Annotated in this window: 52 protein-coding genes, 1 pseudogene and 1 riboswitch (1 of these 54 running past the window's edge); of the genes and pseudogenes, 31 read left to right on the plus strand and 22 right to left on the minus strand. The window is 60.8% G+C overall.

Annotated elements, in window-relative coordinates; all coding sequences use genetic code 11:
• The 3 genes from FH08_RS0127685 to FH08_RS0127695 form a co-directional block, all read left to right on the plus strand.
• Positions 1-188, plus strand: a 188-nt coding sequence (locus FH08_RS0127685; RefSeq protein ID WP_031358769.1) for a hypothetical protein, incomplete at its 5' end; no start/stop codon positions are given.
• Between the two features lie 284 nt (positions 189-472).
• Positions 473-1,951 carry an NAD-dependent succinate-semialdehyde dehydrogenase gene (locus FH08_RS0127690; protein ID WP_031361466.1) on the plus strand — a complete coding sequence of 493 codons (1,479 nt, stop codon included), beginning with the start codon at positions 473-475 and terminating at the stop codon, positions 1,949-1,951.
• A 29-nt stretch (positions 1,952-1,980) separates the two neighbouring features.
• Entirely contained in the window at positions 1,981-3,366 is a 1,386-nt protein-coding gene (locus tag FH08_RS0127695; protein ID WP_031361467.1) for an aspartate aminotransferase family protein, read from the plus strand.
• Between the two features lie 158 nt (positions 3,367-3,524).
• Here the strand turns inward: FH08_RS0127695 and FH08_RS0127700 are convergent, their stop codons facing one another.
• Complete coding sequence (locus tag FH08_RS0127700; RefSeq protein ID WP_035567288.1) at positions 3,525-3,812, minus strand: DUF6723 family protein; 288 nt, start codon at positions 3,810-3,812, stop codon at positions 3,525-3,527.
• A gap of 375 nt (positions 3,813-4,187) precedes the next feature.
• On the opposite strand from FH08_RS0127700, the gene FH08_RS0127705 reads away from it, so the two are divergent.
• A complete protein-coding gene (locus tag FH08_RS0127705; protein WP_031361469.1) occupies positions 4,188-4,685 on the plus strand; it encodes a DUF421 domain-containing protein in 498 nt (165 codons plus the stop codon).
• Positions 4,686-4,927: 242 nt separating this feature from the next.
• A complete protein-coding gene (locus FH08_RS0127710) occupies positions 4,928-8,167 on the plus strand; it encodes a PAS domain S-box protein (protein ID WP_035567282.1) in 3,240 nt (1,079 codons plus the stop codon).
• Positions 8,168-8,353: 186 nt separating this feature from the next.
• Here FH08_RS0127710 and FH08_RS0127715 read toward each other — a convergent pair whose 3' ends face one another.
• The 4 genes from FH08_RS0127715 to FH08_RS0127730 form a co-directional block, all read right to left on the minus strand.
• Positions 8,354-8,839: a low affinity iron permease family protein gene (locus tag FH08_RS0127715; protein WP_031361471.1), complete on the minus strand. Its 486-nt coding sequence runs from the start codon at positions 8,837-8,839 to the stop codon at positions 8,354-8,356.
• 256 nt (positions 8,840-9,095) lie between these two features.
• The gene (locus FH08_RS0127720; protein ID WP_031361472.1) at positions 9,096-10,337 is read right to left on the minus strand and encodes an MFS transporter; all 1,242 of its coding nucleotides are present in this window, start codon (positions 10,335-10,337) and stop codon (positions 9,096-9,098) included.
• A 127-nt stretch (positions 10,338-10,464) separates the two neighbouring features.
• Positions 10,465-10,725 carry a YlcI/YnfO family protein gene (locus tag FH08_RS0127725; RefSeq protein WP_031361473.1) on the minus strand — a complete coding sequence of 87 codons (261 nt, stop codon included), beginning with the start codon at positions 10,723-10,725 and terminating at the stop codon, positions 10,465-10,467.
• Positions 10,726-10,810: 85 nt separating this feature from the next.
• Positions 10,811-11,578 carry a DeoR/GlpR family DNA-binding transcription regulator gene (locus tag FH08_RS0127730; RefSeq protein WP_031361474.1) on the minus strand — a complete coding sequence of 256 codons (768 nt, stop codon included), beginning with the start codon at positions 11,576-11,578 and terminating at the stop codon, positions 10,811-10,813.
• Between the two features lie 181 nt (positions 11,579-11,759).
• On the opposite strand from FH08_RS0127730, the gene FH08_RS0127735 reads away from it, so the two are divergent.
• The 9 genes from FH08_RS0127735 (at position 11,760) to FH08_RS0127775 (ending at position 21,157) form a co-directional block, all read left to right on the plus strand.
• Positions 11,760-12,614, plus strand: coding sequence for a transketolase (locus tag FH08_RS0127735; RefSeq protein WP_031361475.1), 855 nt, complete (start codon positions 11,760-11,762; stop codon positions 12,612-12,614).
• The gene (locus tag FH08_RS0127740; protein WP_031361476.1) at positions 12,607-13,551 is read left to right on the plus strand and encodes a transketolase family protein; all 945 of its coding nucleotides are present in this window, start codon (positions 12,607-12,609) and stop codon (positions 13,549-13,551) included. The genes FH08_RS0127735 and FH08_RS0127740 overlap by 8 nt, the downstream gene beginning before the upstream one ends.
• A 29-nt stretch (positions 13,552-13,580) precedes the next feature.
• A complete protein-coding gene (locus FH08_RS0127745; protein ID WP_031361477.1) occupies positions 13,581-14,378 on the plus strand; it encodes a GolD/DthD family dehydrogenase in 798 nt (265 codons plus the stop codon).
• 111 nt (positions 14,379-14,489) lie between these two features.
• On the plus strand, positions 14,490-15,434 hold the full coding sequence (locus tag FH08_RS0127750) for a D-ribose ABC transporter substrate-binding protein (protein WP_031361478.1): 945 nt from the start codon (positions 14,490-14,492) through the stop codon (positions 15,432-15,434).
• A gap of 101 nt (positions 15,435-15,535) precedes the next feature.
• On the plus strand, positions 15,536-16,186 hold the full coding sequence (locus tag FH08_RS0127755; protein ID WP_051888595.1) for a DUF2291 family protein: 651 nt from the start codon (positions 15,536-15,538) through the stop codon (positions 16,184-16,186).
• Positions 16,183-17,709: a sugar ABC transporter ATP-binding protein gene (locus FH08_RS0127760; protein WP_031361480.1), complete on the plus strand. Its 1,527-nt coding sequence runs from the start codon at positions 16,183-16,185 to the stop codon at positions 17,707-17,709. Before FH08_RS0127755 ends, FH08_RS0127760 begins: the two co-directional genes overlap by 4 nt.
• Positions 17,710-17,728: 19 nt before the next feature.
• Complete coding sequence (locus FH08_RS0127765; RefSeq protein WP_031361481.1) at positions 17,729-18,811, plus strand: ABC transporter permease; 1,083 nt, start codon at positions 17,729-17,731, stop codon at positions 18,809-18,811.
• A gap of 56 nt (positions 18,812-18,867) precedes the next feature.
• Positions 18,868-20,337: an FGGY family carbohydrate kinase gene (locus FH08_RS0127770; RefSeq protein ID WP_031361482.1), complete on the plus strand. Its 1,470-nt coding sequence runs from the start codon at positions 18,868-18,870 to the stop codon at positions 20,335-20,337.
• Between the two features lie 25 nt (positions 20,338-20,362).
• Positions 20,363-21,157: a glucose 1-dehydrogenase gene (locus tag FH08_RS0127775; protein ID WP_200878797.1), complete on the plus strand. Its 795-nt coding sequence runs from the start codon at positions 20,363-20,365 to the stop codon at positions 21,155-21,157.
• A 70-nt stretch (positions 21,158-21,227) separates the two neighbouring features.
• On the opposite strand, the gene FH08_RS0127780 is transcribed toward FH08_RS0127775, so the two are convergent.
• The 7 genes from FH08_RS0127780 to FH08_RS0127810 form a co-directional block, all read right to left on the minus strand.
• Entirely contained in the window at positions 21,228-21,734 is a 507-nt protein-coding gene (locus FH08_RS0127780) for a 6,7-dimethyl-8-ribityllumazine synthase (RefSeq protein WP_031361484.1), read from the minus strand.
• 84 nt (positions 21,735-21,818) lie between these two features.
• A riboswitch (FMN riboswitch) is annotated at positions 21,819-22,002 on the minus strand.
• Positions 22,003-22,107: 105 nt separating this feature from the next.
• Positions 22,108-22,959: an ABC transporter permease subunit gene (locus tag FH08_RS0127785; RefSeq protein ID WP_031361485.1), complete on the minus strand. Its 852-nt coding sequence runs from the start codon at positions 22,957-22,959 to the stop codon at positions 22,108-22,110.
• The gene (locus tag FH08_RS0127790; RefSeq protein ID WP_031361486.1) at positions 22,956-23,750 is read right to left on the minus strand and encodes a taurine ABC transporter ATP-binding protein; all 795 of its coding nucleotides are present in this window, start codon (positions 23,748-23,750) and stop codon (positions 22,956-22,958) included. The genes FH08_RS0127785 and FH08_RS0127790 overlap by 4 nt, the downstream gene beginning before the upstream one ends.
• On the minus strand, positions 23,747-24,766 hold the full coding sequence (tauA, locus tag FH08_RS0127795) for a taurine ABC transporter substrate-binding protein (RefSeq protein ID WP_031361487.1): 1,020 nt from the start codon (positions 24,764-24,766) through the stop codon (positions 23,747-23,749). The genes FH08_RS0127790 and tauA overlap by 4 nt, the downstream gene beginning before the upstream one ends.
• Positions 24,767-24,911: 145 nt before the next feature.
• Positions 24,912-25,718, minus strand: coding sequence for an amino acid ABC transporter permease (locus FH08_RS0127800; protein ID WP_031361488.1), 807 nt, complete (start codon positions 25,716-25,718; stop codon positions 24,912-24,914).
• Positions 25,708-26,451 (minus strand): ABC transporter permease subunit, encoded by a 744-nt coding sequence (locus tag FH08_RS0127805; protein ID WP_031361489.1) that lies wholly within the window; start codon positions 26,449-26,451, stop codon positions 25,708-25,710. Before FH08_RS0127805 ends, FH08_RS0127800 begins: the two co-directional genes overlap by 11 nt.
• Before the next feature lies 1 nt (position 26,452).
• Positions 26,453-27,289, minus strand: a complete 837-nt coding sequence (locus tag FH08_RS0127810) for a transporter substrate-binding domain-containing protein (protein ID WP_031361490.1) — start codon at positions 27,287-27,289, stop codon at positions 26,453-26,455.
• Positions 27,290-27,598: 309 nt separating this feature from the next.
• On the opposite strand from FH08_RS0127810, the gene FH08_RS0127815 reads away from it, so the two are divergent.
• The 9 genes from FH08_RS0127815 to FH08_RS0127855 all read left to right on the plus strand — a co-directional run bounded on the left by FH08_RS0127815 (position 27,599) and on the right by FH08_RS0127855 (position 37,665).
• Positions 27,599-28,492, plus strand: coding sequence for an amino acid ABC transporter ATP-binding protein (locus FH08_RS0127815; RefSeq protein ID WP_081889591.1), 894 nt, complete (start codon positions 27,599-27,601; stop codon positions 28,490-28,492).
• 21 nt (positions 28,493-28,513) lie between these two features.
• A complete protein-coding gene (locus FH08_RS0127820) occupies positions 28,514-29,140 on the plus strand; it encodes a cysteine dioxygenase family protein (RefSeq protein WP_031361492.1) in 627 nt (208 codons plus the stop codon).
• On the plus strand, positions 29,140-30,327 hold the full coding sequence (gene metC / locus FH08_RS0127825; RefSeq protein ID WP_031361493.1) for a cystathionine beta-lyase: 1,188 nt from the start codon (positions 29,140-29,142) through the stop codon (positions 30,325-30,327). Before FH08_RS0127820 ends, metC begins: the two co-directional genes overlap by 1 nt.
• 33 nt (positions 30,328-30,360) lie before the next feature.
• Positions 30,361-31,989 (plus strand): rhodanese-like domain-containing protein, encoded by a 1,629-nt coding sequence (locus FH08_RS0127830; RefSeq protein WP_200878798.1) that lies wholly within the window; start codon positions 30,361-30,363, stop codon positions 31,987-31,989.
• Positions 31,986-32,807, plus strand: a complete 822-nt coding sequence (locus FH08_RS0127835) for a transporter substrate-binding domain-containing protein (protein WP_031361495.1) — start codon at positions 31,986-31,988, stop codon at positions 32,805-32,807. The genes FH08_RS0127830 and FH08_RS0127835 overlap by 4 nt, the downstream gene beginning before the upstream one ends.
• 157 nt (positions 32,808-32,964) lie before the next feature.
• Positions 32,965-34,407: an NAD(P)-binding domain-containing protein gene (locus tag FH08_RS0127840; protein ID WP_031361496.1), complete on the plus strand. Its 1,443-nt coding sequence runs from the start codon at positions 32,965-32,967 to the stop codon at positions 34,405-34,407.
• A 178-nt stretch (positions 34,408-34,585) separates the two neighbouring features.
• Positions 34,586-35,677, plus strand: coding sequence for an ABC transporter permease (locus FH08_RS0127845; protein ID WP_081889595.1), 1,092 nt, complete (start codon positions 34,586-34,588; stop codon positions 35,675-35,677).
• Complete coding sequence (locus tag FH08_RS0127850) at positions 35,671-36,549, plus strand: ABC transporter ATP-binding protein (protein WP_031361498.1); 879 nt, start codon at positions 35,671-35,673, stop codon at positions 36,547-36,549. The genes FH08_RS0127845 and FH08_RS0127850 overlap by 7 nt, the downstream gene beginning before the upstream one ends.
• 60 nt (positions 36,550-36,609) lie before the next feature.
• Complete coding sequence (locus tag FH08_RS0127855; protein ID WP_031361499.1) at positions 36,610-37,665, plus strand: ABC transporter substrate-binding protein; 1,056 nt, start codon at positions 36,610-36,612, stop codon at positions 37,663-37,665.
• A gap of 239 nt (positions 37,666-37,904) precedes the next feature.
• On the opposite strand, the gene FH08_RS0127865 is transcribed toward FH08_RS0127855, so the two are convergent.
• The 3 genes from FH08_RS0127865 to FH08_RS0127875 form a co-directional block, all read right to left on the minus strand.
• A complete protein-coding gene (locus tag FH08_RS0127865; protein WP_051888596.1) occupies positions 37,905-38,165 on the minus strand; it encodes a hypothetical protein in 261 nt (86 codons plus the stop codon).
• Entirely contained in the window at positions 38,165-39,040 is an 876-nt protein-coding gene (locus FH08_RS49650; protein ID WP_031361502.1) for a hypothetical protein, read from the minus strand. The genes FH08_RS0127865 and FH08_RS49650 overlap by 1 nt, the downstream gene beginning before the upstream one ends.
• 527 nt (positions 39,041-39,567) lie before the next feature.
• Positions 39,568-41,043, minus strand: coding sequence for a PLP-dependent aminotransferase family protein (locus FH08_RS0127875; protein WP_031361503.1), 1,476 nt, complete (start codon positions 41,041-41,043; stop codon positions 39,568-39,570).
• A 171-nt stretch (positions 41,044-41,214) separates the two neighbouring features.
• Between FH08_RS0127875 and FH08_RS0127880 the strand changes: the two are divergent.
• Positions 41,215-41,913, plus strand: a pseudogene (locus FH08_RS0127880) (GNAT family N-acetyltransferase); the annotation flags it as partial.
• Positions 41,914-42,198: 285 nt separating this feature from the next.
• Positions 42,199-43,821: a gamma-glutamyltransferase gene (gene ggt / locus FH08_RS0127885; protein WP_235210523.1), complete on the plus strand. Its 1,623-nt coding sequence runs from the start codon at positions 42,199-42,201 to the stop codon at positions 43,819-43,821.
• A 101-nt stretch (positions 43,822-43,922) separates the two neighbouring features.
• Here ggt and FH08_RS0127890 read toward each other — a convergent pair whose 3' ends face one another.
• Both FH08_RS0127890 and FH08_RS0127895 read right to left on the minus strand, forming a co-directional pair.
• Positions 43,923-45,233: a UDP-N-acetylglucosamine 1-carboxyvinyltransferase gene (locus FH08_RS0127890; protein ID WP_031361506.1), complete on the minus strand. Its 1,311-nt coding sequence runs from the start codon at positions 45,231-45,233 to the stop codon at positions 43,923-43,925.
• Positions 45,234-45,385: 152 nt separating this feature from the next.
• The gene (locus FH08_RS0127895) at positions 45,386-46,135 is read right to left on the minus strand and encodes a hypothetical protein (protein ID WP_031361507.1); all 750 of its coding nucleotides are present in this window, start codon (positions 46,133-46,135) and stop codon (positions 45,386-45,388) included.
• A gap of 316 nt (positions 46,136-46,451) precedes the next feature.
• On the opposite strand from FH08_RS0127895, the gene FH08_RS0127900 reads away from it, so the two are divergent.
• Positions 46,452-46,700, plus strand: coding sequence for a hypothetical protein (locus FH08_RS0127900; protein ID WP_031361508.1), 249 nt, complete (start codon positions 46,452-46,454; stop codon positions 46,698-46,700).
• Between the two features lie 22 nt (positions 46,701-46,722).
• Here FH08_RS0127900 and FH08_RS0127905 read toward each other — a convergent pair whose 3' ends face one another.
• Positions 46,723-47,967, minus strand: a complete 1,245-nt coding sequence (locus tag FH08_RS0127905) for an MFS transporter (protein WP_031361509.1) — start codon at positions 47,965-47,967, stop codon at positions 46,723-46,725.
• A 4-nt stretch (positions 47,968-47,971) separates the two neighbouring features.
• Positions 47,972-48,913, minus strand: coding sequence for a helix-turn-helix domain-containing protein (locus FH08_RS0127910; RefSeq protein ID WP_051888598.1), 942 nt, complete (start codon positions 48,911-48,913; stop codon positions 47,972-47,974).
• 210 nt (positions 48,914-49,123) lie between these two features.
• On the opposite strand from FH08_RS0127910, the gene FH08_RS0127915 reads away from it, so the two are divergent.
• Together FH08_RS0127915 and FH08_RS0127920 are read left to right on the plus strand one after the other, a co-directional pair.
• Positions 49,124-50,005 carry an NAD(P)H-binding protein gene (locus tag FH08_RS0127915; protein ID WP_031361511.1) on the plus strand — a complete coding sequence of 294 codons (882 nt, stop codon included), beginning with the start codon at positions 49,124-49,126 and terminating at the stop codon, positions 50,003-50,005.
• Positions 50,006-50,185 (plus strand): hypothetical protein, encoded by a 180-nt coding sequence (locus tag FH08_RS0127920; protein ID WP_031361512.1) that lies wholly within the window; start codon positions 50,006-50,008, stop codon positions 50,183-50,185.
• A 24-nt stretch (positions 50,186-50,209) separates the two neighbouring features.
• Here the strand turns inward: FH08_RS0127920 and FH08_RS0127925 are convergent, their stop codons facing one another.
• Positions 50,210-52,294, minus strand: coding sequence for a pyridoxamine 5'-phosphate oxidase family protein (locus FH08_RS0127925; protein WP_031361513.1), 2,085 nt, complete (start codon positions 52,292-52,294; stop codon positions 50,210-50,212).
• Between the two features lie 42 nt (positions 52,295-52,336).
• On the minus strand, positions 52,337-52,987 hold the full coding sequence (locus tag FH08_RS0127930; protein ID WP_031361514.1) for a glutathione S-transferase family protein: 651 nt from the start codon (positions 52,985-52,987) through the stop codon (positions 52,337-52,339).
• Between the two features lie 117 nt (positions 52,988-53,104).
• Between FH08_RS0127930 and FH08_RS0127935 the strand changes: the two genes are divergently transcribed.
• Positions 53,105-54,016, plus strand: coding sequence for a LysR family transcriptional regulator (locus tag FH08_RS0127935; RefSeq protein WP_031361515.1), 912 nt, complete (start codon positions 53,105-53,107; stop codon positions 54,014-54,016).
• 87 nt (positions 54,017-54,103) lie between these two features.
• Here FH08_RS0127935 and FH08_RS0127940 read toward each other — a convergent pair whose 3' ends face one another.
• The gene (locus tag FH08_RS0127940; RefSeq protein WP_031361516.1) at positions 54,104-55,345 is read right to left on the minus strand and encodes an acyl-CoA dehydrogenase family protein; all 1,242 of its coding nucleotides are present in this window, start codon (positions 55,343-55,345) and stop codon (positions 54,104-54,106) included.
• Positions 55,346-55,696: 351 nt separating this feature from the next.
• On the opposite strand from FH08_RS0127940, the gene sfnG reads away from it, so the two are divergent.
• Together sfnG and FH08_RS0127950 are read left to right on the plus strand one after the other, a co-directional pair.
• Positions 55,697-56,809, plus strand: a complete 1,113-nt coding sequence (sfnG, locus tag FH08_RS0127945; RefSeq protein WP_031361517.1) for a dimethylsulfone monooxygenase SfnG — start codon at positions 55,697-55,699, stop codon at positions 56,807-56,809.
• 1 nt (position 56,810) lies between these two features.
• A protein-coding gene (locus FH08_RS0127950) for an AMP-binding protein (RefSeq protein WP_051888599.1) crosses the window boundary here: on the plus strand, positions 56,811-57,671 show its 5' portion. The gene runs 273 nt beyond the window's last position; only the first 861 of its 1,134 coding nucleotides appear in the window; it begins with the start codon at positions 56,811-56,813; its stop codon lies beyond the right edge, outside the window.

The raw sequence follows: 57,671 nt of genomic DNA on the forward strand, positions 1-57,671 counted from the left end.
GTAGCAACGAGAATACGAACGGCCTGCTACGTCAGTACTTCCCTAAAGGCACACGCCTGGATGGTTATTCACAAGCCGAGTTGAACAAGGTCGCCGCACTTCTGAATGGAAGACCACGTAAAACCCTCGACTTTATGACGCCCGCCGATAAACTTGCAGAAGTTATAGGTGTTGCGACCACCAGTTGAATCCGCCCGTGCCGCCACGCACAGTGGCTAATAGTGATAAAGAGAAAAGCCAACTCAAGCAGACCACTAACGCTGAAAGCACCAACCCGGCACTGACCCCGACCGCTAACCCCAGAACCTCGCAACCCGGCATCGACCCCGCCCCATCACCACCTGCCCAAGAAAAACATCACGAGAACGCCCCGCAAGACAGAAAAAACGCCACACATAGCGGGTCACATCGAAAAAATCGCACGGCGGCGAGGGCGAAAATGGACGACATACAGTGCAATCAGGAGCCTCTCATGTTGCTGGGTCATCCCGTCCTTTTCAAGTCGCTTTGTTATGTCGATGGCCGCTGGATTCATAGTGACAGCGCGGCAACCATCGCCGTGCAGAATCCCGCCGACCAGGAAGTGATTGGTCACGTGCCCATGCTGGATCGCGCGCAAATAGAAGCAGCGGTCGGCGCGGCGCAGCGGGCATACGAATCCTGGCGATGGGTCCCGCAAGAGCGCCGCAGCGCGATCCTGCTGCGCTGGCACGAACTGATCTTGCGCCATCAACACGATCTGGCCGGCATTTTGTCGCTAGAACAAGGCAAGCCTTTGGCTGAATCGAGGGGAGAAATTGCCTACGCGGCGAGCTTCGTCGAGTGGTACGCCAACGACGCAAAACGCCTCTGCGGCCGCACGATTCCCACCCACATCAATGGCGCCCACCTCGGCACGGTGATGGAGCCGGTCGGCGTCGCCGCGCTTATCACGCCGTGGAATTTTCCGGTTGCAATGATCACCCGCAAGGCGGCTGCCGCACTTGCCGCGGGTTGCACGGCGATCGTCAAGCCTGCGCACGAAACCCCATTCTCGGCGCTCGCGCTGGCGCAACTCGCGGAAGAAGCGGGTTTCCCATCGGGCGTATTCAACGTCGTGCTGGGCGAGCCGCAAATGGCAATGGAAACACTGGTACGCGATGTGCGCGTGCGGGCGGTTAGCTTCACCGGTTCGACTCGTGTAGGCGGCCTAGTCGCGCGTGCGGCAGCCGAGTCCGGCATCAAGAAACTGGCGCTGGAATTGGGCGGCAACGCGCCGTTCATCGTGACGGAAGACGCTGATCTCGATCAGGCCGTCAAGGTGGCGATTGGCGCGAAGTTCCAGACGTCGGGACAGGATTGTTGCGCGGCGAACCGCATCTTCGTTGCCGCGCCGTTGTATGAACAGTTCGTTCAGCAATACAGCGAAGCAGTGCGAGCATTGAAGGTGGGACCGGCCTTCGAGGCGGGCGTGAAGGTGGGGCCGCTGATGCATCAGGCTGCCTTCGATACCACTGCCGAGCGCATAGCCGACGCCCGAACGAAGGGCGCACGCATTACCGTGGGCGGGCAAGCGCATGCGCTTGGCGGGTGGTTCTTCGAGCCGACCGTGGTGGCGGACGCTGCGCCCGGCATGCGGATTTACGATGAAGAGAACTTCGCCCCCACCTCGGCCATATCGTCGTTCAACACGCTGGACGAAGTGGTGTCCAAAGCCAACGACACCGAGCACGGGCTGGCTGCTTACATCTGCGCCACGCGCATGGACACGATCTTTCAACTGGTGCGCCGGCTCGACTTCGCCATGATCTCGGTCAACGGTGTCACGTTCACCGGTGCACCCATCCCGTTCGGCGGCATGAAAGCGTCGGGTCTCGGACGTGAAGGAGGATCGGAGGGATTCGAGCCTTTCGTCGAAACCAAATATTTTTGCCTCGGCAATCTCGGCTTGCCGCTGAACGTCACGGCTTGATTGAATCACAGGAATCCAGGGAGCAACTCATGACACAACAACTCGAGCAACTGTTCAACGAAGACCGTGCACACTTCATGCATCCGTCGACTCATGCGCACGATCACGCGAGCGGCGCTCTTCCTGGCAAGATCATTCGGGGAGCGAAGGGTATTCGCATTGAAGACCACGAGGGCAAGAGTTATATAGATGCCTTCGCGGGTCTTTACTGCGTGAACATTGGCTATGGCCGCACTGAAGTGGCCGATGCGATCTACGAGCAAGCCAAGAAGCTCGCGTATTACCACACGTATGTGGGCCATTCCACCGACACCATCATTGAGCTATCGTCGCGGATTATCGACTGGTCGCCGGCAGGGATGAAGAAGGTTTATTACGGCATGTCCGGTTCGGACGCGAACGAAACGCAGATCAAGATCGTCTGGTACTACAACAACGTGCTGGGCCGTCCGAACAAGAAGAAGATCATTTCGCGTCAGCGTGGTTATCACGGTTCGGGCATCGTCACGGGCAGCCTGACCGGTTTGCCGAGCTTCCATCAGCATTTCGATTTGCCGATAGATCGCGTGAAGCATACCGTCTGTCCGCACTGGTACCGGCAGGCACCGGCCGGCATGAACGAAACCCAGTTTGTCGCGTATTGCGTGGAGGAACTGGAGAAGCTGATCGCGCAAGAGGGCGCCGACACGATTGCGGCGTTCATTGGCGAACCGGTGATGGGGACGGGCGGGATCATCGCGCCGCCGGAGGGTTATTGGGCCGCGATCCAGCAAGTACTGAAGAAGCACGACATCCTGCTGATCTCCGATGAAGTGGTGTGCGGCTTCGGCCGGCTCGGCTCGAAGATGGGCGCGCAACACTACGGCATGCTGCCTGACCTGATCACCGTCGCGAAGGGGCTCACAAGCGCTTATGCGCCGCTGTCGGGCGTGATCGTGGGTGAACGGGTGTGGGACGTGATCGAGAAGGGGTCAGAGGAACATGGCGCGATGGGACACGGCTGGACTTATTCGGGCCACCCCATTTGCGCGGCTGCCGCTATTGCTAACCTGAACATCCTTGAGCGCGAGAACCTGACGCAGAACGCGGCCGATGTCGGCGCTTATCTTGGCGCACAACTGCATGCCGCATTCGACCAGCATCCGCTGGTGGGTGAAGTGCGCCAAACCGGCATGCTGGCCGCGCTTGAATTCATGGCGGACAAGCCTGGCCGCAAGCCCTTTGACGCAGGGTTGAAGGTCGGGCCGAAGGTCTCGGCGGCTGCACTACGGCGTGGAGTAATCGCGCGGGCCATGCCGCACGGCGATATTCTCGGCTTCGCGCCGCCGCTCGTGACCACGCGGGCGGACGTGGACGAGATCGTCGGTATCGTGCGCGAAGCGGTGGATGAGGTCGCCACGCAGACGATCGCATAACGCTCCTCCGCTCTCTTTGGGCGTAAGGAGTCAGGCCGCCGGCATTGTTCCGGCGGCTTTTTTTACAGCAAAGACCGGTTGATACGACTACATCGACCATGCTCATTGCAACGCAGCAATCAAGCAGCACGGCGCGCGTCCCCCGGCTAGCGCTTCTCTCAATCTTCCGGATTGGCGATATCACTGGCGACAATCTGCTCGCCGCGCACGACTGCCGCCTCGCGCGCTTCCTCGCGTGAGGGATACGGTCCGAGCACCGGTGCTCCCTGGAACGGGAATAACAGGCGGCCGTCGGTTTTTCTAATAACCTTTAGCGTTCCTACAAACAATCCGCCGGCGTTGATCTGGTACGACGCGTACACCGCGAAGTCCTCAGGGCGCATGCATTCGCCCAATCCCCGGCTCTGTAGCTGGGTCATGGATAGGACAATTTTCGGTTTTTTCATGGCTTTGTACATGTTTCGATGCGTGCCCGCATAGGGGCGTGGCGTGCGTCCGGTCGAGCGTTGAAACGGGCGAATTTTCCAGGCGTGGGGGACATCACGACGTTCACTAAAATTTCATGTCACTCAGCGTTCAGCAATTACCAGTCCGCGCTCGAAGTACGCTTCTTGCGTGGGAGCTGGAAGCAGGCACAAGGCGCTGTCCGATGACGAAACGCACCGGGAGCGGAGTGCTTCATTCGTTCAAAATCCACGCTATCTGGACGAGCCCGGCATGCCGCTTGAGCCTCGAGCCGGCGAACACGTGCCAGCGTGCGGGCAACCCGGGCGTGCTTCGGCTCATGAGAAGCCATGCTCTTTGACACGAAAGGAAAGCACATGGACGCCCTCATCGCAGTGTTCGGCAGCGGCCAGGACCTCGATTCGCTACAGATGGCGGCTCGCGCAGCCGCGGCCTTCATCGGCGCGCTGGTCTGTATTCGAATCTCCGGCCGGCGTTCTTTCGGCCAGCGTTCGCCGTTCGACTATGTCGTTGCCATTCTCCTCGGCGCGACGCTGAGCCGCGCGATCGTGGGTGCTTCGCCCGCGATCCCGACGGTGATCGCCTCGCTCGTGATCGTCGTGCTACACCGCGTGCTTGCATGGGGCTGCGTACATTCGCCGGCGCTGGAGCGGCTCGTGGGCGGGACTGAACGGGAGCTGTACCGCGATGGCCGCTTCGACGAGAAGCAGATGGCCGCGGCTCTCATTACGCGAACCGATCTATTCGAAACGGCGCGGCAGCAACTAGGCGCCGACGACCTCTCCGGGGTGCGCGCGGCTACGCTGGAACGCAATGGGGAGATCAGCCTGCTCCGTGACAACGACGCCGACTAGAGGTGTTTGCGGGGCTCGGTCTTACGCTGTCCGCGAGTGAGGAAAACAGGGCCAAGGGACTGCTGCCAGCAAGAATTGTCCCCGGGCGGTGCGTTTGGGAAGTGTGTGCTGGAAGCCTCAGCAGCACGCTGCGAGATGGGGTTTGGAAGGTAAAATAAGCTCTTGTCTACTGACCTGACGTTTCAAACTCTGCAACGCTTGGGTGCGTCGTACGGTTGAGCGTTGCTTATCGATCCCCGCACATGAACGAAAGACAACCGATCGCTGGCCTGAGTTACGCGTTCCTGGAGGGCGGCGGCGAGGTCGCCAGGATAATCGCATCCAGAGACTGGTCCACTTCGTCACTGGGACCTGTCGACGGCTGGTCTAAAACGCTGACCGGCACCATCGCCCTGATTTTGCAGTCGCCTGTCCCGATCGTGACGCTCTGGGGTGTAGATGGCGTCATGCTCTACAACGACGCCTATTCCGTTTTCGCCGGTGGGCGGCATCCTCAGCTTCTCGGCTCCAAGGTTCGGGAAGGGTGGTCCGAGGTCGCGGATTTCAACGACAACGTGATGAAGGTCGGCCTGGCCGGCCGAACGCTGCGATACGAAGATCAGGAACTGACGCTGCATCGCCACGGCCGAGGCGAGCAAGTGTGGATGAACCTGGATTACTCGCCCATTCGCGATGAGCAGGGGATTCCGGTCGCGGTGATCGCGATCGTGGTGGAGACCACCGCCAAGGTGCGCGCGGAGCGCTGGCTGAGCGGCGAGCGCGAACGTTTGCGACGGATGTTCGAACAGGCTCCTGGTTTCATGGCTATGGTGACTGGCCCCGAACACGTCATCGAATTGACGAACGCCTCGTTCACGCAACTTGTTGGGGATCGAACGATCCTGGGCAAACCGGTGCAGGAAGGATTGCCCGAACTGCGCGGGCAGGGGTTTGTAGATAAACTGAACCAGGTCTACGCCTCTGGAATGCCCGTCTCGGGCAGTGCGCAGTCCATCGTGCTGAATCGGCTCCCTCGCGCGCCTGCAGAGCAGCGTTACGTCGACTTCGTCTATCAGCCGGTACGCAACGAAGCCGGCGCTGTGATCGGCATCTTCATTCAGGGAACCGACGTGACGGACCGCCTCGCGGCGGAGCGCGCAGTCCATCAGAGCGAGGAGAAATTCCGCACCTTCGCCCAGGCTATGCCCAACCAGGTCTGGTCGGCGCAGCGCGACGGCGAACTCGACTGGTTCAACGAGCGGGTCTACGAGTACAGCGGCGCGGCGCGGGGCAGCCTGGACGGCCAGGCGTGGGGCAAGATTGTTCATCGCGATGATCTGCAGGCCGCCGCCGCACAGTGGGCCAACGCGGTGGCATCGGGCACGACCTACGAATGCGAGTTCCGCATTCGACGAGCCGACGACGTGTTCCGCTGGCATATCGCCCGGGCGCTGCCTATTCGCGACAACGCCGGGCGCATCGTTCACTGGATTGGCACGAACACGGACATTGAAGACCAGAAGTCCGCGGCACGCGCCCTCGAACGCCTGAACAAGACCCTCGAACAGCAGGTGGCGGAAAGTGTTGCCGACCGGGATCGCATGTGGCGGCTTTCTACCGACATGATGCTGGTCGCGGATTTCCAGTCGAATATTGTGGCGGTGAACCCGGCCTGGCGGCAGATCCTGGGCCGGGACGAGAAGGACCTTATCGGCCATTCATTCCTCGAGTTCGTGCATCCCGATGACCGGGTCGCGACGCTCGCCGAATTGGGCGAACTGAGCGAGGGCATCCGCACATTCAAGTTCGTTAACCGCTATCAACGGCAGGACGGCGCGTATGTGACGCTGTCATGGACGGCGGTGCCCGATGAGCGTTTCATCCATGCCGTGGGTCGCGACATCACCGCGGATCGCGAAGCGGCAGACGCTCTGCAGCGTACCGAACTCGCGCTGCAGCAGGCGCAAAAGATGGAGACGATCGGCAAGCTCACCGGCGGCGTCGCGCACGATTTCAATAACCTGCTGCAGGTTATTTCGGGCAACTTGCAACTGCTCGCGTCGGACGTCGCGGGCAGTGAGCGGGCAGAGCGGCGCCTGGCGAATGCGCTGGCCGGCGTGAGCCGCGGCGCGAAGCTGGCGAGCCAGTTGCTGGCCTTCGGCCGCCGCCAGGCGCTCGAGCCGAAAACGATCAGGATCGGACGGCTCATCGCCGGCATGGAAGACATGTTGCGGCGCAGTCTGGGCGAAGCCATCGAGATCGAGACGGTTGTTTCCGCCGGCCTGTGGAATACATTCGTCGATCCCACTCAGGTCGAGAACGCGGTCCTCAATCTCGCCATCAATGCGCGCGATGCCATGGACAACACGGGCAAGCTGACCATTGAAGTAGGCAACGCTTTCCTCGACGACCGCTATGCGCTCGATCATGCCGAAGTGACCCCTGGGCAATATGTGATGCTCGCGGTGACGGATACCGGCTGCGGAATGACACCCGAAGTGCTGGCCCAGGCCTATGAGCCGTTCTTCTCGACGAAACCGGAGGGCAAGGGCTCGGGGCTGGGGCTCTCCATGGTCTATGGCTTTGTTAAGCAGTCCGGCGGACATGTCAAGATCTACAGCGAAGCGGGTCACGGCACGACGGTCAAGTTGTATTTGCCGAGGACCCACGACAAGGAGGATCTCGGGACAGTGATGGAAAGCACGCCGGTGCTCGGTGGCGCCGAGACGATCCTGGTGGCTGAAGACGACGAGCAAGTCCGGGTGACGGCGGTGGAGATGTTGTCTGAACTGGGATATCGGGTGCTCAAGGCGAATGACGCCGGCAGCGCGCTTGCGATCATCGAAAGCGGTGTGTCAATCGATCTGTTGTTCACCGACGTCGTCATGCCGGGTCCCCTGCGAAGTCCCGAATTAGCACGCCGTGCGCGGCAACTCATTCCCGGCATAGCGGTGCTGTTCACGTCAGGCTACACGGAAAACGCGATTGTTCACGGCGGCCGGCTGGATGCCGGCGTCGAACTGCTCGGCAAGCCCTACACGCGGGAGGCGCTCGCAAGAAAGATCCGGCACGTGCTCGCCAATCAAGCCCAGCAAGCCGCGCTCACAGTCGCGCCGGCGCCTTTGAGAGTGCCGTCGGCAGTCACGCCGGATGCGTCTGCTGGACCCGCGCTTAATATCTTGTTCGTTGAAGACGATGACTTGATTCGCTCCATCACGGCTGAGTTGCTCATGGGACTGGGACACGTAGTCCACGAGGCCGGGAATGCACAAGCCGCTTTGATGCTGATTCAGAACGAGGCCGTGGACTTGCTCATCACGGACGTAGGCTTGCCCGGTATGTCGGGCGAAGAGCTTGCCCTGCAAGCACGCGTTTTGCGTCGTGACCTGGCTGTCATATTTGCAACCGGCGATCATCACGTTTCAAAGGTATCCGGATACTTTGTCTTGCGAAAGCCCTACGACACTGCAAGCATAGCCGCGGTCTTGCAGAAGGTGCGATGACGCAGCCACGCGTTCCGTCACGCCGTTGAACGTGTTGCCGGAACGCAAGCCGGACCGGGCCGGCCTACACGGATCATGGCTTAGGTCATCTGGCTTGGGCGGCGTCGGCTGCCAGCGCATCACGAAACCCGGACGGGCGCTCCTGGTCATTCTCGCCGAGAAAGGCAGCACGATCTTGGCCTGAGACTAGGCATTTGCGGCGGACGCCTCCTCTTTCCCGGACGCCTTCCGGAGATAAGCGGCTGCCAGGCTTCGAAGCTCCTCTTCAGAGGCATCCTCAATCCCGATCAGGTGATTGTCCGCAGGCCGGTGAGACGCAAGTAACTCATTGAGCTTCAGGTGAAGCGCCACGCTGTCCTTGTTCGCGCTTTGCTGGATCAGGAACACCATGATGAACGTGACAATGGTCGTCCCGGTATTAATCACCAGTTGCCAGTTTTCCGAGTAGTGGAAAACCGGCCCGGTCACGGCCCAGACCAAAATGCTGATGACGGCAAGACCAAACGCGACAGGCGAGCCAGTCCAGCGGGTCACGGCGCTCGCGAAGATATCGAAGGCGCGGGTGACGGGGTGACAGGTCGCGAAAGCGGGACTCAATGTGTCAGGGACGGTGTCCATCGAGTCCGTTGACGAATGCGAGGGGTGCAACGGGGGCGAAGTTTCCTTTCGCATCGCTTTCTCCTGGTTGTCGTTGCTTCATGTCTTCATGAGCATGAGCAAAAATCATTCCGGATTGGCGACGTGCGCGGAGTTTGAAGATATCGCGCTGGTGTAAAAACACATCAGCGTCATCAGGTTTTAGCGTGGGCGCGGCGGTTCCGAAAGCCATAGGGGACGAAGTCGACAAGTGAAACCAGATGCCAATGGCTGACGAACCTGAATGGCCACTTCACCCTTCATTCAGCGAGCGGCCGGGCCGAACTATCGCTCAAGACGCCGCGCCTTCGGGCAGTGCCGGCAGTTGCGTGACCGGAGACAAAACGATCACCACTAACTGGACTGCAAAGGCCACGGTCGACATCAGCAGGCATGCGCTCACGCCAGTTTGCGTCGCGAGGGCTGCGCCAAGCAACGCGCCAACGGGACGCGCTCCATAGGTTGCGGTGCTCATGATGGCCGACACGCGGCCGAGCATGGCGTGGGGTGTGATTGCCTGGCGCAGTGTTGTTGAACCGATCGTCCACAGTACCGGCCCGGCGCCGAGCAAAAAGAAGCTCACGCAGGCCATCCATACGTGCGGAAAAAACAATGTTGCGCTCATCAGCACTGATGCCAGCAACCCGCACAGCGGGCCGATCACGAGTGTCCGGCCAAACGAAACTCGCCTGGACACTTCGGGCCCCGCCAGCGCACCGGCCACCATGCCCGCGCCATAGGCCGCCAGGCTCACGCCGATCACCCATGACGACATATGCAGGCGGTGCGCCGCGTAAGCCACGTAGACCGCCTGCAATACGAAATAGCCCAGGTTGAAGAAAACCGCGGTAAGGAGAATGGGGCGAAGCAGCGGGTCGCGGAATACGAAAGCGGCGCCCTCGCGGATCTCGGCGAGGAAATGCCTGCCGGTCCTGGGCAGATGCGCTGAGACGGGCAACGCGCGCAGCAGCGCAACGGCGAAGGCCGATAGCATGGTCGCTAACGCATAGGCCCAACCCGCGCCCACGAAGCCCACGATCACCCCACCTAGCGCCGGGCCTGCCGAATACGCAACGCTTCTAGCCAACTCTATACGGCTGTTGGCTGCGGGCAATGCAGCGCGAGGCACGAGGGAAGGTACGAGCGATGGTGCTGCAACGCTGTAAGCGACGGTACCCGCCGCGCCGATAAAACCGCAAATTGCAAGCATCGGCAGTGTCAGGAGGTGGGCTCCGATCAGCACGAGGATCGTGATCATTGCCAGTACGCGAACGGCTTCCGCGCTTGCCATCAGTCCGCGTCGGGAGTGACGGTCGGCATAGACGCCCATCGGCAGCGAGAGCAGCAGAAAGGGTAAGGTCTGGGCGGTTTGCAGCAGGCCGGTTTGCGCAGCGCTTGCGCCTAGCAGGAACACCGCAACGAGTGGCGCGGCGGCAAGACTGATCTGCTCGGCGGACTGCGCCAGCAAGTTCGACCAGGCTAAACGATGGAATGCGGGCGGTAAGACGATGCGCTGGTTAGGCGTGCGGTGCATGACGGGGGACTCCTTGGGAGGTGGCCCGATCATCATGGTGTGAGGAGGCGCGCGATACGCCCCGGATCTTGCGCTTACGTTCTACTTTGTCCGGGCCCGCCAGCAAGCCGTCGGGCGCGTTCTCCGTTCACGCTTTCGCAGCGTCAAGTCTCGCTGTCAAATTGGCGATCACGCGATCCGCGGACACGTAATTGGCGTTGCGTTTAGCCTCGTCACGCGAAGCGAGCCCTCGCGCGATGAACTCGCTGCGATGCTGCCGGCGCGCGACTTCGGCGCGAACAGACTGCTCGAAAAAATCTGCAAGGCTTTCGCCTTCCAGCAAGACTCCCTTTGCAGATGCGAGCATCTCCGGGTCAATTGTTACCGACACAAACAGGTCTGTCTTCATGGTGTATTTCCTTGAACTGCAACTTGCGAATAGCGGGCCGGCATCTTGGACCTCAGGGTCTCCAGTGAACCAACCAAAAGCCCTCTCAAGCATAAATAATCTCGATCCCATTCCCCTCGATCCAGTCGACGTATTTCTGTTCCAGCCCGGTGTCGGTGATCAGGTAATCGATCTTCTCGATACCACCGAACGTTGCAAACTCGCGCTTGCCGAATTTCTTCGAATCGGCGAGCAGGTAGATGGACCGCGCCGCGTCGATCATCGCGCGCTTCACGTGCAGGTCGATAAAATCCGGATACGAAATACCCGCCTCTATTGAGACACCGCCGGCTGCGAGAAACAGCTTGTCGACGAACATGCCTTCGAAGAATGCCGATGCTTTCTCGCCCGATACCGCAATGGTCTCCGCCTTGAAAATCCCGCCTGTCAGCATGACCCGGTTCGTCGGCTCGCCGCCCAGGATGATGGCGATGTTGAGCGCGTTCGTGACAATGCGCAGGTTCTGCCGCTCCAACAAGGTCCTCGCCAGTTCCGTGGTCGTCGCGCCGCAGTCGAGAATGACCGAGTCGCCGTTCGATATAAACCCCGCCGCCTTGCGGCCAATCCGTGCCTTCTCTTCACTGGTCGGAAGTATCCCGGCGTCATAGGCATCGAGCAGGGCCTTGGGCTGGCGTGACGTCAGGCGTACGTTGCCATGCACGCGCTCGACGCGGCCGGCTTTCTGCAATTCATCGACATCCTTGCGGATCGTCGGCATCGAGACGCCCAATTCGCTGGAAAGCTCCGACAGCTTTACCAGTTTCATGGCCTGCACCATCTCGAAGATTTTTTCTGTTCTAGCCCGCTGATCCATGTCTGCTTTCCCTGCGAAGCCGCCTGAGACGCGCGCTGCGTCGACCCGCCTATTGTGCCTGATCCCTCCGACCTGAAAGCCAGGGTCAGTGTTTTCCCGGTCATGGGGATTTTTCGTTGACTTTCGATAGAAAGTAAAAGAAACTTAAAACCAAGCGAAAAAGAAGTTCAAGGAGCAGGGAATGGAAAATCCGTACCGGCTGTCCGGCGAGGCATTACACCGGCGAGCCCAGGAAATCCGCAAGAAGATTTGCGTCATGAACTCGGCAGCCAAAAGCGGCCATACCGGAGGCGACATGTCCGAAGCGGACATCCTCGCGGCGCTTTATTTCCACGTGCTGCGCTACGAAGTGAAGGCGGACGAAGTGGTGAGCTGGCTCGACCAGTTCATCCTCAGCAAGGGGCACGGCGTGGGTGGTCTGTACGCGTGTTTTGCTGAACTTGGCTGGTTGCCGGAGCGTGAACTCCTCACGTACCTGAAAGACGATTCGCGTCTTCCAGGCCACCCTGTAAGACAGAAACTGCCGAATTGGGTCACGGTGAATACCGGCGGCCTCGGACATGGTTTTCCAATCGCCGCGGGTCTCGCCATGGCCAAGCAGCGTCATGCGGGAAGCAACGGCGGCTCGGCCGGTCGCGTTTTTGTACTGACCGGCGACGGTGAACTGGAAGAAGGATCGAACTGGGAGGCGGCGATGTCGGCGGCGCATTTCGAGTTGTCGAACCTCGTTGTGATCGTGGACCGCAACCGTCTGCAACTGGCGGATTTCACCCACAACATCATGGACCTCGAGCCGCTCGACGATAAATTCAAGGCGTTTGGTTTCGAAGTCCACGAAGTGAACGGTAACGAAGTCGATAAGATTTGGAAACTAATAGAAAGTCTGGATCACGAAAACAGAAAGCCGAAAGTGATCATCGCGAACACGATCAAGGGACGCGGCGTCTCGTTCATGGAGAACGTACCGGCATGGCATCACAAGTTCCCGGACGAAGATCAACTGAAGCAAGCGTTGCGGGAGCTTGAAGATGCGTGAGTACGGTGATTTGCGCGATGGCGCGGTGGGCGCAATCTGTCGTCTGACGGACGCGGGCGAGGACATCATCGTGATGGTCGCCGACTCCACGTCGACCTCCAAAATGGCCGCGTTCATGAAAGCGTATCCGGACCGCGTAGTGAACGTCGGGATCGCGGAGCAGAACATGGTCGGCATGGCGGCGGGCCTGGCGCTCGGCGGTCATACGGTCTTCACGGCTAACGCAGCGCCATTCCTGATCGGGCGCGCTAACGAGCAGGTCAAGAACGATATCTGCTATAGCGCGACCAACGTCAAGATGCTCGGGCTCAATGCGGGCGTAGCCTATGGACCGCTGGCCTCGACTCATCACGCTATTGACGACATCTCGGTCATGAGCGGCTTCGGTACGGTCCAGATCTTCGCGCCTTGCGATGAAGTAGAGACGGCGCAAGTGGTCGAGTATGCGGCGTCTTTTGACGGGCCGGTTTATATCCGCCTGGACAACGCAAAGTTTCCCATTGTTCACGACGCGCAATACCGGTTCAAGCCGGGACGCCCGGACGTGCTGATTGAAGGCAAGGGTGTTGTGGTGATCGCGCTCGGCTCAGCGGTGGGTGAAGCGCTCGAAGCGTGTGAAGCGCTGAAGAGCGAAGACGGGATAGACCCGACGCTGATTAATCTTTCTTCGCTGCGACCGCTCGACCACGATGCGCTCGCGGCCATTATCGAACGGCATGACGCGGTGGTGACCGTGGAAGAGCACTCGCTGCACGGTGGCATTGGTGCGACTGTCGCGGTGCTGCTCGCGCGCAGACGCTTGTCGAAATCGCTGAACATGCTCGGCATCAGTGAAGGCGAGTTCGCACACTACGGCACTCGCAAAGGTATTCGAAAACACTATCGCATCGACGCAGCAGGCATTGCGCAGACGGTGCGGTCTCTCTATACAAAGTAGCACTTGCGGGTACCAGACGGAGACATGGCATGAGCATTCAATACGATACTTCGCTGCGTCACGGCGTCGACTTCGACTTTCGTCTCGACGGGAAAGTCGCGGTCGTGACCGGTGGCCTCGGCGGCATTGCAATGGCGACGAACGCTGCGCTGATCGGCAAGGGTGCACGCGTCGCTATTCTCTATCCGGCGTTTGAAGAAGCGCGCGTGGCCGGCGCTATCGAGGAACTTGGTTCGTTCAATGCGGTGGCGTTCGCTTGCGACGTTACGCAGGAAGTCGAAGTGGAAGCGGCCATTGCGGCTGCACACCGGCATTTCGGCGATCTTCATCTGCTGGTCAATGCCGCAGGCTGCATCACCCTGACGCGTGCGGAAGATATCGGCTTTGAAGAATGGCAACGGCAGATCGCGGTCAATCTGACGGGGCCGTTCCTTTGCGCCAAGCACTTCGCGAGGCACGTCCTGGCAAGCGGCCACGGCGGCAAGATCGTCAACATTGCCTCGCAGGCGGCGACCGTCGCCATCGACCAGCATTGTGCCTATACGTCGGCAAAGGCGGGCTTGATCGGCATGACCAAAGTGCTCGCGAAGGAATGGGCCGGCCGCGGCATCACAGTCAATACCGTCTCGCCGACCGTCGTTCTTACGCCAATGGGCGCGGCCGCCTGGGAGGGCGAAAAGGGCGAAGCGATGAAGAAAACGATACCCATTGGCCGCTTTGCGTACACCGACGAGATCGCCGCAGCCATCTTGTTCCTGCTGTCCAACGGCTCGGACATGATCACCGGCGCCGACATCATGATCGACGGCGGGTACACGATCTGTTGACGCGCTGAACACTGGAATCAAGCGGCTAAAGACCGCGTCCGCAGTAAAACTTGCTTAGTAAAACCTGCTTAATAAGCCTGCCTAATAAAACTTGAATCAGGAGACAACAACATGTGGAAAAAACTTGCCTTGTCCGCGGCCGTGGCTGCTTCGATGACCCTGGTCGTGCCTCTTGGCGCGCAAGCCGCGAGCAAGGGCACTATCGCCATTCTCGTGAACGCGCTCGACAACCCGTACTACGCGGCTGAGGCGAAGGGCGCGGACACAGAAGCGAAGAAGCTTGGCTATGACACCATCGTTCTGTCGCACGGCGAAGACGTGAACAAGCAGAATGAACTCGTCAACCTGGTGATAGGCAAGGGCGTGAAGGGCATCGTGCTCGACAACGCCGATTCGAATAGCAGCGTGGCGACAGTGCGGACCGCGAAGGAAAAGAAAGTGCCGGTCGTGCTGATCAACCGCGAGATCCCGAAGGACGGCCTTGCTATCGCGCAGTTGAGCCACAACAATCTCCAGGCCGGCACGGAAGTCGCGCAACGTTTTGTCGAAACGATCGGCGAGAAAGGCGAATATGTTGAACTGACCTGCAATCTGGCGGACAAGAATTGCGTGACACGCTCGCAAGCTTTCCACCAGGTACTCGATCAATACCCCGACCTGAAGATGGTCGCGCGCCAGGATGCGAAGGGCGCGCTGCTGCCGGGCAAGCAGGCGATGGACTCGATCCTCCAGGAGCATCCGAACGTCAAGGGCGTGATTGCGGGCAACGGCCCGGTTGCGCTTGGGGCGATTGCATCGCTGGAGTCGGCCGGGCACAAGGACGTGGTGGTGATGGGGATTGACGGCAGCAATGACGAGCGTGATTCCATTCTCGCCGGCAAGCTCAAGGCGACCGTCATGTTGCAGGCTCAAGGCATCTCGATCCACGGTGTGGACCTGCTCGACAAGTACATCACTACCGGTAAAACCGGTGAGCAGGAACGTCAGTTGTTTCGCGGCATCCTGATCACTAAGTCCAACGCTTCGAAGGTGAACGACTTCTACTACACCAAGTAGGCAGTGAGTAGTCAGCGTACGAAATGCGGTTGCGGTTGGGGTTAGAAAACATCCGCATCTGCATCCGCATTCGCACGAAGTCTGTTTGAAGTGAGGAAGTCATGTTTTATCGAATTCCCGTGCTGCGCACGCTGCTTTTGCCGATCGGTCTCGGCCTGGGCTTCATGCTGGCGCTTGCAGGCTGCCACGTTGTCAGCGACACCGAACTGGCCGCGATCCGCAGCCAGGGCCAGCATCATGGACCGGATGCCGCGCAGGTCTTCAACGGCCAACTGGTTCCGTACGCCGACAAGAACGCCAAGCCGGCTGCGCTAGTGGTCGGTGCGTTGACGCAGAACTTCGATAGCGCCTGCAAGCAATACGGCTTTCGCCAGAGCGACGCGTTTCCCTGCAACTTCTGGATCCGCGTTCAGGGCAAGGTGACGCGTGTAGACGATTCGTCGCGAGTGGGAAAGGCTTATGTGGAACTCACGCAAGCGTCCGGCGGCGATCCGGTGGATATCGTCTTGCAGATGGGACCGGTGATCGTTGGTACGGGAGTGCGCGACGGTTTCCCCGGCATCAAGTACAGCGACTTCGACGACCAGACCAAGTTCGCCGCGTTCGGCCAGGAAATTAACAAACTGGTGGTGACGCATATGCAGCATTCCCTCAAGCTCAAAGTAGGCGACCCGGTCGACGTGGCCGCCGTCTACAGTACCTGGAGCGAACCGGCAGGCGAAATTCGCGCGATACCGGTGGCCTGGAAATGAACCTTAATCCCGAGCATGTGATCGAGACGAAGGGCCTTTCAAAGACCTATCCCGGCACGGCCGCGCTGGTCGATGTGAACTACAAGGTCCAGCGCGGCAAGGTCAACGTGCTGATCGGCGAGAACGGTGCGGGCAAGTCCACGCTGATGAAATTGCTGGCCGGTGCGGAAGTGGCGAGCGCCGGCGAGATCTGGATTGACGAGAAGCGAGTGCATATCACCGACGTGCGCAGCGCCGAGCGCCATGGCGTTGGCATCATCTTCCAGGAACTGAACCTGTTCCCCGAGATGACGGTGGCGGAGAACATCTACGCGGGCAATGAGCTGACAAGTGCCGGCGTGATCCGCAACAAGGCCGAGAATCATCAGGCGAAGATCCTGCTGGAGCGCTTGCAGATTCCTATCGATCCACGCACGCGGCTCGGCAATCTGTATGTCGGTCAGCAGCAACTGGTCGAGATCGCCAAGGCGTTGTCCAAGCACATCAAGGTGCTGATCATGGACGAGCCTACCTCTGCGCTCTCCAAGACCGAAGTCGAAATCCTCTTCAAGATCATTCGCCAGTTGAAAGAGCAGGGTGTCACGGTGATCTATATCTCGCACCGGCTGGAAGAGATCATGGCGATCGGCGACTGCATCACGGTGCTGCGCAATGGCCGTCTCGTGGCCGAAGACGAGATCGCCAACGTGGACATTCCGTGGATCATCGAGGCGATGGTGGGGTCGTCGAAGAAGCGCTTTGCGTTCGCACAGCACGCGCTTGGCGAAGAAGTACTGAAGGTGACGAACCTGGCGCTCAAGCGCTCGAACGGCATCTATGCACTCGATCATGTGTCGTTCAGCGTTTGCGCGGGCGAGGTTGTCGGCATCTATGGCTTGATGGGTGCGGGCCGTACTGAGTTGCTCGAAGCGCTGCTTGGCGCGCAGCCGCTTGCCATCGGACAGATTGAACTGGCGGGCAAGCGGATCGAGCGGCACAACATTCCGCAGCGCATCGACGCGGGTATTGCGCTCGTTCCCGAGGATCGGCAGAAGCAGGGCATGGTGCAACTCATGACCATTTTGGAAAACATGACACTGTCCAGTTTGTCCAAATTTGTCCGGCGTTTCTCGTTCGGCGCGCTGGGCCGCGCGAAGCAGGTCGATGCCGCCAACGACGTGATCAAGCGTCTTGCCATCAAGGCAAGTTCCGTCGATGCCCCCATCACATCGCTGTCGGGCGGCAACATGCAGAAGGTTGTCATCGGCAAAGCATTGCTGACATCACCCAAGGTCTTGCTGATGGACGAGCCCACACGCGGTATCGACGTCGGCGCGAAAGAGGACGTATACAAGACGATCAGCTTGCTCGCCCAATCGGGCATCGCCGTGGTCTATGCAACGTCCGAACTCGATGAAGCGATGGCCGTCTCCAACCGCGTATTCGTGATGGCGAGCGGCAAGCTCACCGCCATCATGGGACGCGCCGAATTCGATAGCGAACGGATCGTGCGCGCGTCGACGCCCGCCACGGCCGTCGTCTGAAGCGACTGAGGTTCAATCCATGACAACGCCTAACAGCGCAAATACATCTGTGCAATCACCGCCCGCCAAGCCTGACCGCGCGGCTGCCTACTGGGCTTCGCGCGTGACCGTCAGTATCCTGAAGCTGCGGATTTTCATCGCGCTGTTTGCAATCGTGATCGTGTTTTCGCTTGCCACCGACAACTTCCTGTCGACTGGCAACATGCTGATCATGGCAAAGCACGTGACGGTCGTCGCCATTCTCTCGATCGGCATGACCCTGGTGATCCTGACCGGGGGGATCGACTTGTCCGTCGGTTCGATCGTCGGGATCAGCGGTATGGCTGCGGGTTATCTGTTGCTCGAAGGCGTGAAGATCGGCCATCACATCGTGTTCTTCAATCCGTTCGGCGTGGTGGTGATTGCTTGCGTGCTCGGCGCATTGATCGGCGCGATCAACGGTTACCTGATCACCATGCTTAACGTTGCGCCGTTTATCGCTACCCTCGGTATGTTGTATGTGATTCGCGGCGCTGCGCTGCTGGTCAACAACGGCAGTACGTACGCCGATCTCGAAGGCAATGCGGCCCTGGGCAATACGGGGTTCGAGTTCATCGGCAACGGGACTATTCTCGGGCTGTCGATGCCGGTGTGGATCCTGATCGTGCTGGCGGCTATCACCATCTTCGTGGCCCGCAAGACGCCGCTCGGACGACGCATCTATGCTATTGGCGGCAATGAGCAGGCGGCGCGTTTCTCGGGCATCCGCACGAATCGCGTGAAACTCTTCGTCTATATGTTCTCGGGGTTTTGCGCCGCGATTGTGGGCCTTGTGATTACTGCACAGTTGCAAACGGCGCATCCGTTGACCGGACAGACCTTCGAGCTGAACGCAATCGCCGCGGTGGTGCTTGGCGGCACGGCGTTGGCGGGCGGCCGGGGCACTGTCTTCGGTTCAGTGGTCGGCGCGTGCGTGATCAGCATTCTCGGCGACGGCATGGTGATGTGCGGCATCAGCGACTTCTGGCAGATGGTCATCAAGGGTCTCGTGATCATCTTCGCCGTGGTTATCGACCAGTTGCAGCAGCGGTTGCAGTCGCGCATGGTTTCACTGACGGCATAAGCGCGGCTGAGTAGTTAACGTGGTCAACGCGTTCAGCGCGTTCATCGGGAAAGGGTATGCAATACGTATTGGCGATCGACCAGGGCACGAGCGGCACGAAGGCACTTCTCTTCGACGCGCAAGGCAAGGTGCATTCGCGCGGTTTCACGGCCGTGCCCTGCACGCATCCGCGCGCGGGTTTTGTCGAGCAGGATGCAGAGGCTTTGTACCGCTCGGTGTTGAGTGCGGTCGCGCAATGCGTCGACCGGTTCGAAGGCGACAAGGCGGACATCGGGGGCGTTGCCATTTCGAGCCAGCGCGAAACCGTCGTGCTGTGGAGCGAAGACGGGCACGCCATTGTTCCCGCCGTCTCGTGGCAGTGCCAACGCTCGCTTGCGATCTGTGAGCGGTTGCGCGAGCAGGGCATGGCCGAGGGAATCGCCGGGAAAACGGGCCTGCTGATCGACCCGTATTTTTCAGGCACCAAGCTTATCTGGCTGAACGAGAACGACGAGCGGGTCAGCTCGCGCATTGCGTCTGGGTCGGCGTTGTTCGGTACCGTCGATAGCTGGTTGCTGTATCGACTGACCAACGGCGCGTCGTATTTGACCGACTATACAAATGCATCGCGTACGATGCTGATGAACCTGCATACGCTCGAATGGGATCGTGAGTTGATCGCCGGGTTCGGTCTTGACGGATTGAGGTTGCCGGAACTACGGCCGTCGGCGGCGGACTTTGGAGCGACCGACTTTGAGGGCTTGTTGACGAGGCCCGTGCCGGTCGTGGCCATGATCGGTGACTCGCATGCGGCCGCCGTGGGCGAAGGCTGCCTGCGGCCCGGGCTCGCGAAAGCGACCATGGGAACCGGCTCGTCGTTGATGATGAACGTTGGCTCCAAACCGCAAGCGCCTGCGCACGGACTGGTCTCCACCTTATGTTTCGCGACCTCCGGGCGGGTGGACTACGCGATGGAAGGCATCATCATCAGTGCCGGTTCAACGCCTGCATGGCTTAAGGAAAAGCTCGGTCTCTTCAGCGACTTCGCCGCAGCGGAGCAGGCCTTCACCGACTATGACAACGGTGGCGTGTTCCTGATTCCCGCGTTCTCAGGCATCGGCTGCCCGCATTGGAAATACCCGGGCGGCGCGCAGATCGTCGGGCTCAATTTCTCGACGTCGTGGCAGCATGTTGCGCGTGCGGCCTACGAATCGATTATCTACCAGATCAAGGATGTCATCACCGTCATGGAGCAGGCGGCGCAGGTGCAACTGGTCGAACTGTTCCTGGACGGCGGGCTCGTGCAGCGGCCTTTCCTCCTGCAGTACCTCGCCGATACCCTCAACCGCCCCGTCAGCACCCTCGCGATGAGCGAGATTTCAGCGGCCGGCGCAGCGGCGCTGGGGTCGCTGCAACTGGGACTGATCGATACCCTCGACGCCGGCCAGACCGAGCGTCCGGTGCTTCGGCGCGTTGAGCCCGGCGCCGGGGTGGAGCAGGCGGCACTTAATCATTCGCAATGGCTGCGCTGGATCGAGCGGCTTTGATAAACCCTATTCGGAAGGAGCAGACGTGAGCCAGAACTTGAAGCGCTTCGAAAACAAAGTGGTGGTGGTGACGGGCGGCAGCCGCGGTATTGGCTTGGGAATTGCGGAGCGTTTCGCGCAGGAAGGCGCGAAGGTGTGTGTATCGGCGAATGAAAAAAGCGTCTTTGATGCCGCTGCTCAATTGCGTGAATCGGGCCATGACGCGATCGCTGTGGAGACCGACGTCACGGATAAAACCCAGGTCAAGGCGCTCTACGAAGAAGTGGCGGCGAAGCTGGGCGAAGTCGATGTCTCGATCCAGAACGCTGGCGTGATCACCATCGCAAAGTTGGAGGACCTGAGCGAAGCGGATTGGGACAAGGTTCTCGCCGTGAATACCAAAGGCGTATTCCTGTGCTGCCAGGAAGCGGCCGGGCGCATGCTGCGTGCGGGTAAAGCGGGCCGTCTGATCAATACGGCTTCTGGTCAGGCACGCCAGGGTTTTGTCTACACGCCGCATTACGCTGCGAGCAAGTTTGGCGTGCTTGGCATTACGCAAAGCCTCGCCAAGGAACTGGCGCCTACCGGCATCACCGTCAATGCGTTTTGTCCGGGCATCATTACGACCGACATGTGGTCTTACAACGACGAAGTGTGGGGCAAGTTGCTGGGTGACTACAAGCCAGGTGAACTGATGGCGGAGTGGGTGAAGAACATTCCAATGGGACGCGCGGGAACAGGAGCGGACGTGGCAGGACTGGTCACGTTCCTGGCGTCAGACGATGCGTCTTACATCACGGGACAAACCGTGAACGTGGACGGCGGGATGTTCATGTCCTGAGTATGCTTTGCCTTAAAGAGCGCCGCGTGGGCTGAATCGCCCACGCGGCGCTCTTTGCATTTGCGAGGCGCTACCGAATGTTTGCTAGCGCTGCAACCTTGCGGATCGTATCGGCGCAAGCGGTCGCTGCTTCAACACCCTTCACGACAAAATGCTCGCGGAAGAACTTCGTGTGTTCTTCGCCCGAGTGGAAGTGATGTGGTGTCAACACAGCGGACAAGACCGGCGTGCCGGTTTCCAGTTGCACTTGCATCAAGCCGGTGATGACAGCCTGCGCGACGAACTCGTGCCGGTAGATGCCACCGTCCACCACGAGACCTGCCGCAACAATAGCCGCGTAGCCGCCACGTTGAGCGAGCAACTTCGCGTGCAGCGGGATTTCAAAGGCGCCGGCGACTTCGTAGAGATCGATGTCGTCGCGGCTGAATCCCTGTGCCTGGATGGCATCGAGGAAGGACGCTTTGCATTGGTCGACAATGTCGCGATGCCAGCACGCTTGAATGAATGCGATACGGGCACGCGGCTTCGCTGCCGAGCTAACGGCGGGTTTACTTTCGAGAGTAGTGGAGAGCGTCATAAATTTAAGCCTGTTTGTGTGAACAGGGCGAAGGACGGCACGGCCCCCACACGCAAATACTTTCGCGCACGAGGACACACGCTGTCCCGTTCTCTTTCATCCGGACTATGACCGTCGGCCCCGGGATCAAACCGGGTCTGCTGACCTTTGTGTTTCGCCATGCTTTCAATGAAAATTCAAGGCAAAACACAAAGCGCTCGCGGGCTACGCGCAGAAGCTGTACGCGATTACCGCCGGTGGGGAGTTTCACCCCGCCCCGAGAACTCGTTCTTAGTGAACGGAACGTAAATTATCACGATTTTTAAAAATACGCCGGGATTCAGCTACGGCGATGGGGTTTCTTCTGAATCATCTCGCCCACGACAGACACGCCTCAAGCCTTCCCGCGCCAGGGCACCAACCGTCGCTCCAGCGCGCGCATGCCGAGATCGAAGGTCCACGCAATCAAGCCGATCAATACGATCCCCATCACCACCACATCGGTTCTGAGAAAGCTCGATGCGTTCAGCACCATCTGCCCGAGTCCCGCCGTTGCCGCCACCATCTCGGCCGCGACAAGCGTTGTCCAGCCAAACCCGATCGCGATCCGCAAGCCCGTCAGGATCTCCGGCAACGCGGCCGGTAGCACGACAAAACGCACGACCTGTAAAAAGCTCCCGCCAAGTGAATACGCCGCGTTCACCTGCTCGGCGGTAGCGCTCCGGGCGCCGGCTCGTGCAGCCATCGCAATCGGTGCGAAGCAGGCGAGATAGATCACGATCAGCTTCGCGGTTTCATCGATACCAAACCAGATCACGACCAGCGGTAAATACGCAAGCGGCGGCAGCGGCCGGTAAAACTCAAGCGGCGGATCGAGCAGGCCCCGCGCAACACGGCTGACCCCCATCAGGATGCCGACAGGCACGGCTGTCACGCTCGCCAGCGCAAACGCGCCGAACACGCGAATGGCGCTCCACAGCAAATGCTCTGACAATGGCAGACCGCCTTGAATACGGCCATTCCACGCGTCAATGAATGCACTCCACACCGCTTGCGGCGAAGGCAGGAAAAGCGGCGCCACCCAATGAAAAGACGTTGCCGCCCACCAGAGCGCGGCAATCGCCGCGACTGATACAACGCTCAGGGCAGCGGTCGGACCTTCGCCGGGAAGGCCACGCCGTGGTTTGCGCCGGCGCTTTACCTGCGCGACATTTGCAGCGCTCGGCAGCGAGTCGATCGAACTCATGAGCTCACCTCCTGCAGCGTAGCGTGGGACCCGCCATGCAGTCGCCGAACCAGCCGCTCGCGCCATTCGATGAACGCGGGCGATGACTTCACCGCACGTGCATCGCGTGATTCGAGAAACTGCCGCGCGAACGGCAACGTGTGGCTTTCGGCAATCCGGCCGGGACCCGGTGTCATCAGGACCAGCCGCGTCGCGAGGAACAACGCTTCTTCCACACTATGCGTGATGAAGAAAATGGTCTTGCGGGTGCGGCCCCATACATCGAGCACGAGTTCCTGCATGGTCTCGCGAGTAAGCGCGTCGAGCGCGCCCATCGGTTCATCCATCAGCAGCACCTGCGGATCGCTGGCCAGCGCGCGAGCGATTCCCACGCGTTGCTGCATGCCGCCCGAGAGTGCATAGACCCGCGCATCAGCATGCTTTTCCAGGCCGACCAGGGCCAGCGTTTCACGCGCTATCTCACGACGTCGCGCGCGTCCCACGCCCTGAAAACGAAGTCCGAGCGCGACGTTGTCGATCACATCGAGCCACGGCATCAGCGCATATTTCTGAAACACGACACCGCGTTCGGCACCGGGCCCAACGATCGGTTCACCGTTCAGTCGCGCCTCGCCGGCAGTCGGATCGATGAAGCCTGCGAGGCAGTTCAGCAGCGTTGTCTTGCCGCATCCGGAGGCGCCAAGCGCAACCACGAACTCGCCACTGTCGATCTGCAGGTCGACGCCCTCCAGAGCGGCCGTTGCCGCGCCCTCATAGGTCACGCCGAGGCCGCGAATGTCCAGCGTGCTCATCGCGATGCTTGCTGTACGAAGCGTGAGTCGACGCCAACCGAATAGTCCGGCAGCACGTTCTGGATCGTGCCCTGAGTCTTCAGGAAGGCCGCAGTGGCTGCCAACGATTTCGCGGCGCCCGACTGAGCGCCACCGCCAAGCCAGGCCGGCGAAGCCTGTTCAGTGAGTGTCGGGAAGGCGTAAAGCGCGAGACTTGCAGGCACGTCGCCAGCGGTCGCCCCCGATTCTTTCGCCACGCCTTCGACTTCCTTCGACCCGGCTGTCCAGGCGGATTTGTTGTCGCGGTACTGCGCGTCGGTGGCGGCGAGCACCTTCACCAGGCCCGTCACGAATGCGTCGTTATCCTGGGCAAATTTTCGGCTGACGGCGAAACCGTCGAAGGTCGCCTTGCCGGTTTCCTTCGCCACTTCACCCGATGTAATCAGCACCTTGCCGTTCTTCTTGACCTTCGCGAGCACCGGGTCCCAGATATAGGTCGCGTCGATATCACCGCGTTCCCACGCCGCGGCAACTTCGGGCGGCCGCAGGTTGAGTATCTTCACAGTCGACGGATCGACGCCGGCATTTTGCAACGCAACAAGTGCATGGAAGTGCGAGGTGGAGACGAACGGCAGACCGATCTTCTTGCCTTTGAGATCGGTTATCTTGGTTACGCCGGAGCCGTCTCGCGCAACGAGTGCTTCGGCGTCGTTGATGTTGTCGAGGATCCAGAACAGCGAGATGTCCACGCCCTGCGAGAGACCGGCCGCGATCGGGCTGGAACCGGCTTCACCCAATTGGATCGACCCGGATGCGAGGGCACGGATCACGTCGGCGCCGCTGCCGAGCTTGCGGTACGTCACCTTGTAGCCTGTCGCTTTTTCCACCGCGCCGCTCACTTGAGCGTAACGCCACGGTACGACCATGTCCTGGTAACCGATCACGACTTCGCGCGACTGCGCGTGAGCGGCGCTAGCGGCCACAGCGAAGAGTGCAACGCCGGCGCACGCGCGCAGGGAGGAGAGAAAGCGTTTCATCGGAAGCCCCGGTTCAAGTGTGCATCGTGAGAGGCTTTCGACTATAAGCAATCCGCGTTCAAGCGGTTAGAAGCATTCGTGCGTTGCAAATGACGTTGTTCAAGCGTTGCATTTCACGTTGCGTTGGAAGCATCCAACTAGAATTTTATGCCGTCCTCAAGCGCTTTTCGAACGCGCGCGTGAGCCACGAAATGGGATAGCAATAGGCGAAGAAGATCACGAGCGTTGCGACGTAGGTCAGCACCGTAAAGCTGCTGCGTGCGACCGTGCTGCTGGCGATCTGGGCGGTGTCGAGCAGGTCATGGATGCCGACCAGCGACGACAGAGCGGTGCCCATGGTGATGATCGCGTAGACGTTCATCCAGGGTGGAAGCATGCGGCGCACGCATTGCGGCACGACTATCTTCAGAAGGATCTGCCAGCGCGAGAACGCGAGCGAAGCGGCCGCTTCCCACTGCGCGGACGGGATGGACGCCACCGCCCCGCGAAATACTTCCGCTATGTTTGCGCTGGCCGGCAGAGCGAGCCCAAGCATGACTTTGAGCCAGTCGGGAAATGGCACGATGGTGCCGAACGCATGGATCTCGAAGGGAAATACATACGTGGTGAAGTAGATCAGCACGAGCCACGGCGCGTTGCGAAACGCGACAATCCACACTTTGGCCAGCCGCCCCGCGAACGATTTCGACATCGCAAGCGCACCCGCGAGCAGCCCGATCACCGTGCCGATGAAAATTGCGCCGATGCTGATAAGCACGTTCATCGCAAAGCCGTGCGCCAGCGCCGGAGCCCATTCCACGAGCCGTGCGAGCGTCTCGCCGCGCGAGCCGGCGTCGGGCGCGAGCGACCACAACGCGGCGCCCACCGCGAGCACCCCAAGCACGCCATAGATGCCGGGCGGCAAGCGCGTGACAGTGAGCTTGCCCGCACCGGAAGCCGAATCAGTAGCCATAACCGGGAATCCTGTAACGACGTTCAAGCCAGCGGGCGCCGAGCGTGACCAGCCAGGTCAGCACGCCGAAGAACGCGAGAATCAGCAGCATCAACGCGAGCACGTTGTCGCGCTGGGTCCAGATCATGATGGACTGGTAGGTCACGTCGCCCACTGCAATGGCGGATGCCACCGCCGACGCTTTCACCAGTTCCACCATGTTGTTGACGAGCGCAGGCAAGGCCGCGCGCAGCGCGAGCGGCAGCTCGATGCGCCAGAAACGCGTGGCGCGGCTAAAGCCGAGCGAGGCCGCTCCTTCGAGCGTTTGAGAAGGCAGTGCGTCAAAGCCAGCACGCAGCGCTTCGGCGTGAAATGCGGCCTTATGCAGCGACAGTACAAGCACGACCCAGAAGAACGGCTTGAACGGGTTATCGATACCGCGTGCATGCAGCCACTGCGTAATTAGCATGTTCAGCACGAGGAACGCGCAGTAGAGCTGCACGAGCGTCGGCGTATTACGGGTGACTTCGATGAACCCGCGCGCCAGCCCGGCGACAAGCCGGTTGCGCCCGCGTAGCGCGAGCAGCAACAAGAGTCCTGCGACGGCGCTGGCCGTCATCGTCGAAACAATGATCTCGATGCTCACGCCGAGACCCTGCACGAAGGGCACGCGCTCATAGTCGTCGAGCAGGAAGCGATAGTCGAGCCCGAGACGCGCTGTCGCCGTGACAAAGCCGTGCAGCAGCGTGTCCATGCTAGTTCTCCGCGGGCAATTGCCGATGCCACTCGGCCAGCGCGGGCGAAGGCGGGTTGAGACCGTTCTTCGCTTCGGTTGCAATAAACCAGCCGTCGCGATGCAGGTCGCGCACGAATGTATCCAGTTTTGCGGCGGTATCGTGTTCGCCCTGACGCACCCAGATTACCGACGGCGCGGGTTCTATCTCGGGTTGCAGCACGCGGTAGTCGTGCCATTCAGGATCACTCTGCAGCAACGGATAAAGCAGCGGTGCAGCGTCGTGGACGGCTGCAACGCAACTGCCGCCGCGCAACGCCAGCAGCGACTGCGACGCGCCCGGGAAGGCGCGCGGGATCGCGCCGTAGCGCTCCACTATCGGACGGATGTAACTGCTGCCCTGCGATATGCAGACCGGCTTGCCGCGCAGGTCTTCCCAGCGCGTAATACCGCTTGTTTTAAGCGTGATTGCCGTTCCGCCGACCCGATAGTAGGGCGTGGCCACATGGTCCAGGATCTCACCGCGCTGGGCGTTGTACTCCATGTTTGCGATCAGGATATCGACCTTGCCCTGCTGAAGGAATTGAACCCGTGTGGAGGGCAACACGGACACCAGTTGCACCTTCGCGCCTAACCGTTTTCCGAGTTCGTTAGCGAGGTCTACGTTAAAACCACGCGGCTGTTGCGTCGCGGGATCGAGCGAACCGAAAGGACTGCCCCCGATCAACACGCCCACCGCGAGTTCATGGCGGGAGTTGATTTTGTCGAGCGTTGCATCTGCGTGTGCGGCGAGAGATGCGGTCATGGCCGATGCCAGCACGACAGGCGTAAGCAGGCGTCGGAGGTTCGTCAGGGTCATGGCGGTGAATAGCGGCAGGAGAGCCTGACAGAATAGGTAAGCGCCAGCGCGTCGCCAAGGAAGCGAATCTGCTAAGCAAATTACAAGCGCGGTGGATTGAGGGTTTGAAAAGAATGCCGAACGAGTTAAATCTTTAGCAAGGAGGCTGCTATCGATTCGACGAATGCTTGGTTATCGAAAAGGGGCGCGGTTCTTAAAATCTTCGTTCCAGCATGTTTTCCTGCGCTTGAGAAGGAACCCCGCGATGACTCAGTTGATCCTTTCGAAACGTGAGGTTAGCGCTCCCCCAATAACACCCGTGGAGGTCGCATGAGTCTGCTAGCGCTCGCGCTCGATCCGCTTCAGGACGAATTGCCACTCTCCCATGCTGCGGTACGGCCAGACGTTGCCGGAAGCGCCGATCCCGTGCTGGTTTCATTGCACGATGTCCACCTCTCATACGGCTCGGTGCCAGTGCTCAAGGGTATCGACCTGCGTGTGCGGCGAGGCGAGGCCGTTTCCATCATCGGGCCGTCCGGGTCCGGTAAGTCGACGCTCCTGCGTGTCATCAACGGCCTCATTGCGCCGCAGCAGGGTGAAGTGCACGTCGACGGAATCGATGTCCGCGCTCAGCGCACCGACGCGCAGAAAATAGCATTGCGCAAGCGCATTGGCTTTGTGTTCCAGCAATACAACCTATTCCCCCACCTTAACGTGCTGGCCAACCTGACCATCGCACCCATGAGCGTGCTTGGACGCAGCCGTGCCGAAGCCGAGCACGACGCACACGCTTTGCTGGCGAAGGTGCGACTGGCTGACAAGGCCAATGCATACCCGGGTGAGCTGTCCGGCGGGCAACAGCAGCGTGTCGCTATTGCACGGACACTTGCGATGCGCCCCGACCTGATCCTCTTCGACGAAGTGACATCCGCGCTCGATCCGGAAACGGTAGGCGAGGTGCTCACGGTGATTGGCGAACTCGTCGACGACGGCCAGACATGCGTGCTGGTCACGCATGAAATGCGTTTCGCCGAAGATGTCAGCGACGAAGTGTTTTTCACAGAAGGCGGCGTGATTCTCGAGCACGGTGCACCGTCGCAGATTTTCGGCTCGCCGGAGAACGAACGCACGCGCCTGTTCCTGCAACGGGCACGCGGCGATGACCGGCGCGCGCTGCGCAAACGCTCGCGAAGCGGTGCCGCTCTCGCTTTGGCAACTCCCTGACTACTACGAACCCATTCCTAAATGACCGCAACCTCGACACCCGATCAGATTGGCGAACGCCAGGCCGCTGTTTCCGCATTGCTCGACCACGTACGTCATATTGTGGCGAACCAGGGCGTGACCCGGGCCGCGCTCGATGCCATCAGCGAACGCTTGCAGGCGCTTGCAGCAGACCACGCGGGCTTGTTCACTGCACAGGATTTTCCACCGCCGCAAACAGGCAGCGGTGATACGTCGACGCGATATCGGCTGAATCCAGGCGAAGACGGTTTCGCGCTTTATCTGAACTCGTTGCTGCCCGGCAAGACCACGATTCCGCATAACCACGATACATGGGCGGTCATCGCTGCGCTCGAAGGCGAAGAGCTGAATCGTGTCTATAGGCGCACCGACGACGGTACCGATCCCGAACGCGCGACGCTCGATATCGAGCGGGAAGTCGTGGTGCGTCCAGGTACGCCGATCGCGTTCCTGCCAGAAGACATTCATAGCATCCACGTAACGGGCGCCGCACCCACGCTGCATTTTCATCTGTATGGCCGGCCGCTCGAAACGCTGTCTGGCCGTCTCGGCTATGAACTGGATACCGGGCGTGTGGTGCGCTACAACACGACCCACATGCACCGTGGCACGCAGGCGGTTGGCTGATGAGTCCACCCCTGCTGCGTAAAGCTACGCGGCTGCTGCGCGCCGGTGCACCTGCGTTCATCGACGGCGCCGCGCCAGTCAATGTGCCGGTCGAACGCACAAGCACAGTGCGTTTCGAGAACACGTCGAGCCACGCGGCGCGGCATAAACGGCGCGCGACGGGCGAGGCGGTCAGCACGTACGGACGGCATGGCACGCAAACGCACCGGGCGCTGGAAGCGGCCATCGGCGAACTGGAAGGGGCGCGTGACGTGCTGCTTGCCCCTTCAGGGTTATCGGCAATCTCACTGGTGTTCATCGGCTTGCTGTCGCCGGGCGATCACGTGCTGGTTCACGACGGCGTCTACGGGCCCGTGCGCGAACGGATCGAACCACTACTTACGCGGCTGGGCGTCACATTCAGCTATTTCAGCGCAGCGGACGGTTTGCCGCATAAGCTGCTTCAAGCCAACACGCGATTGATTTACGCAGAGTCGCCGAGTTCGTTTCTATACGAGATCATCGATCTGCCGGCGCTTGCGGACTTCGCTCACGAGCAAGGGGTCTTGCTCGCCGCTGACAACACGTGGGGCGCGGGCTTGCTCTATCAGCCGCTGGCGCTAGGCGCGGATGTCTCCATCCAGGCCGTCACCAAATATCTGGGCGGACACTCGGACCTGATGCAGGGCGCCGTATCGACCGCTGATGCAGCTATCGGGCTACGCTTACGAGACGCTCACGACGCACTAGGCCTGAGCGTCAGCGCCGACGATGCTTACCTCGCGTTGCGCGGCATCCGTACGCTGCCCGTACGCCTCGCGCAACACGCGCGCGGCGCGTTTGCCGTCGCGTCGTATCTGCAGCGCGTAAAGCAGGTCATACGTGTCTTCCATCCCGCATTGGCCACCGATCCCGGACACGCATTGTGGTCACGCGATTTCCACGGCTCGAACGGACTGGTCTCGTTCGCCTTGCACGATGCCGATACCAGCCAGGCCGCTGCTTTCATCGACGCGTTGCAGCTATTCGGCATCGGCGCATCGTGGGGTGGTTATGAAAGCCTTGCGCTGATCGCACCGCCGCGGCGCTTGCGCTCCCATAGTTACTGGCAGGGACAGGAAGCCGTGGTTCGACTGCACATCGGGCTGGAAGACGCGGACGATCTCATTCTCGACCTCGCACAAGCCTTTCGCAGCGTGCTGTCTTAAACGCTGTCCATCCCTCATTCCTGCTTTTCACCCATGACCTCAATCCGAAACGATGTAGCTTTCGTCGATGCCTCCACCGCCCGCGCATGGCTCAACGACGAAGCTGAAATTGCCTTGCTCGATGTCCGTGAAGCCGGGCAATTCGGTGAAGGGCATCCGTTCTTCGCGATCCCGTTGCCCTATAGCCGCCTGGAAATAGATGCACCGCGACTGGTGCCGAGACCCGACACGCGGATTGTCCTGCTCGACGATGGTGAGCACGAAAGTGTTGCGGTCACCGCTGCACGCCGCCTGAAAGCGCTCGGCTACACGAATGTCTCCGTCCTGCGCGACGGCGCCCGCGGCTGGCAAGCGGCGGGTTATACGCTGTTTAAAGGGGTTAACCTGCCATCGAAGACCTTTGGGGAACTCGTTGAACATGCGCATGGAACGCCGCATGTGTCGCCTGAAGCGTTGGCGGCTCTGATCGAAGGAGGAGGCGCTTATGCGTTGTTCGACGGACGTACGCTCGATGAACATCGAAAGATGACGATTCCCGGCGCGATTCCGGTGCCGAACGGCGAGTTGGCGTATCGGATCGGAACGCTTGTAGCCGACCCTGTCACGCCGATCGTGATTCACTGTGCCGGGCGTACGCGCAGCATTATCGGTGCGCAGACGTTGCGCAACCTTGGCGTGCCGAATCCGGTGATCGCGCTGGAGAATGGCACGCAGGGCTGGGCGCTCGCGGGGCTCAAGCTCGAACATGGCAGCGAGCGCCGCTACCCCGAGGCTTTGAACGAAGCGGCGGTTGCTGACGCGCAGACGCGTGCGGCCAAGCTTGCTGCGCGCTTCCACGTTGCAACGCTCGACGCTTTGGCCGCGCAAGAATGGCTTGCTGATCCGCATCGGACGACCTTCCTGATCGATGTCCGTACGGCGGAAGAGTTCGCGCACGACGGTCTGCCGGATGCCGTCCACGCTCCGGGAGGGCAACTGGTGCAAGCGACCGACCAGACTATTGGCGTTCGGCGCGCCCGCGTGTTGCTGGTCGATTACGACCGCGTGCGCGCGCCTGTGATTGCTACATGGCTCGTGCAGTTAGGCTTTGAGGCTGCGTTGATCGATGCAGCCGAAGCAACTGCGCTTCGCCCAGTCAGGCAGATTGCATCGGCGCGATCGTCCTTGCCGTTACTCGACACAGCCGCATTGCGCGAAGCCGCGACGGGTCAAGTGTTGCTGCTCGATCTGCGATCGAGTGCAGTCTACCGCCGGGAACATGCTGCCGGTGCGCACTGGTCGATTCGCCCGCAACTCGCAAGGACGCTGGCGGCGCTCAAGGCGACGCCGGGTGACACGCTGCTGTTATTCGCAGATGAACCGGCGGTAGCCGGCATCGCGGCAACCGACCTGCGCGAGTTGGGTTTTACTTCGCTTTATCTCGCAGCGAATGGAATCGATACCTGGAAAAAGGAGGGCTTGCCACTGGCATCGACGCCCGATGTTCCCGCCGATACGGCGCGTATCGACTATCTGTTCTTTGTCCACGATCGCCACGATGGCAATCTCGACGCAGCGCGCCAATATCTCGACTGGGAGACCGGTCTGATCGCGCAGTGCGCGCCTGATGAACTGGCTGTTTTTCGTATCGATGTACCCGCCACGGAAAGTCCCAGCCAATGAGATTTCGCTTCGCGAGCTTCTTAAGCTTTACCTTGACCGCGCTTGCGCTCTCGCAAACCGTTCACGCCGATGCCACGCTCGACCGGATCAAATCCCGCGGCACGCTCACGGTCGGGGTCGTGCTCGACGGCACCTACGGATCACTCGATCCGCAGACTCGCAAGCCCGTCGGCTATAACGTCGAGCTCGCGCAAGACCTCGCTAAACGCCTCGGCGTGAAATTCGAAGCGGTCGAAGTCACCCCGCCGAACCGCGTGCAATTCCTTCAGCAGGGCAAGGTCGATGCGCTGATCGCGAGCATGCAGTACACGAAGGAGCGCGATGAAATACTGAGTTATGTGCCCACGCCGTTCGAGGAGATTGGTGGCTCGGCGATGGTTCACAAGGGGGCGGGCATTCATGACTGGAACGATCTGCGTGGGAAGCCTGTCTGTGTCTCGCAAGGGAGCAACTACACGCGTCCGCTGATTGAACAATATGGTGCACAGGTCAAGGGTTTCAAAGGAATGCCCGAAGCGCTGCTGGCGCTGCGCGGCGGGACGTGCGTGGCGTCGGTCCACGTGACGCCCGGCATTCAGGCGAGGCTCGCCAATACCTCGGGCGAGTGGCAGGACTATGAGTCACCGATGCCTGATCAACTGATTCCGTCGCCGTCGGTGATTTGGGTGCGCAAGGGCGAGACCGACACGGTCGCGGCGCTCGACAAGATCGTGAAGGAGTGGCACCGGAGCGGTTTTCTCATCGATGAAGGCAACAAGTGGCACATGCCTCCCTCAAAACAGTTGCTCGCCTGGCATCAGGAGTATTCGTCGAAATAAGGCGGCGGCGGTCGTACTTCCAGAGCTCGCGGTCAACGCTGCTCATCCGGCTGTTCTGTAAAAAGCGTCTAAGTAAAGTTGAATTGCTTGGTTGCCAGCGCGCGCGTCTCTTTTCAATATCTCGATCATCCCTCCATTTCCTGATTGAACCCGCGCAATGACAACCATCTCCAACCCCGATGCCAACGCACTCGACGCGCTGCGCCTGCTAGGTCCCGACCCGGATAACTGGGTGCCGGAACGCGAGGGTATCGACCATAACGTCGTGATCGTTGGCGGCGGACAGACCGGCGCCGCGTTCGCATTCGCGCTGCGACGCGCGGGTATTGGCAAGGTGTCGGTGATTGATGCGGCAGCCGACGAAGCAGGCGCGGGTGTCTGGCTCAACCGGGCGCGCATGAACAAACTGCGTACACCGAAGACGCTGACAGGGCCTGAACTCGGCATCGCGGGTTTGAGCTTCCAGGCGTGGTTCGAAGGGCGTTGGGGCGCGGCGGCCTATGCGGACATCGACCGGATTCCTCGCGCCCGATGGGCGGAATATCTCGGGTGGTATCGACACTTCCTGAAGGTTCCGATTCGCTATGCCACGCGTCTCGCGCGAATCGAACCGGTGGACTCGCACTTCAGGTTGCGTCTGCTGAATGCAGCGGGTGACGAGCATGTCGAGACGGCGCGCAAGGTCATCTTGTGCAACGGCGTTGCGGGTAACGGCGCGGCGCAGATACCGGCCGTGCTGTCCGAGAGCCTGCCGCGCTCGCTCTACGCGCATACCGCCGAGACTATCGATTTCAATGCGCTCAAGGGGAAAGCGGTCGCGGTGATCGGCGGTGCAGCATCCGCCTTCGACGCCGCCGCTACCGCACTGGAAGCGGGCGCCGCGCAGGTGCATCTCTTTGTGCGCCGCGCCGCGATTCCTGCCGTGCCTATTACCCGTACTCGCGCCTATCCGGGTGCCTACGACAACTATCCCGCGTTGCCTGACTCCGTGCGCTGGCGTCAGGCGTTGCGCTTCCGGCAGGCGGGCTCGACACCACCGCTTGATGCCGTGGAACGCGTGACGAAGCATCCGAACTTCCATCTGCATCTTGGCGCGGCCTGGAGTCAGGCTAGCGCGGAGGGTGGGCATATTGCAGTCCGCGTAGGCAACGAGCACTTCCGGTTCGACTTTGCAATCGCGGGCACGGGCTATCTTGTCGACCCGGCTGTGCGCCCCGAGCTTTCAGCGGTATCGAAGGAGATCCTGTTGTGGCGCGACCGATATGTTCCTGAGGATCGCGAGCGCGATGACTATCTCGGCGCCCATCCGTATCTAGGAGCTGCGCTCGAGTATCTGGAGAAAATTCCTGGAACGGCGCCTCATCTGGCGAACCTTCACGTGTACAACCCCGCGGGCCTCGTCAGCTTCGGCGTACCGGTAGGCGACGTGCCAAGCATGAAGCGCGATATCCCGTCGGTCGTGAGCCGGATCAGCCGCGATCTGTTTCTCGCCGATCTCGATCGTCATGAGGCGCGCCTGAATGGCGAGGTGCCTGCCGATTTCAACGAGACGCTCTATGCGCATAGTGTGTGGCAAGGCGAGAAGGCTGACGTCGTCTGAACAATCATGCGATCGATAAAGCGCGCTGGCTCATAAACATATCGCAAACGAATAATTGTTAAGAGGCCGAAGCGTCGTTAGTCTTGGAGTCTGCAGCGAAGCAAAGCGCTTCGGAAAACCCCAGTGCATGCGCTTGGTGCACGGGGCTTCTTTCAACGTCACGAAGGCCTTCCCCATCATGTCCGGCACTCCTCATTTCGATCCAGCGTCCGGTCACCCCGGCGTCGGGTTCCAATCGACTGCGACGGTCATTCGGAAACAACCGGCCCGCGTAAGCGCAACGTATTCGAGCGAAGCGGCGGCGAGCCTGCTGCCGGCATGGCTGGCTGCGCTGGCATGGCTTGCCAGCACAGGCCTGACACGCTGGTGGCCAGACGCCGATGACTGGCCCTACACCGATCATCTGCTGGTCCTCAAGCTGCTGCTTGCAGCGACGGCGCTGCTGATAGGCGTGGCGGCGCGCAGAAGCATCCGGGCGCGCCAACCCGACGCATCTCCATCACGTGCCGAACGCTGGCTTGCGGCCATGCCGTGGTTTGTCGCGCTCGCGGTGGGCGTGACCGCATGGGAAATACTCACTGCGAAACTCGAATGGCTGCCTCGGCCGTTTTTTGCTCCTCCGCAAGCGCTGATCGCGGTTTATTTCGATGACTTTCCTCGCCTCGGTTCAAGCGTCGCGCATTCATTCGGATTGCTTGCTTACGGCTATGTGATCGGAGCAGTGGCGGGTTTTGTGACGGGCGTTGGCATCGGCTGGTCGCGGGCGGTCGGGTACTGGCTGCATCCGGTATTGCGCCTGATCGGCCCATTGCCTGCTACCGCCTGGTTACCGCTGGCGTTCTTTTTCTTTCCATCGAGCTTCAGCGCCAGCGTGTTCCTGATTGCACTCGCTACCGGCTTTCCCGTGGCGGTGCTCACGTGGTCGGGCGTGGCGGGTGTCAACAGCACCTTCTACGACATCGCACGCACGCTGGGCGCACGGCCCGGCTTCCTGATCCTGAAGGTTGCGATACCGGCCGCGTTGCCGTCCGTGTTCGTCGGACTTTTCATGGGACTGGGCGCGTCGTTTTCGGTGCTGATCGTGGCCGAGATGATGGGCGTCAAAGCGGGACTCGGCTGGTATTTGCAATGGGCACAGGGATGGGCGGCTTATTCGAACATGTACGCGGCGTTGCTGGTCATGGCGTTGATGTGTTCCGGGTTGATCACGCTGCTGTTCCGCTTTAGAGACCGGTTACTCGCGTGGCAGAAGGGGTTGTTGAAATGGTAAGCACGCAAGGCATTGCGCAAACGGGGCAACCGGCGCAAGCAGCGCAACCGGCATTCAAGGCCGCGTCGACCGGCGCACGTATCGACGTCAGTGACGTCAGTCACCGGTTCTCGCTGCACGGCGCAGCGCTGCCGGTTCTCGACGACGTCAGCTTCTCGGTCGCCCCGGGTGAGTTCGTCGCGTTGCTCGGCCCGAGCGGCTGTGGCAAATCGACGTTGCTCAGACTGGTTGCCGGACTCGATGCCCCCGCGGTTGGTACGGTGTCGTCGAACGGGGTCGCCATACGCGGACCGGACCCTTCGCGGGTCGTCGTCTTCCAGGATCCGACCTTGTATCCGTGGCGGACGGTTCGGGCCAATGTTGGTCTTGGACCTGAGGCGCAGCGAAGGCGCCGACGGTTTCCGTGGAGCCGGGTCCGCTCGGACGAGCCTCTTGCCGACGGCGAGCGTTCGGCGGAACAGCGTATAGACGCCGCGTTGCAACTGGTCGGCCTCACCGACTTCGAGGCGGCGTACCCGCACCAGTTATCCGGAGGCATGGCGCAGCGTGTTGCGCTCGCGCGGGCGCTTGTCAACGATCCCGAGTTGCTCGTACTCGATGAGCCGTTCGGCAAGCTGGATTCGCTCACACGACTGCGCATGCAAGGCGAACTGGTGAAGTTATGGCTGGACGCGCGCTTCTCCGTGCTGCTTGTGACACACGATGTGGAAGAGGCGTTGTTCCTCGCGAACCGGGTGATCGTGTTCAGCGAACGTCCGGCCCGCGTGACTGCGGAAGTGCGTAATGACGCGCCCTATCCGCGTCATCGCGACGATCCGAAGCTCGTTGAACTCAGGCGCGAAGTGCTTGCATTGCTCGGCCTGGTCGCTTGAGTCGCCAAACCGAACAGATAGATAAAACACCAATAACGAATGACTCGTGGAGAATGTTTGATGAATCGTCCTGATGCCGATGGTGGCGAAAGAGTCGCCTTGCCGGAGAACCTGTCGCGCCGCGAGTGGTTGCGAAAGACTGCGTGGACTGCCGGAGCGGCGGCGCTTGGCGGGGCGTCATTTGGCCTTGCCGGTCTACCTGCGCGCGCCGATGACAGCAAGTTAAAACAGTTGAAGTTATCGTGGAATGCCGGTGCGATTTGTACGGCGCCGGTACCGGTGGCGGTCAAGCAAGGCTTCTTTGCCAAGCGTGGCCTGGACGTTGAGCTGATCAACTTCGCCGGGTCGACGGATCAGTTGCTCGAAGCCATTGCAACCGGCAAGTCGGATGCCGGTGTCGGCATGGCGCTGCGCTGGATCAAGCCGCTGGAACAGGGCTTCGATGTCAAACTCACCGCCGGCATTCACGGCGGCTGCATGCGCTTGCTCGCGACCCGCAGTTCGGGAATTGTCGATCTGCCCGGCTTGCGCGGCAAGATAGTCGGCGTGAGCGACATGGCCAGCCCCACGAAAAACTTCTTCGCTATCACGCTGAAGAAACTCGGCATTGATCCGGACAGCGAGGTTCAGTGGCGTCAGTATCCCGCCAATCTCTTGGGCGAGGCATTGAAGAAGGGCGAGGTCCACGCGGTTGCGGACGGCGATCCGACCATCTGGATGCTGCGGGAATCGGATCATCTGGTTGAGGTCTCTAACAACCTGTGCGGCGAGTATCAGACGCGCGTGTGCTGTGTGCTCGGCGTGCGTGGGACGCTGGTGAGGAAGGACCGCGCTACGGCGCAGGCATTGACACAGGCCTTGCTCGACGCAACGGAATGGACGGCGAACCATCCCGCGGAAGCGGCGACTATCTTTGCGCAATACGCACCGCAGGCGGATGTTGCGCAACTGACGGCCATGCTCAAGAGTCACACGGATCATCATCATCCGATCGGCGACGCGTTCAAGAAGGAGATCGCGCTGTACGCGGACGATTTGAAGACAGTGGGGGTGTTGAATAGCGGCACGGATTCGAACCACTTCGCTAATCGGGTGTTCTCGGATGTGCTGGTTTAGGCGGTGGTTTTTCGCTCGCGCTGGTGGGCCGCGCAAGGTGTTGATTACGCGCCGCAGCGCTGAAGCGTGGGAACGGCGTTTCGAGAAGCAAGCCGCGGACGATGACAGCGCCAGCAACGCTGGCATAAGCGCCGCCACGCCGCTACCGACGAACAAAGGCCTGCGTGTGCGGGCCGATGTTTTAATCGCTTGGCGGGCCGCCCTTTGATTCGGGATCTTCCCCAAAGGTGATAGGAGCGTCAGCTTTTGGCTTGCGTGACTTTGATAAACGGTTGCAAGTCAGGATTAGATAAAGCAAGTAGATTGAGTGTTGCTCCACCAAACTGCCGGGCGAATTCGTCATCTAACGCATTGTTATAGTCGGCAACAGGCAGTTCCAGCGGAAACTGACGTTGCGTAACGGCGAGCACCTTTGCAACGTCAAGTGTGTAAGAAACAAGTGCCTGTTTTTCGTCTGACCACATGATTACCACGCACCGCTTTTCTGTATGGTTCGCCATCAATATCCCCTGCATTGTTGGTAATTCATAAACGCTTGCTGTGAGCACGTATCCATGAAGCGTTGGCCGCCCATCGCGCTCCTATAGGCAGTGCATTCGTCCATATCGCGCTCGTATTGTGCGAAACACTCAGTCTCTTGCGCCTCGCTCACGCCGCGCGCCGCCAAAGACATTACGTCATCGCCCGTCACGCTCTTGACGTACTCTAACGGCGCAGCGTCGCCTAGTGGGGTGGTCGCGCTGCCAACGTCCGTCACCTCGCCTAAATCGATTGCGCCTTCCGGCTCGTCCAACCGAAGGAAGCCCATGTTGACCAGCGTTACCAGCGCCCTAATGCCGCCCACGAGCGCGCCCGCTGGCCCGTCACTGAATAGCGGTGCGCTAACGGCGCTTTGTGCGTAAGGTGCCGCGCTTGCCGCCACACGCTCAAGCCCGCTATCGTATCCCAACGATTGCACCGCGCCGCCCGAACGCGCAAGCGCAGCCGCGCTGAATGCCTGCTTCGGGGTCATCGCTGGCGGTCGATATGCTGGCGCGGCCGGTGGTGCGGACCCGCCTGAATACGAGCCCGCGCGGCCCCCGATCGGACTTTCCACCACGAGGATATCGCCCCATCGTATGCCGACGCTCACATCAAACACGATTGACGAAGCGCTCTCCCTGCCATCACCCGTCTTCGCGCTCGAGGTCCTTAGAAACCGCTTTGCATGTTCGATAAACTCTTTGTTCTCTTCCAGGCGAAAACAATTCACCCCTTTGAACATCTCCTGTGCCGCCACTTTCGATTCGGCAAGAACTTGCGGGTCATGCCTGTAAAAACTCGCTGGTCGCAGTTTGTACCGCTTGCCGCGATAGCGAAAAATATCGTCCGTCATCTCAGTTATTTTATAGTTGCAACGCCCGTCACGCTAACGCACTTTTCCGCGCGTCCATCTCAATAAACAGACGGACGCGCGGGCGGTGACTCTTACGCAGTGCGCATCAAGGGGTTTTGCGTCAGGGGCTTTCCTAACAAGTGTGCTTGCCCGAGAGCACTGGTGGCGAATCGTGTTCATGTCATGTTTCACGAGAAGGAGGGGTTCAGCCATCCGTGGCTCTGGCGAGCACCGTGCTTTTGGGCCACCTATGAATAGAAACTGCACACTGTGGACCCTTAGGGTAGCGTGGTTTGAAAGCGTTTTCTTTGCTTCGTTTCTTTGTCGCTAAGGACCAGGAAATGACGCGCCGCCACGTGCAGTGGCCAATAGCGATAAAGAAGTTAGCCAACCTAAGCAAGCCATTAAACTTGAAAGCAGCAACCCGGCACTGACCCAAACCCGCTAACGTATAAACCTTGCAACCGGGCACCGACTCTGACCCCTAACCCCTACCCCGTCCACCGGTGTGCGCGAAAAACCACCGCCTAAACCCTCACCCCACGAACCAGCTTAGTCAGAAGCCGGACCAAAGGCTCGAACAACTCCGCCGATGTATTCCCATACCCGAGCACGAGCCCGTTGTCCTCGGGCATGGGCTGCAGCGCAAAACTGGATAGCGGCGTGGGGGCTAAGCCATGCCACCGGGCTGCATCGGCGATCTCGCGGTCCGGGTAGCACGCCGGCAACCGTACCGTCAGGTGCAAGCCGCAATATCCGCCTTCAATGACATGCGTCACCGGCATATGCCGGGTCAGCGCTTCTCTCAACGCATGCTGCCGGTCGCGATACAAACGCCGCATGCGGCCCAGATGCCGGCTGAACTGACCACTCTCAATGAACTCGGCAAGTGCGAGCTGTTCATAACGGTGTCCGCCTCGCAGCATGTCGTCCAGGGGCGCGCGCATCTGCTCTACCAGCGTCGCCGGCAAGACCAGGAACCCCAGGCGCAACGACGGAAACATCGTCTTGCTGAACGTGCCCACGTAGAGCACGGGCGCCTGCGTCACCAAACCCTGCATCGCGCCAATAGGCTCGCCCGCGTGGCGGAATTCGCTGTCGTAATCATCCTCGATGATCCACGCGCCATGCTGCTGAGCCTTAGCGATCAACTCTAAACGCCGCGCGACAGTCAGCACCGCACCCGCGGGATATTGATGCGACGGCGTGGTGTAGATCAGCCGCGGCGGCTGCGACTGCCAGTCGCTTTCATCGGCGATGAGACCATCGGCGTCAACGCGCATCGGCACCATGCGCAGGTCGCCCGCTCGCATCGCCGTCTTCGCACCGCGATAACCCGGGTCTTCGATCCACGCCGTATCGCCGGCATTGGTCAGCAAGCGGACACACACCGAAAGCGCTTCTTGCGCCCCCTCGGTGATCACGACTTGATCCGGCTCGCATCGCACGCCCCGGGCTATACCGAGATGCCGCGCAATCGACGCACGCAATGCCGGCTCACCCGGAGGATCGCCATAACCAAGAGCCGATGGTCCCGCCTTTCGAATGGCGCGGTCGATCGCACGGCGCCACGCAGCCAGCGGAAAATGGGACAAGGCCGGCACGCCCGGACGCAATGCAGCGTTCCCTTCGGCCGACGGCCCGGCGGCCTGAATCCGCGTCAGCCGCTGCGAGGTGGGCGGTGCCGCCGGTACCTGGCGCTTGCCTTGCGGTGACGCCGGACGCGACAACGCCGCTACCCGCGTGCCCTGCCGGTCAGGTTGCACGTACCCCTCTGCGGCCAGCAGGTCATACGCGGCGGTCACCGTGTTGCGGGAGATGGTTAGTGCCTCGGCCAGGGCGCGTGAGCCCGGCAGGCGGCTTCCTGGCGCGAGGTGGCCGCCGAGGATGGCTTCCTTGAATCGATGATGCAACTGGCGTTGCATGGGCGCCGCGCCGGGCCCTCTGGCGAGCGGCGCCTCGAGCAGGGTTTGCGGCACAGTCGACGAGGCAGCGGTTGTCATAAGCAGAGTGGGAAAGTGCAAGCGACCCGGCGGAGCCACGAGCGTGGAGCCATGAAAAATAGGGAATGTGGCACTTTCTAAGGTTCCATGATGCGCGTACGTTAGCACATGCTCAGCCTATGTTTGCGTAAGCTCCTGCTTGACCACCGACCCATGCCGCAAGGAACCGTTATGCCCAGCACCTTGAACCGGTATCAGCAACCCATCGGCGAGTCCGTGCCTCACTGGACTGCGCGTGTTCACCCGCCGCGCACGCCCATCGAAGGACAGTATTGCCGGCTGGAGCCGCTCGAGCCGCACCACGCGGCCGACCTGTACACTGCCTTTAGCCAGGCTCCGGATGGCCGTGACTGGACCTACATGCCGGTAGGCCCGTTCGACGATGCAGCGAGCTATCACGAGTACGTTGAACGGGCAGCGGTCAGTCCCGATCCCCAGCACTACGCAGTCATCGACCTGAAGAGGGGAACTGCAATCGGCACCCTGTCGCTGATGCGGATCGACCGGGCCAATGGGGTTATCGAAGTCGGCAACGTGGCGTTTTCGCCGCTGCTCAAACGCACACCGATCTCGACGGAAGCCCAGTACCTGTTGATGAAACATGCATTCGACGACCTTGGCTATCGCCGCTACGAATGGAAGTGCGACGCGTTGAACGCGCCCTCGCGGCAAGCGGCGGCGCGACTGGGTTTCCAGTTCGAAGGCATCTTCCGGCAAGCGGTGCTCTACAAGGGACGCACACGCGATACCGCGTGGTTCTCCATCATCGACAGCGAATGGTCCGCAGTACGTGCTGCATTCAAACAATGGCTCGCGCCGGAGAACTTCGATGCAGAAGGCGGGCAGCGCCAATCGCTGACCGACCTGCGCGCCGAGCTATCCAAAGCAGGGTAGGCGCGGTTTTTCTACTGCGGGTTTTGCCGGTTCCCGTTTGTAATCTTTGTTGGTATTGTGCGCGGTGAACGGGCGGCCCGGATGAACGGGTCGTGAGTTCACCTCTGCCCCAAGCGCTCTCGCGCGCTTTCTTAATCAGCAACGGACATTCAAACAATGAAATTCGATTCCCTTGCCCGGTCGCTTCTCGCGGCGGCGCTCGCCATTTGCTATGCCGGCGCCCAGGCCGCTTCGCAAGCCCCGGTTGCCGCCGAGAACGGCATGGTCGTCACGGCCCAACATCTCGCTACGCGCATTGGCGTCGACGTGCTCAAGGATGGCGGCAACGCAGTCGATGCAGCGGTTGCCGTCGGCTACGCGCTCGCGGTGGTTTACCCTGCGGCCGGCAACATAGGCGGTGGCGGTTTCATGACCATCCAGCTCGCCGATGGCCGCCGAACCTTCCTCGATTTCCGCGAAAAGGCGCCGCTGGCCGCGACCGCGAACATGTACCTCGATAAGGACGGCAACGTGGTCCCGGGCCTGAGCACGAAGGGCTATCTGGCGGTCGGCGTGCCGGGTACGGTGTCCGGCATGGAAATGGCGCTGACGAAATACGGCACCATGAAGCGCGCCGATGTCATCGCGCCGGCAATCAAATATGCTCAAGAGGGCTTCGTGCTCGACCAGGGCGACATCGATATCCTCGGGACCGCGACGGACGACTTCAAGAAGGACCCGCACGGCTCCGGTTCGATCTTCCTGAACCACGGCGAACCGTACCAGGTCGGCCAGAGGCTGGTGCAGAAAGACCTAGCGAAAACCTTGCGCGAGATCAGCACCAAGGGGCCTGATGGCTTCTACAAGGGCTGGGTCGGCAATGCGCTCGTTTCTTCGACGCAAGCCGGTAAGGGCATCATCACGCAGGCCGACCTCGACCAGTACAAGACGCGCGAACTCGCGCCGGTCGAGTGCGATTATCGCGGTTACCACGTGGTCTCGGCGCCGCCGCCGAGCTCGGGCGGGGTCGCTATCTGCGAGATCATGAATATCCTCGAGGGCTACCCCATGCAAAGCCTCGGCTTCCGTTCAGCCCAGGCCATGCAGTATCAGATCGAGGCCATGCGCCACGCTTACGTGGACCGCAACAGCTATCTGGGTGACCCCGACTTCGTGAAAAACCCGCTGGACCGTCTGCTCGACAAGAATTACGCGGCCAAGATCCGCGCGGCAATCGATCCGCAAAAGGCGGGGGTGTCGCAAGAGATCAAGCCGGGCGTGGCGCCGCATGAAGGCACCAACACGACGCATTATTCGATCGTCGATAAATGGGGCAACGCGGTCTCGGTGACGTACACGCTGAACGACTGGTTCGGCTCGGGCGTGATGGCGAACAAGACGGGCGTGTTGCTGAACGACGAGATGGATGACTTCACGTCCAAGATCGGTGTGCCCAACATGTATGGGCTGGTGCAGGGCGAGGCTAACGCTATTGGCCCGGGCCGGCGTCCGTTGTCGTCCATGAGCCCGACGATCGTCACGAAGGACGGCAAGACCGTGATGGTGGTCGGCACGCCGGGCGGCAGCCGCATCATTACCGCCACGCTGCTGACCATGCTCAACGTGATCGACTATGGCATGAATATTCAGGAGGCTGTGGATGCACCGCGTTTCCATCAGCAATGGCTGCCGGAAACGACGAATATCGAGCGCTTCACGCTGAGCCCCGATACGCAGAAGATCCTCGAAGGATGGGGGCAGAAGTTCTCGGGTCCGCAACCGGCCAACCACGTAGCGGCAATTCTGGTGGGCGCGCCGTCGCTGGGCGGCAAGCCCGTGGGCAAGAATCGTTTCTATGGCGCGAACGATCCGCGTCGTAACTCGGGACTCGCACTCGGCTATTGATTGATGCTGGGCCGTGCCGGCGAATGGTTTGTTATTGCCGGCCTAATGCGAGTTTTATGGCGTCGCGGCTACCGGCCGCGACGCGTTTCACCTCTCCCGTTTCACTCGCTGCTGGTCCACTCCACGTCGGCACCGACCGAGCGGAGGTTTTCAACAAAGCGCGGATGGGCACGGCGGATCGGCAGTGCATTGATAATCTCCGAACGCCCCTTGATGCTCGCCGCGACCATCAGCAACGCGATCGCCACGCGAATGATGTACGGGCTTTCCACTTTCGCCGGACTCAAGGGCAGGCCGCCGAACGTGATCAGCCGATGCGGGTCCGAGAGAAACACGTGCGCGCCGAACTTCGATAGCTCGACCGACCATCCCATCGCGCCGTCGTAGACCTTGTTCCAGAACATGGCGCTGCCTTCGGCTTTGACGCCGAGCGCGATGAAGATGGGCAACAGGTCGACCGGCAAATACGGCCAGGGCGCGGCTTCCACCTTGGTCAGGATGTTCTGCGTGAACGGCCGGCGCACGCGCAACGGACCGTCCTGGAACGCGCGCGACCAGCCGTCCTTATGCTCCACGTTCACGCCGAATTTCGCGAAGGTCCGGTCGATCAGCGGAAACTGGTCGGGCGCGGTATTCCTCACCGCGATGTTGCCGCCGGTGATCGCACCCAGCGCGAGGAAGGTCGCGATTTCGTGGAAGTCCTCGCTGAAACGAAACTCGCCGCCGCTGAGCTTGCGGCCGCCCGTGATGCCCGTTACGCTCAGGCGCGATGTGCCAATGCCGTCGATTGGTACGCCGAGCATGGCGAGGAAACGACAAAACTCCTGCACATGCGGTTCCGATGCCGCGTTGACGAGCGTCGACGTACCGCTCGCCGCTGCCGCGCATAGCGCGAAATTCTCGGTGGTGGTGACCGACGCATAGTCGAGCCAGTGATGATTCGCGGTCATCTGTGAAGCGGTTCGCACGATGAGCGAGTCGGCCGTGCGCTCGACCTTCGCGCCAAAACGTTCGAATACCTCGACATGCGGATCGATTTCGCGAACCCCCAGCGTGCAGCCCTTGACGTCGTTTTCCAGCCGCGCCACGCCGAATCGCGCGAGCAAAGGCGGCACCAGCATGATGGAAGAGCGCATCTCCTCGGGCAGGTGATGCGCGACAGGATCGAAGGTGGTTGCGTGATGATGCAGCTCGAGGATGCCGGTGGAAAAGTCCATCGACACATTGCTGCCGAGCGTACGGAAAATCTCGAGGATCTTTTTGACGTCGGTGATTTCAGGTACACCGATGAGGCGCAGCGGCTGATCAGTCAGCAGCGTGGCACAGAGAATTGGGAGGACAGCGTTTTTATTGGCAGACGGCGTGATCTCCCCGCGTAGCGGGACGCCGCCATGTACGATCAGATTCGACATGTTCGCAAAAGGCTCGTGGAAGAAGCGAAGGGACAATGATGCCACCGTGCGATGCGCACGGGCCAGAGATTGCGGTGGATTTCGCGTGGCGTCAGGGGGACGTATCAGCTACGCAACGTGACAAGCGCAGGCGCCTGCACTTATCCCTTGGCTCAGGCATCGATCGATGGCTTGACGAGGCCTCGGCGCTCCAGGCGATTGCGAAGCAGCCCTGCGCCGGCAGCGCCGATGACCAGGCACGCGTAAAGCACCAGGAGATTGTGGCGCCATTCGTCCAGCGTGAGCGCATGCGCCTGGATCTTCGGATCAGGAGCAGGGAGATGGGCATGGGCCGCCTCTACCGTCCGGGTCATGTGCATGAAGCCGGCCGCCGACAGCAGCGGCAAACCAATCATCAATGCGAGCAGCGCGGGCTTCGCGCGGCGCATGAAATCGTGGTGGCGATAACGTAGCCAGAGTCCGAGGCAGCCGTGCACCCAGCCCGGCGCCAGCAGCGCAAGTTGCAAACCCTGCGTGCCGCTCGAAATCAGCGAAATCACTATTTTTTCGTAGTCCGGCTCGAAGCCGTAGAGCGAAGCGGCGAGGCGGGTTCCCACTGCATGCCGGATCAGCAGCAGAGGCAGGCTGAGTCCTGCCCAGAGACGAATCCATTCGGTGGCGGGCAGCACCCAGTGGCGACGCCCGTAGAGTGTGCGCAAGGCCAGCGAAAAATGGAGCGCGGCCGCCCCGTAGAGCAGGATCGTACCGGGCGTGCTATGCCAGAGCCTGATGGCGAGCATCAGCCCGCGCCCCGCCAGATCCAATGACCAGATGCCGAGCGCATGATTGACCAGATGGAGGAACAAATAGGTCAGCAGCACCACGCCCGACCCAAGCTGCAGATGACGCGAAATCGGTTGCATCTCCATTCCTCTGACGTCGAACGTGGACGGGTACGTCGTACCTGAATGTCATTGCGTCCACGAGACCTGACAACAAAACTGGCGGGCTGGCGGATTTATTCCCCGTGGACGACTTCGGGAATAAATCGTGCTCATCCATAGTTATATGAGTGCACGCCTGACGATTTTATCCGGGACTTGAAGTTTCCCCTAAGCTCTCAGGTACGACGATTCCATGTATAAAAATCACCAGTTATGTTTGGCATGCCTAAATCGATGAACTGAGTGTTTTTCGTGAAGTGCCTGGCGCCGGTAGCTTTGGTGCAAGGAGGTTGAGATGAATATCGCCGAAAAGTCCTTGCGTTACCTGGTTGAAAAATGGCTTGCGCCCACTTCGGCCATGGGGATTCACGTCATTCAATTCGGCCGCACGGGTTCCGCGAAAAGTCGCTACGTGCGTGTGGAAGCTTCGACGCCAAGCGGTTCTCACGCCATTTTCTTCTTTCGCCACGACGACGGCAGCTGGTCTGTGTTTCCTCCCGCTACCTCACGGCCGTCCATGACGAACTATCGCCTTGCCGCATAGCGGATCCGGCCACCCGGATGCATCACTTGCGCGAGCCTACCGGGCTGAACCAATAAGCGATCGCGCCGACAACGAGCGGCACCGCCGTCACAACAAACAACCTCGAGTAAAGGTCCGCATTCGATACGCCCATCATGCGTGCTTCCTGTGCGATCAAGCCAAAGATGCTGCTTGCCAGCGCCACGCCCAAAAATACGAGGCTGTTCAGCAAGCCCAGGCCAAGCCCCAATTTTCCCGGCGCAATGATCGCCCGCGCTTGAGACATGACCAGCGGATGAATGCAGCCCACGGACAACAACAGGCAGATCGCGGCAACGCTGATGACCGGGCTTCGCTGCGGCATGGCCGCGAGCAAGAGCGCCGCCAGAACGCCTGCCGCTTGCCAGCCAAGCGACAACGACTTGGGAGACCATCGCCGGACGAGAAACGGAATGCAGAACGATGCGCCTATGCCCGCGATACTCATGACGGTCATCGCATTGCCGCGCGCCAGGATGTCGAAGCCGAATACGTCGGCCAGATACGGTCCGCCCCAGGAAGTGCGAAATGTTCCGCCCACCGACATCGCCAGGCAAACCGGCATCAACGTCCATAAGCCGCCGCGCGTGCGGGCGGGAGACATCGCCCGCACGGACGATGCTTGCGATTGCGGGGCATCACACAAAGGTTTTTCGTCTCGCCGGCGTACGAAGAAAATGACGCCGAGCGTCGCCAGCAACATCATCATGGCCGACAACGCCATGACCGGACGCCAGCCAAAATTTGCTGTTGCCCAGCTTAGCGGGAACGCCGCGAGCAGTCCTCCGGACATGCCAATTGCGCTGGCGGTGGTTATCGAGCGCACATCGCGCGGCCCCACGCCGTGACGGAGAACGTAGTTGAGCAGTCCCATGAAGACTGGCGCGCAACCGATTCCGATTCCCGCCTGCGCGATGATCGCGAGGCGCGGGTCGGTCGTGACCGACACGACCCCGGCGCTCAGCGTGCCCACGCTCATCAGGACCGCCGTGGGATAACGCACGCCATACCGGTCGAACATCAATCCAACCGGAATCTGTGCCAGGGCAAAGACCAGAAAGAACGCTCCGGAGAACCAGCCGAACATCTGCGGAGTGAAATGGAAATCCCCGATGAGCTGCGTCGAAATCACAGCCACATAGCTGCGGAAAAACTGGCTGAGTACATAACTGAATGTCAGCGCCCACAAACCGTAATCGGTTGATCGCACGGACGTGGAGGCACGCGGAGTTCCTGAAATATCGGTCATCGACTCATCGTGAAATTTTTTGTGTTGTGCTCGTTGTACGTGCCGAAGCTGGCGCAGCGAGTTGAATCGTCTGCCCACCGTCCTTCACAAGCTCGCGCGGGGTCAGTCCAAGCAGCCGGTTCATCCAGTGCGCCATGTGGCTTTGATGCGAAAAGCCCGTTTCCAGCGCCACCTGGCTGGTGCTGAGCTTGCCTTGCAATAGCAAGACCTTCGCGCGTTCGACGCGTCGCTGCACGACGTATCGATGCACCGGCATGCCGAGCGTCTCGCGAAACAGCACCTTGAAATGCGGCACGCTAAGCTGGGCCAACGCGGCAAGTTCGTCGAGCGTCAGGCGCTGGTCCAGATTGCTTTCGATGAAGTCAGTCACTCTTGTAGCCGTTCGCGGCGCTAGCGTACGCCCGCGGCCTTCGAGCGTGGCGATGCCGCCGCCGCTGTCGATCAGCCTGACCACCATTGCTGTGCAAAGACTCTCTGCATAGAGCGGATCGGACGCATCGCCGGCTTCCAGTTCCGCCTGCAGCGCCCACGCCAGATGCTGAAAACGCGGATCGCGCATCTGGAGTTGCGGACGGATCCCGGCTTCGCATGATTTCAGTTCGAGCTGCTCGAGCGTCTTGCGCGTGAACGACTCGCTGATCCAGATGCTGAGGATCGTGCAATCCGCTTCGTCGGTCCATTGGCCGTTGAGTCCCGCGGGGATCACGTCGGCGTCGCCATGCGCCTGAACACGTGCATAGCGACGTTGCTCGCACAAGCAGCGAGCCATCACCGGCGGGCCGACATGCACGCCGATGCGGTGATGCGGCATGGCCGGAATCCGGTGCGTGCCCGCCGAAATACCGAGCAGTGCCGCACCGAAGCCGTTCCAGCCTCGACCGCTGCTGGAGCGCAAATTGACGCGGGAGCCCGAAAGTGGCATGGGCAATGGTGTCACGGCATTCATGGCAGGTCCTCGCTGAGCTCGGCAAGCGAGCATTGTGCTGGGTTTTCCGCCAATTTGCTCGATGTCGTTACGGGTGACACCCTGAACCTGATCGTCTGCGGCGGTGCCGCAAGACGATCATCCGTATCTGCGCAGGTTGATCCTTCCCTGCGCGCCCGGAACGTTCAACCTCCCTACGATGACGACATCCATTCCAACAAGGAGTCGAATGTGTTCGTGATATTCGGAGCATCAGGCAAAGTAGGGCGCGTGAGCGCTGCATCGCTTCGCAATGCGGGGCATGCGGTCAGAGCCGTGGTACGAAACGAAGCCCAGGGCGAGCAGCTTGCGAGGATGGGCTGCGAGATCGTGCTCGCCGATCTGCTGAACCCGGCATCGGTGGCAAGTGCGATAGAAGGCGCGGATGCAGTACAGATCCTGTGCCCTGTCCCGATCGGTGACGCACATCCCGGCGGCACGATGCATCGCATGATTGAAGTTGCAGCCGATGCATTGCGCGCCAATCCACCATCCCATGTACTGGCGCTGTCCGACTATGGCGCGGAACTGGATCACGGTACGGGCATCACCTTGCTCTTTCATGCCCTCGAAAAGCAGTTGCAAACAGCGGTGCAACACCTGACATTGTTGCGCGCGGCGGAACATATGCAGAACTGGGCACGTGTGATACCCGTCGCGCTCGCAACGGGTAAGTTGCCGAGCTTGCATCATCCGCTGACCAAGCGCTTTCCGACGGTGGCGGCGCAGGACGTTGGGCTGTTGGCGGCAGAGTTGTTGCTGGGGGAGTCGCGCGGGATAGTCAGCATTGAAGGTCCGCGGCGAATCGCGGCGCTCGATGTCGCCCGTGCGCTAAGCGAGGTGAGCAGGCGCGAGGTCAGTGCGCATGAAGTGCCGCGCGACGAATGGCCTGCCATGCTGCTGCGCGCCGGCCTTGGCGCGGACCATGCACAGCTCATTGTCGATCTCTACGATACGCACAACGCGGGCCGCATCGACGTGGAAGAGGGAATAGGCGAACGGCGTTTCGGTACGACCGAGTTCCCAGAGGTCCTGGCCTCGATGCTGCCGCACGCCGCAACGGTGGCCAACTGAATGCGCAACTCGACGCAGCAGAAAGCGGTGCACTCCTCGCGTTCGCCGACCTATGCGAGCCGCGCTACGCGAGTGTGGCTTGCGGTCATCATCGGCCTGGCGGGAGTGGTGGGCGGCTATCACTTTCAGCGCATGTTAAGCGCTCTCCCTGACAGCAACGACGACTTCATTTTCTTCTAATCATCCGAAGTCGCCAGGCTACCCTCACAGGTCCAGTACGACGGCTGACGCTTCGCCCGAACCTATCCTCGCGGGTATTGCGCTGCATATCAACGCGTGTCCCGCCGGGATCTCTGCCTCGCACGGTGCGGGGTATGTCACGTCCCCCGACAACACGCGCGTGGCGCAAGTACCGCACACGCCGGACCGGCAATTCGATGCAGCCGACACGCCGTTCGCCTCTGCAAAATCCAGCAGGCTTCCGTCTTCCGGCGACCATTGCGCGTCGCGATGCGTACGCATGAAGACTACCTTCGATGACCGCTCGGGGTCGCGAGGAGCAACAGGCTTAGCGACAGCCAACGCCCGCACAGCGCTTTCTGTCCGCTTGACACTCGCCGGTCCGAACGCCTCGAAGCGAATCCGGTCGTCGGCAATGTTGAGTGCACGCAAGCCGCTGTACATGTCCTGCATGAATGCGCCGGGACCGCAGAGGTAAAAATCGTAATCGCCAAACGGCAACACGCTCTTGAGATACGCAATATCGACACGCCCTACGGGACCTGCCTCAGCCTGGCTGTCGCGCAGATACACCGAGAGGTTTGAGTGCGCTTGCTCAGCAGCCTTGAGTTCGTCAGCGAACGGGTGTTCTCCGGACCGCCGGGCACCATGGATAAAATAAATGTGCTCAGGCTGTGCGCGCCCGCTCGTGTCGGTGAGCAAGCTGTTCAACATGGCGACCATTGGCGTAATGCCTATGCCGGCAGACAGCAACACAACCGCGCGGCTACTCGTGCGGTCGAGTACGAAAGCCCCGCCCGGCGCCTTGGCCTCGATCTGCATTCCTGCCTTGACGTTCTCGTGCAGCCACGTCGACGCCACGCCCTCGCGCTTTACGGTGATCCGATAGCGCCGGCCTTGATGGGCATCGGAGAGGGTATAGGTTCTGATCAAGGGTGCTTCGAGCCCTGCACGGTGCAACCGGATCGGCAGGAACTGGCCGGGTTCGTATGCGGGGAGCGCCGATCCATCAGCGGCTTCAAAATAGAACGACCGCACGCCGGGGGCTTCGTCGCGAACGTCGGAGACCTTCAATTTGCGCCACGCGCTTGCGACTGCCGGCGTAGCCTCTTGCGCTTTCCAGCTACCAAGGTTCGCCAGTTGCGGCGCGTATTGCACAGAAGACCAGCGCATGGGCAACGCACCCGGAGTCCGACGCACCTCACGCACATGCCAGCGGATCAGGCGCTCGGCGCCATCGAATGAATCGAGTTCCGCGCCCTCCCAAATGATCTCGGCATCCACGGCAAGATACAGCAGATCCCCACTGTCGAAGTCGATCACGAGCAACCCGGCGCGCGGATCCTGCATCAGGTTGCCGATGGTATTGAAGAACAGGTTGCCGCTGAAATCGGGTGTGGTCAGCGTGTCGTCTTCATCGATGCGAATAAAGCCCGGCGCGCCGCCGCGATGCGATACATCTGCGCCCCGTCCCATGCCCGCTTCGCTCGAAGTGTTTGCAGTGGCGACAAAGAACGTATCGGCCCGCGCAAGCAGCGCGCGGTCGGCATCGCTCAGACGATTCGAAACCAGCGGCGCCGCTGCCGACCCTTCTTCCACATGGAACTCGACCGGCGTACGGCTCTGGATGTACTTGGCGCAGTTCCCGAAGCTCTGGCTTACGGCAACGGTGATCGCCTGATCGTCGATGGCGGTGACTACACCGTTCACACGATTGCGACGGCGAGTAGCGGGCTGAATGCCAAGACCGCCCACGACCGATCCGACCTGCCACGTGGCCCCAATCGGATCACCTGCCAGACTCCGTCCGGCAATACGCAGCGTGCGTTCATCCGGCGTCGAGATAAATCCCGGCGCACCAACCCGCAGCGTAGCCCACGGTTGCCCCGTCTCATCGACTCCACCGAGCACCATGAACGGCTGCTCCGCAAAGAACCGGCGATGCTGATCGGGCATGTAGTCGCGAATCCCGCGACGCGCGTCGACGTCCATCCGCTCGCGCACGCCCGCACGTTCCTGCGCGGCGAGTTCACCGGCATGGAACGGCGATTCCGCTGCACGCCAGCCCGAAGGCGGCGCGGTAACACGGGCGGGTTCAAGAGCGGACATGATGGTCTCGGTATAGGAGAGTGGTGTATGCCGTTTTAAATATTAGGTTGCCTCGGCGAGCAGGCCGGCCTTGCTCGCGGGCATCGCCAGGAAACGCGGCAGTGCCTCGACGCGCTTCAACCACGCGCGCAAATGCGGGAACGGCTCCAGCGAGATGCCGCCTTCGGGTGCATGCGCAATGTACGAATAAGCGGCTATGTCCGCGATGGTCGGCGTCTGCCCGACCGCGAACGGCTTGTCGCGAAACTCGGGATCGATGATCGCGAACAGGTCTTCCGCCATCTTCTTGGCAGTAGCGTAATCCTTTGGCGCGCCGAACACAGTCACGAGACGTGCGGCACAGGGGCCATACGCGATCTTTCCGGCCGCCAGCGACAGCCAGCGTTGCACCGCCGCGGCGCCGACAGGATCGTCCGGCAGCCACGACGCATCGCCGTATTTGCGCGCGAGATAGACAAGGATCGCGTTGGAATCGGTCAGGACAATATCGCCGTCTTCGATCACCGGTACTTCGCCGAACGGATTCAGTGCCAGATGCGCCGGTTGGCGGTTGTCTCCTGCTGCCATGTTCAGTTCGATGGTGGTGAAAGGCAGATCGAGCAGCGTCAGGAACAGCTTCGCCCGGTGCCCGTGGCCCGAGAGCAGCGTGGTATGGAGACGGATGGGTTGGAGCGGCTTCTGCAATGTGGGCACGATGGATACTCTGAAAGGGGTTGAACCGGTGTTTGGATGCAACAAGCATAAAGCGCCGCACAGGGCATGAGAAGACGGATAATGGTGGTTAGACAATCCTCTTAAAGTGGACAATCCATGACCAGCCTGAACGCGGTTAACCTTAACCGGCTGGTGGTTTTTGCAGCGGTGGTCGAGGCGGGTTCGCTAACGGCCGCGGCCGACCGTCTCGGGATCGCGAAGACCATGGTCAGCACCCACATGCAGCGTCTCGAGGCCGAGGTCGGGGCGACCCTGCTCATGCGCACTACGCGCCGGGTCAGCGTGACGGAGGCGGGCAGGACCTTCTATGAAGCGAGCCGGCAGATCCTGAGCGCGACCGAAGAGGCAATCTCTGCACTGGCGCAGGAGTCGGGCGTGCTGCGGGGAACGCTGCGTGTCGCCACGCCTATCGACTATGGGGCGAGCGTCATTGCGCCCATGCTCGTCGCATTGCAGCAGCGCCATCCGGAACTCAAGGTTGAACTCGTGTCGGCCGACCGTCAGGTGGATCTGGTCGCAGAAGCAGTCGATGTCGCGATCCGGCTCGGGCGGCTGGCGGACTCGAGTCATCGCGCAGTGAAGATCGGCGGCTTCGTCAAATGGCTCGTCGCAAGTCCCGGGTTCGTCGCTCGTTGGGGCAAGCCGACTACACTCGAAGCGGTCGCGAAATTGCCGTTCATCGGCATGTCGGCTTTACAGAAGCCGCTGGTTGCGCCGCTCGAAAGCACCCGCGGCGGGAAGCGGACTGTGCGCTTCAGCGCGGGTTTTCTCGCCGACACCGCGCCTACGTGTCGCGCAGCAGCATTGGCCGGCGGCGGCGTGGCTTACCTGACGAATTTCTCGATCGGAGAAGACGTTGAAGCGGGACGGCTGGTGCGCTTGCTGCCGGCGTGGTCATCGCCGCCCGCGGGCATTCACTGCATCTTTCCTTCGGCACGTTATCCGTTGCCGAAGGTGCGTGTGTTTATCGATGCGCTCAAGGCTCATCTGGAGACGAACGGCGGGTAGGCCGTACACCGTGCGCCGGTTGTTCACTCGGTGGTCGCTGCCCGTTCAAGCTCAAACGCTCAACCAGGCGCGCCACCATGCTGAGACTTACGTGGATGCGGGTCCCGGACCTGCGCCGATCTGCCAGACATAGATGGGTTCTTTCTGGTTGATCGACCAGTCGCCAACGAGTTTGGCCTTGTACACGATCGGGTTGTGCGACGAGACCGCGCGTGCATTGCGCCAATGACGATCAAGCGCCTTGCCGCCGCCAATGGCCGATGCACCCAGCGCATCGAAAAGATGGGTCGAGGCGCGCAACGCAAGTTCCGTCGCCACGATCTGGCCTTTGGCCGACTCTATTTCGGCCTCGATATTAAAGCGGTTCTCGGCGTCGATATCATCGGCAAAACGCGCTTCATATGCCCGCTGCGCCGGTTCCGTCGCGCGCAACGCGATCGCCTCCGCGGCATAGGCCCACGCGGCAATCTCTCCAACCACTTGCTGAATCTGGACGTCCTGGCTCACATGCGGCGCGTTGCCGTGGCTATAGATGCGCTTGCGGGCGCGCACTTCGGCCGCTGCGTCGAGTTCGGCCGCCCGGGCGATGCCGGCCAGCGTCGCCAGATGGAATAGTTGGTAGAACGCAGTCTGATATTTAAAGCGCCGCGCGAAGTCGACAATATGACCCGGTTCAACCACCGCGTCCTTGAACACCGTGGTGCCGCTGCCCGTGGTGCGCTGACCGAAACCATCCCAGTCATCGCTTAACGTCACGCCCGGCTGCTTCGCGGCGACCGCGACAATCACGTCGCTGCCGTCTTCAGCACGCTGCGCATAGACATCGATCCAGTCCGCGAAAATGCTGCCCGTGCTGTAGTACTTCTCACCGTTCAACACCCAACCGTCACCTTGCTTTGCTACCTTGGTGATGACGCTGCCCAGCGTGACGTTGCCCACTTCAGTCCACGCATTGCCGAACAGGTCGCCGCGTACGAAGCGCGCGAACCACTGGTCCCGTTCGGCGCTTGCGGGTGCGTTGACAATGTCTTCGACGAAAGCAAAGTGGCCACGCAATGCCTGCGGAAGATTGGAATCGGCGGCGCCGAGTTCGATCAGCAAGCGGAACAATTGTTTGACGGAGACGCCTGCACCGCCATGCGACACCGGCACGCGTAGTGCACCAAAACCCGCTTGCTTGAGCTCCACGATCTGATCGTAGGGCAGGGTCCTGAGCTGGTCGCGTTCGACAGATCCCGCAGCAATGCGCTCGAAGATGGGTCTGAAGCGGCTGGCGACGCTTTCGTAATCCGCTCCAACCGATAGCGCCACAGGCGGCAGTTGTGTCATGTCAAAAATCCTTGGGTGTTGTTAATGATGAGTCGAGGGCGGCCAAATGCGAGCACGAAGACTGTTCAATCTAGCCCATCGACTCCACCCGCGTTAGATCGTTTTCCGCAATGTTTATCGCCCCGGTGCGCATCACCGCTGCCTTCCAACGGCATTGCGTCGATACCACTGTTTTAACGTCGCGTTCCGTTGCTGCTGCTTATCTAAGCCGGCCGCCGCACATATAGATAGCTGAATAAATTGCTTGGGTGGCTGCGGCTGCCTGAAATAGATTCTGGATCCGTGAGTCGAAATCGCAACGACGATGCACGACATCAGTGCATCGGTATGCTAATTAATCAGGAGATCGCAATGAGCGAGCAGCAAGACGGGAAGCAGGACGCGCTAAAGTTTGCCTATTGGGTTCCCAATGTCAGCGGTGGCCTCGTAGTCAGCACGATAGAGCAGCGCACCGACTGGAGCGTTGAATACAACCAGAAGCTTGCGCAGACCGCGGAGAAAGCGGGCTTCGACTACGCGCTCAGTCAAATCCGGTTTACGGCGGGCTATGGCGCGGACAATCAACACGAGTCGGTGTCTTTCAGCCAGGCGTTGTTGCACGCAACTACCAAGCTGAAAGTGCTTGCCGCGATCTTGCCGGGACCGTGGAGTCCGGCGGTTGTCGCCAAGCAGATAGCGACCATCGATCATATCTCCAAGGGGCGAATTGGCATTAACCTAGTAAGCGGCTGGTTCAAAGGCGAATTTACGGCGATCGGTGAACCGTGGCTCGAACACGACGAACGTTACCGCCGGTCGCACGAATTCATTGAAGCGCTCAAGGGCATCTGGACTCAGGACAACTTTACGTTCAGAGGCGATTTTTATCGGTTCAACAATTACACGCTGAGTCCGAAGCCGGTACAAAAGCCGCACCCGGAAATCTTCCAGGGCGGTAGCTCGCGTGCAGCCCGTGACAACGCCGCAAGTGTGTCGGACTGGTACTTCACGAACGGCAATACGCCCGAGAACCTCAAGCTGCAAATTGACGATATCCAGGCCAAGGCCGCCATCAATAACCACAAGGTGCGCATTGGCGTGAATGCGTTTGTGATCGCCCGCGATACCGAGGAAGAAGCCAAGGCCGTGCTCGCGGACATCATCAAGCATGCGCACGTGGAAGCGGTTCATGCGTTCGGGGACGCCGCGAAGCAGGCCGGCAGCGCATCGCCTGAAGGTGAGGGCAACTGGGCCAAATCGACATTCGAAGACCTGGTGCAATACAACGACGGTTTCCGTACCAACCTGATCGGCACGCCACGCCAGATTGCCGAGCGGATCGTGGAGCTTAAGTCGGTGGGGGTGGATCTGGTGCTGGCCGGATTCCTGCACTTCATCGAAGAGGTCGAGTATTTCGGGCAACGGGTCTTGCCGCTCGTGCGGGAGCTTGAAGAGGCCGCGCAACTCGAAGCAAAGGCTGCGTGAGATGGCAGCGCCAACGCCGGAGTTTCCGGACACCTTGCCCGCATGGCTTGCCGAACAGGCGAGGCATCGCCCTCACGCGCCCGCGTTGAGGCATAAGCGGCTGGGCCTATGGGAGCAGCTAAGCTGGCACGCATTGGCCGAGAAGGTGGAGGCGCTTGCGGCCGGCCTGGCGGCGCATGATTTCGGTGCGGGCGATGCGCTGCTGCTCGTTAGCCAGCCGCGCGAAGAGGCGCTGTGTTTGTCGCTCGCCGCACAATGGCGCGGAGGCGTTGCGGTGCCGGTCGAGCCTTCCGTATCGGATCAAGCGCTTGGCCGGATCGTGCGGCATCTGGCGCCGCTTTTTACCTTCGCCGACGATGACCAACAGGTCGACCGCTTGCTTGCGCTGTCGCAGTGGGTGATAGACGCGAATCCGCGCAGCTTGCGGCCGCATCCGCATGCGGACGTGATTGAGTACAGCACGTTGGTGTCGCCGGATAAGGGAGCCAACGCCATTGCACGACCCGAGCAGGATGCCTTTATCTTCTATCGCGATGACGCCGGGCACGGCATCGAAGAGCAGCGCATCACTCATGCAACGCTGATTCGCGAGGCGCGGCTGGTCGCGGCGAAGGAACATCTGCATCCGGCCGATGATGCGTTCGCGGCCCGCGCATTTGCGACAGCGGCGCAGGCGCGTTATCTCGTTGCACCGTGGTTGTTGACCGGTTTTCGCCTGAATTTTCCCGAATCGCTGGAGACCCGCGATAACGACCGGCGTGAACTCGCGCCCACTTTGGTTGCGGGAACGCGAGAGACCTATGGCCGCGTTGCGCGGCTCGTCGATACAAGGCTGCCCGGGGCGAATTCAGTCCGGCGCCGC

This window comes from Caballeronia sordidicola (assembly GCF_000729995.1).
GTDB lineage: Bacteria > Pseudomonadota > Gammaproteobacteria > Burkholderiales > Burkholderiaceae > Caballeronia > Caballeronia sordidicola_A.

Bases quoted from the DNA above. Each gene is read 5' to 3' on its own strand.
- FH08_RS0127690 (WP_031361466.1), top strand. From the start codon at position 473: ATGTTGCTGGGTCATCCCGTCCTTTTCAAGTCGCTTTGTTATGTCGAT.
- FH08_RS0127695 (WP_031361467.1), top strand. From the start codon at position 1,981: ATGACACAACAACTCGAGCAACTGTTCAACGAAGACCGTGCACACTTC.
- FH08_RS0127700 (WP_035567288.1), bottom strand. From the start codon at position 3,812: ATGAAAAAACCGAAAATTGTCCTATCCATGACCCAGCTACAGAGCCGG.
- FH08_RS0127705 (WP_031361469.1), top strand. From the start codon at position 4,188: ATGGACGCCCTCATCGCAGTGTTCGGCAGCGGCCAGGACCTCGATTCG.
- FH08_RS0127710 (WP_035567282.1), top strand. From the start codon at position 4,928: ATGAACGAAAGACAACCGATCGCTGGCCTGAGTTACGCGTTCCTGGAG.
- FH08_RS0127715 (WP_031361471.1), bottom strand. From the start codon at position 8,839: ATGCGAAAGGAAACTTCGCCCCCGTTGCACCCCTCGCATTCGTCAACG.
- FH08_RS0127720 (WP_031361472.1), bottom strand. From the start codon at position 10,337: ATGCACCGCACGCCTAACCAGCGCATCGTCTTACCGCCCGCATTCCAT.
- FH08_RS0127725 (WP_031361473.1), bottom strand. From the start codon at position 10,725: ATGAAGACAGACCTGTTTGTGTCGGTAACAATTGACCCGGAGATGCTC.
- FH08_RS0127730 (WP_031361474.1), bottom strand. From the start codon at position 11,578: ATGGATCAGCGGGCTAGAACAGAAAAAATCTTCGAGATGGTGCAGGCC.
- FH08_RS0127735 (WP_031361475.1), top strand. From the start codon at position 11,760: ATGGAAAATCCGTACCGGCTGTCCGGCGAGGCATTACACCGGCGAGCC.
- FH08_RS0127740 (WP_031361476.1), top strand. From the start codon at position 12,607: ATGCGTGAGTACGGTGATTTGCGCGATGGCGCGGTGGGCGCAATCTGT.
- FH08_RS0127745 (WP_031361477.1), top strand. From the start codon at position 13,581: ATGAGCATTCAATACGATACTTCGCTGCGTCACGGCGTCGACTTCGAC.
- FH08_RS0127750 (WP_031361478.1), top strand. From the start codon at position 14,490: ATGTGGAAAAAACTTGCCTTGTCCGCGGCCGTGGCTGCTTCGATGACC.
- FH08_RS0127755 (WP_051888595.1), top strand. From the start codon at position 15,536: ATGTTTTATCGAATTCCCGTGCTGCGCACGCTGCTTTTGCCGATCGGT.
- FH08_RS0127760 (WP_031361480.1), top strand. From the start codon at position 16,183: ATGAACCTTAATCCCGAGCATGTGATCGAGACGAAGGGCCTTTCAAAG.
- FH08_RS0127765 (WP_031361481.1), top strand. From the start codon at position 17,729: ATGACAACGCCTAACAGCGCAAATACATCTGTGCAATCACCGCCCGCC.
- FH08_RS0127770 (WP_031361482.1), top strand. From the start codon at position 18,868: ATGCAATACGTATTGGCGATCGACCAGGGCACGAGCGGCACGAAGGCA.
- FH08_RS0127780 (WP_031361484.1), bottom strand. From the start codon at position 21,734: ATGACGCTCTCCACTACTCTCGAAAGTAAACCCGCCGTTAGCTCGGCA.
- FH08_RS0127785 (WP_031361485.1), bottom strand. From the start codon at position 22,959: ATGAGTTCGATCGACTCGCTGCCGAGCGCTGCAAATGTCGCGCAGGTA.
- FH08_RS0127790 (WP_031361486.1), bottom strand. From the start codon at position 23,750: ATGAGCACGCTGGACATTCGCGGCCTCGGCGTGACCTATGAGGGCGCG.
- tauA (WP_031361487.1), bottom strand. From the start codon at position 24,766: ATGAAACGCTTTCTCTCCTCCCTGCGCGCGTGCGCCGGCGTTGCACTC.
- FH08_RS0127800 (WP_031361488.1), bottom strand. From the start codon at position 25,718: ATGGCTACTGATTCGGCTTCCGGTGCGGGCAAGCTCACTGTCACGCGC.
- FH08_RS0127805 (WP_031361489.1), bottom strand. From the start codon at position 26,451: ATGGACACGCTGCTGCACGGCTTTGTCACGGCGACAGCGCGTCTCGGG.
- FH08_RS0127810 (WP_031361490.1), bottom strand. From the start codon at position 27,289: ATGACCCTGACGAACCTCCGACGCCTGCTTACGCCTGTCGTGCTGGCA.
- FH08_RS0127815 (WP_081889591.1), top strand. From the start codon at position 27,599: ATGAGTCTGCTAGCGCTCGCGCTCGATCCGCTTCAGGACGAATTGCCA.
- FH08_RS0127820 (WP_031361492.1), top strand. From the start codon at position 28,514: ATGACCGCAACCTCGACACCCGATCAGATTGGCGAACGCCAGGCCGCT.
- metC (WP_031361493.1), top strand. From the start codon at position 29,140: ATGAGTCCACCCCTGCTGCGTAAAGCTACGCGGCTGCTGCGCGCCGGT.
- FH08_RS0127830 (WP_200878798.1), top strand. From the start codon at position 30,361: ATGACCTCAATCCGAAACGATGTAGCTTTCGTCGATGCCTCCACCGCC.
- FH08_RS0127835 (WP_031361495.1), top strand. From the start codon at position 31,986: ATGAGATTTCGCTTCGCGAGCTTCTTAAGCTTTACCTTGACCGCGCTT.
- FH08_RS0127840 (WP_031361496.1), top strand. From the start codon at position 32,965: ATGACAACCATCTCCAACCCCGATGCCAACGCACTCGACGCGCTGCGC.
- FH08_RS0127845 (WP_081889595.1), top strand. From the start codon at position 34,586: ATGTCCGGCACTCCTCATTTCGATCCAGCGTCCGGTCACCCCGGCGTC.
- FH08_RS0127850 (WP_031361498.1), top strand. From the start codon at position 35,671: ATGGTAAGCACGCAAGGCATTGCGCAAACGGGGCAACCGGCGCAAGCA.
- FH08_RS0127855 (WP_031361499.1), top strand. From the start codon at position 36,610: ATGAATCGTCCTGATGCCGATGGTGGCGAAAGAGTCGCCTTGCCGGAG.
- FH08_RS0127865 (WP_051888596.1), bottom strand. From the start codon at position 38,165: ATGGCGAACCATACAGAAAAGCGGTGCGTGGTAATCATGTGGTCAGAC.
- FH08_RS49650 (WP_031361502.1), bottom strand. From the start codon at position 39,040: ATGACGGACGATATTTTTCGCTATCGCGGCAAGCGGTACAAACTGCGA.
- FH08_RS0127875 (WP_031361503.1), bottom strand. From the start codon at position 41,043: ATGACAACCGCTGCCTCGTCGACTGTGCCGCAAACCCTGCTCGAGGCG.
- ggt (WP_235210523.1), top strand. From the start codon at position 42,199: ATGGTCGTCACGGCCCAACATCTCGCTACGCGCATTGGCGTCGACGTG.
- FH08_RS0127890 (WP_031361506.1), bottom strand. From the start codon at position 45,233: ATGTCGAATCTGATCGTACATGGCGGCGTCCCGCTACGCGGGGAGATC.
- FH08_RS0127895 (WP_031361507.1), bottom strand. From the start codon at position 46,135: ATGCAACCGATTTCGCGTCATCTGCAGCTTGGGTCGGGCGTGGTGCTG.
- FH08_RS0127900 (WP_031361508.1), top strand. From the start codon at position 46,452: ATGAATATCGCCGAAAAGTCCTTGCGTTACCTGGTTGAAAAATGGCTT.
- FH08_RS0127905 (WP_031361509.1), bottom strand. From the start codon at position 47,967: ATGACCGATATTTCAGGAACTCCGCGTGCCTCCACGTCCGTGCGATCA.
- FH08_RS0127910 (WP_051888598.1), bottom strand. From the start codon at position 48,913: ATGAATGCCGTGACACCATTGCCCATGCCACTTTCGGGCTCCCGCGTC.
- FH08_RS0127920 (WP_031361512.1), top strand. From the start codon at position 50,006: ATGCGCAACTCGACGCAGCAGAAAGCGGTGCACTCCTCGCGTTCGCCG.
- FH08_RS0127925 (WP_031361513.1), bottom strand. From the start codon at position 52,294: ATGTCCGCTCTTGAACCCGCCCGTGTTACCGCGCCGCCTTCGGGCTGG.
- FH08_RS0127935 (WP_031361515.1), top strand. From the start codon at position 53,105: ATGACCAGCCTGAACGCGGTTAACCTTAACCGGCTGGTGGTTTTTGCA.
- FH08_RS0127940 (WP_031361516.1), bottom strand. From the start codon at position 55,345: ATGACACAACTGCCGCCTGTGGCGCTATCGGTTGGAGCGGATTACGAA.
- sfnG (WP_031361517.1), top strand. From the start codon at position 55,697: ATGAGCGAGCAGCAAGACGGGAAGCAGGACGCGCTAAAGTTTGCCTAT.